This window comes from Streptomyces sp. NPDC058008 (assembly GCF_042886395.1).
GTDB lineage: Bacteria > Actinomycetota > Actinomycetes > Streptomycetales > Streptomycetaceae > Streptomyces.
Genome location: NZ_JBHVQX010000012.1, coordinates 113,633 through 170,157, shown reverse-complemented (window position 1 = coordinate 170,157; position 56,525 = coordinate 113,633). Strand labels below are relative to the sequence as shown.

General features: G+C 73.3%; 50 protein-coding genes. 35 read left to right on the top strand and 15 right to left on the bottom strand.

From position 1 onward, the window contains the following. Positions 1 to 8: 8 nt before the first annotated feature. Positions 9 to 836, top strand: coding sequence for an enoyl-CoA hydratase family protein (locus tag ACFVS9_RS14830; RefSeq protein ID WP_383115772.1), 828 nt, complete (start codon positions 9 to 11; stop codon positions 834 to 836). A gap of 4 nt (positions 837 to 840) precedes the next feature. Further along, on the top strand, positions 841 to 3,153 hold the full coding sequence (locus tag ACFVS9_RS14825) for a bifunctional salicylyl-CoA 5-hydroxylase/oxidoreductase (protein ID WP_389932297.1): 2,313 nt from the start codon (positions 841 to 843) through the stop codon (positions 3,151 to 3,153). A 51-nt stretch (positions 3,154 to 3,204) separates the two neighbouring features. On the opposite strand, the gene ACFVS9_RS14820 is transcribed toward ACFVS9_RS14825, so the two are convergent. Next, positions 3,205 to 4,026: a GNAT family N-acetyltransferase gene (locus tag ACFVS9_RS14820; protein ID WP_389932294.1), complete on the bottom strand. Its 822-nt coding sequence runs from the start codon at positions 4,024 to 4,026 to the stop codon at positions 3,205 to 3,207. A gap of 102 nt (positions 4,027 to 4,128) precedes the next feature. Continuing rightward, positions 4,129 to 5,748 (bottom strand): AMP-binding protein, encoded by a 1,620-nt coding sequence (locus ACFVS9_RS14815; protein ID WP_383115775.1) that lies wholly within the window; start codon positions 5,746 to 5,748, stop codon positions 4,129 to 4,131. Positions 5,749 to 5,839: 91 nt separating this feature from the next. Between ACFVS9_RS14815 and ACFVS9_RS14810 the strand changes: the two genes are divergently transcribed. The 9 genes from ACFVS9_RS14810 (at position 5,840) to ACFVS9_RS14770 (ending at position 15,555) form a co-directional block, all read left to right on the top strand. Further along, entirely contained in the window at positions 5,840 to 6,973 is a 1,134-nt protein-coding gene (locus ACFVS9_RS14810) for an acyl-CoA dehydrogenase family protein (RefSeq protein ID WP_389932291.1), read from the top strand. Beyond that, complete coding sequence (locus ACFVS9_RS14805; protein ID WP_383115777.1) at positions 6,970 to 7,371, top strand: RidA family protein; 402 nt, start codon at positions 6,970 to 6,972, stop codon at positions 7,369 to 7,371. The genes ACFVS9_RS14810 and ACFVS9_RS14805 overlap by 4 nt, the downstream gene beginning before the upstream one ends. A gap of 709 nt (positions 7,372 to 8,080) precedes the next feature. Further along, a complete protein-coding gene (locus ACFVS9_RS14800; protein WP_389932288.1) occupies positions 8,081 to 10,984 on the top strand; it encodes a Na+/H+ antiporter subunit A in 2,904 nt (967 codons plus the stop codon). Continuing rightward, a complete protein-coding gene (locus ACFVS9_RS14795; protein ID WP_383115779.1) occupies positions 10,981 to 11,577 on the top strand; it encodes a Na(+)/H(+) antiporter subunit C in 597 nt (198 codons plus the stop codon). Before ACFVS9_RS14800 ends, ACFVS9_RS14795 begins: the two co-directional genes overlap by 4 nt. Further along, a complete protein-coding gene (locus ACFVS9_RS14790) occupies positions 11,574 to 13,223 on the top strand; it encodes a Na+/H+ antiporter subunit D (RefSeq protein ID WP_383115780.1) in 1,650 nt (549 codons plus the stop codon). Before ACFVS9_RS14795 ends, ACFVS9_RS14790 begins: the two co-directional genes overlap by 4 nt. Beyond that, positions 13,220 to 13,852, top strand: a complete 633-nt coding sequence (locus ACFVS9_RS14785; RefSeq protein ID WP_383115781.1) for a Na+/H+ antiporter subunit E — start codon at positions 13,220 to 13,222, stop codon at positions 13,850 to 13,852. Before ACFVS9_RS14790 ends, ACFVS9_RS14785 begins: the two co-directional genes overlap by 4 nt. Further along, positions 13,849 to 14,172, top strand: a complete 324-nt coding sequence (locus tag ACFVS9_RS14780) for a monovalent cation/H+ antiporter complex subunit F (protein WP_383115782.1) — start codon at positions 13,849 to 13,851, stop codon at positions 14,170 to 14,172. The genes ACFVS9_RS14785 and ACFVS9_RS14780 overlap by 4 nt, the downstream gene beginning before the upstream one ends. Then, positions 14,169 to 14,570, top strand: a complete 402-nt coding sequence (gene mnhG / locus ACFVS9_RS14775; RefSeq protein WP_383115783.1) for a monovalent cation/H(+) antiporter subunit G — start codon at positions 14,169 to 14,171, stop codon at positions 14,568 to 14,570. The genes ACFVS9_RS14780 and mnhG overlap by 4 nt, the downstream gene beginning before the upstream one ends. Before the next feature lie 253 nt (positions 14,571 to 14,823). Next, positions 14,824 to 15,555, top strand: coding sequence for a CDP-alcohol phosphatidyltransferase family protein (locus ACFVS9_RS14770; protein ID WP_389932283.1), 732 nt, complete (start codon positions 14,824 to 14,826; stop codon positions 15,553 to 15,555). Here the strand turns inward: ACFVS9_RS14770 and ACFVS9_RS14765 are convergent. After that, positions 15,524 to 15,973 (bottom strand): adenylyltransferase/cytidyltransferase family protein, encoded by a 450-nt coding sequence (locus tag ACFVS9_RS14765; protein WP_383115785.1) that lies wholly within the window; start codon positions 15,971 to 15,973, stop codon positions 15,524 to 15,526. The two genes, ACFVS9_RS14770 and ACFVS9_RS14765, sit on opposite strands and share 32 nt — an antisense overlap. A gap of 118 nt (positions 15,974 to 16,091) precedes the next feature. Here ACFVS9_RS14765 and ACFVS9_RS14760 point away from each other — a divergent pair, with 118 nt between their 5' ends. The 3 genes from ACFVS9_RS14760 to ACFVS9_RS14750 are packed head-to-tail and all read left to right on the top strand — an operon-like array spanning position 16,092 to position 20,301. Then, positions 16,092 to 17,384 carry a glycosyltransferase gene (locus tag ACFVS9_RS14760; protein WP_383115786.1) on the top strand — a complete coding sequence of 431 codons (1,293 nt, stop codon included), beginning with the start codon at positions 16,092 to 16,094 and terminating at the stop codon, positions 17,382 to 17,384. Next, positions 17,381 to 19,063: a lipopolysaccharide biosynthesis protein gene (locus ACFVS9_RS14755; protein WP_389932280.1), complete on the top strand. Its 1,683-nt coding sequence runs from the start codon at positions 17,381 to 17,383 to the stop codon at positions 19,061 to 19,063. The genes ACFVS9_RS14760 and ACFVS9_RS14755 overlap by 4 nt, the downstream gene beginning before the upstream one ends. Next, positions 19,060 to 20,301 carry a hypothetical protein gene (locus ACFVS9_RS14750; RefSeq protein WP_389932277.1) on the top strand — a complete coding sequence of 414 codons (1,242 nt, stop codon included), beginning with the start codon at positions 19,060 to 19,062 and terminating at the stop codon, positions 20,299 to 20,301. The genes ACFVS9_RS14755 and ACFVS9_RS14750 overlap by 4 nt, the downstream gene beginning before the upstream one ends. On the opposite strand, the gene ACFVS9_RS14745 is transcribed toward ACFVS9_RS14750, so the two are convergent. Further along, entirely contained in the window at positions 20,270 to 21,802 is a 1,533-nt protein-coding gene (locus ACFVS9_RS14745) for a hypothetical protein (protein WP_389932274.1), read from the bottom strand. The genes ACFVS9_RS14750 and ACFVS9_RS14745 overlap by 32 nt on opposite strands. A 106-nt stretch (positions 21,803 to 21,908) precedes the next feature. Here ACFVS9_RS14745 and ACFVS9_RS14740 point away from each other — a divergent pair, with 106 nt between their 5' ends. After that, positions 21,909 to 23,069, top strand: coding sequence for a glycosyltransferase (locus tag ACFVS9_RS14740; RefSeq protein ID WP_383115790.1), 1,161 nt, complete (start codon positions 21,909 to 21,911; stop codon positions 23,067 to 23,069). A gap of 4 nt (positions 23,070 to 23,073) precedes the next feature. Here the strand turns inward: ACFVS9_RS14740 and ACFVS9_RS14735 are convergent, their stop codons facing one another. From ACFVS9_RS14735 to gmd, 5 genes are read right to left on the bottom strand one after another with little or no spacing between them, the layout of a single operon-like run. Beyond that, positions 23,074 to 23,901 (bottom strand): glycosyltransferase family 2 protein, encoded by an 828-nt coding sequence (locus ACFVS9_RS14735; RefSeq protein WP_389932271.1) that lies wholly within the window; start codon positions 23,899 to 23,901, stop codon positions 23,074 to 23,076. Then, positions 23,898 to 24,599, bottom strand: coding sequence for a hypothetical protein (locus tag ACFVS9_RS14730; protein WP_389932268.1), 702 nt, complete (start codon positions 24,597 to 24,599; stop codon positions 23,898 to 23,900). The genes ACFVS9_RS14735 and ACFVS9_RS14730 overlap by 4 nt, the downstream gene beginning before the upstream one ends. Then, positions 24,596 to 26,851, bottom strand: a complete 2,256-nt coding sequence (locus ACFVS9_RS14725) for a LamG-like jellyroll fold domain-containing protein (RefSeq protein ID WP_389932265.1) — start codon at positions 26,849 to 26,851, stop codon at positions 24,596 to 24,598. Before ACFVS9_RS14725 ends, ACFVS9_RS14730 begins: the two co-directional genes overlap by 4 nt. Beyond that, the gene (locus ACFVS9_RS14720) at positions 26,848 to 27,291 is read right to left on the bottom strand and encodes a hypothetical protein (protein WP_389932262.1); all 444 of its coding nucleotides are present in this window, start codon (positions 27,289 to 27,291) and stop codon (positions 26,848 to 26,850) included. The genes ACFVS9_RS14725 and ACFVS9_RS14720 overlap by 4 nt, the downstream gene beginning before the upstream one ends. A 47-nt stretch (positions 27,292 to 27,338) precedes the next feature. After that, on the bottom strand, positions 27,339 to 28,352 hold the full coding sequence (gene gmd, locus ACFVS9_RS14715) for a GDP-mannose 4,6-dehydratase (RefSeq protein ID WP_383115795.1): 1,014 nt from the start codon (positions 28,350 to 28,352) through the stop codon (positions 27,339 to 27,341). Positions 28,353 to 28,468: 116 nt separating this feature from the next. Between gmd and ACFVS9_RS14710 the strand changes: the two genes are divergently transcribed. Further along, positions 28,469 to 29,452, top strand: a complete 984-nt coding sequence (locus ACFVS9_RS14710; protein ID WP_389932259.1) for a GDP-L-fucose synthase family protein — start codon at positions 28,469 to 28,471, stop codon at positions 29,450 to 29,452. Between the two features lie 72 nt (positions 29,453 to 29,524). Here ACFVS9_RS14710 and ACFVS9_RS14705 read toward each other — a convergent pair whose 3' ends face one another. Continuing rightward, positions 29,525 to 31,075, bottom strand: a complete 1,551-nt coding sequence (locus ACFVS9_RS14705; protein WP_389932256.1) for a sugar transferase — start codon at positions 31,073 to 31,075, stop codon at positions 29,525 to 29,527. Between the two features lie 200 nt (positions 31,076 to 31,275). Here ACFVS9_RS14705 and ACFVS9_RS14700 point away from each other — a divergent pair, with 200 nt between their 5' ends. After that, positions 31,276 to 31,653, top strand: a complete 378-nt coding sequence (locus ACFVS9_RS14700) for an ankyrin repeat domain-containing protein (RefSeq protein WP_383115798.1) — start codon at positions 31,276 to 31,278, stop codon at positions 31,651 to 31,653. 138 nt (positions 31,654 to 31,791) lie between these two features. On the opposite strand, the gene ACFVS9_RS14695 is transcribed toward ACFVS9_RS14700, so the two are convergent. Both ACFVS9_RS14695 and ACFVS9_RS14690 read right to left on the bottom strand, forming a co-directional pair. After that, positions 31,792 to 33,258 (bottom strand): catalase, encoded by a 1,467-nt coding sequence (locus tag ACFVS9_RS14695; protein WP_383118680.1) that lies wholly within the window; start codon positions 33,256 to 33,258, stop codon positions 31,792 to 31,794. A gap of 25 nt (positions 33,259 to 33,283) precedes the next feature. Next, complete coding sequence (locus ACFVS9_RS14690; RefSeq protein WP_389932253.1) at positions 33,284 to 33,730, bottom strand: Fur family transcriptional regulator; 447 nt, start codon at positions 33,728 to 33,730, stop codon at positions 33,284 to 33,286. 254 nt (positions 33,731 to 33,984) lie between these two features. Between ACFVS9_RS14690 and ACFVS9_RS14685 the strand changes: the two genes are divergently transcribed. The 8 genes from ACFVS9_RS14685 to ACFVS9_RS14650 all read left to right on the top strand — a co-directional run bounded on the left by ACFVS9_RS14685 (position 33,985) and on the right by ACFVS9_RS14650 (position 44,393). Further along, positions 33,985 to 35,472: an AlkA N-terminal domain-containing protein gene (locus ACFVS9_RS14685; RefSeq protein ID WP_389932250.1), complete on the top strand. Its 1,488-nt coding sequence runs from the start codon at positions 33,985 to 33,987 to the stop codon at positions 35,470 to 35,472. Between the two features lie 79 nt (positions 35,473 to 35,551). After that, the gene (locus ACFVS9_RS14680) at positions 35,552 to 36,061 is read left to right on the top strand and encodes a methylated-DNA--[protein]-cysteine S-methyltransferase (RefSeq protein WP_383118673.1); all 510 of its coding nucleotides are present in this window, start codon (positions 35,552 to 35,554) and stop codon (positions 36,059 to 36,061) included. A 69-nt stretch (positions 36,062 to 36,130) separates the two neighbouring features. Then, a complete protein-coding gene (locus ACFVS9_RS14675; protein ID WP_383118674.1) occupies positions 36,131 to 36,796 on the top strand; it encodes an alpha-ketoglutarate-dependent dioxygenase AlkB family protein in 666 nt (221 codons plus the stop codon). 211 nt (positions 36,797 to 37,007) lie between these two features. Continuing rightward, on the top strand, positions 37,008 to 37,511 hold the full coding sequence (locus tag ACFVS9_RS14670; protein ID WP_389932246.1) for a hypothetical protein: 504 nt from the start codon (positions 37,008 to 37,010) through the stop codon (positions 37,509 to 37,511). After that, positions 37,511 to 38,896, top strand: a complete 1,386-nt coding sequence (locus tag ACFVS9_RS14665) for a hypothetical protein (RefSeq protein WP_383118676.1) — start codon at positions 37,511 to 37,513, stop codon at positions 38,894 to 38,896. Before ACFVS9_RS14670 ends, ACFVS9_RS14665 begins: the two co-directional genes overlap by 1 nt. Beyond that, entirely contained in the window at positions 38,893 to 40,404 is a 1,512-nt protein-coding gene (locus tag ACFVS9_RS14660) for a VWA domain-containing protein (RefSeq protein WP_389932243.1), read from the top strand. Before ACFVS9_RS14665 ends, ACFVS9_RS14660 begins: the two co-directional genes overlap by 4 nt. Positions 40,405 to 40,491: 87 nt before the next feature. Beyond that, positions 40,492 to 41,604, top strand: coding sequence for an AAA family ATPase (locus ACFVS9_RS14655; RefSeq protein ID WP_389932241.1), 1,113 nt, complete (start codon positions 40,492 to 40,494; stop codon positions 41,602 to 41,604). Further along, positions 41,601 to 44,393, top strand: coding sequence for a hypothetical protein (locus ACFVS9_RS14650; protein WP_389932239.1), 2,793 nt, complete (start codon positions 41,601 to 41,603; stop codon positions 44,391 to 44,393). Before ACFVS9_RS14655 ends, ACFVS9_RS14650 begins: the two co-directional genes overlap by 4 nt. A 431-nt stretch (positions 44,394 to 44,824) precedes the next feature. Here ACFVS9_RS14650 and ACFVS9_RS14645 read toward each other — a convergent pair whose 3' ends face one another. Continuing rightward, on the bottom strand, positions 44,825 to 45,295 hold the full coding sequence (locus ACFVS9_RS14645) for a DUF3291 domain-containing protein (protein ID WP_389932236.1): 471 nt from the start codon (positions 45,293 to 45,295) through the stop codon (positions 44,825 to 44,827). A gap of 47 nt (positions 45,296 to 45,342) precedes the next feature. Then, on the bottom strand, positions 45,343 to 45,990 hold the full coding sequence (locus ACFVS9_RS14640) for a helix-turn-helix transcriptional regulator (protein WP_389932233.1): 648 nt from the start codon (positions 45,988 to 45,990) through the stop codon (positions 45,343 to 45,345). A gap of 110 nt (positions 45,991 to 46,100) precedes the next feature. Between ACFVS9_RS14640 and ACFVS9_RS14635 the strand changes: the two genes are divergently transcribed. From ACFVS9_RS14635 to ACFVS9_RS14625, 3 genes are all read left to right on the top strand, one after another. After that, a complete protein-coding gene (locus ACFVS9_RS14635) occupies positions 46,101 to 46,865 on the top strand; it encodes a GntR family transcriptional regulator (protein WP_383118719.1) in 765 nt (254 codons plus the stop codon). A gap of 129 nt (positions 46,866 to 46,994) precedes the next feature. Next, positions 46,995 to 47,123 carry a hypothetical protein gene (locus tag ACFVS9_RS14630; RefSeq protein WP_389932229.1) on the top strand — a complete coding sequence of 43 codons (129 nt, stop codon included), beginning with the start codon at positions 46,995 to 46,997 and terminating at the stop codon, positions 47,121 to 47,123. Between the two features lie 30 nt (positions 47,124 to 47,153). Further along, the gene (locus tag ACFVS9_RS14625; RefSeq protein WP_389932226.1) at positions 47,154 to 47,528 is read left to right on the top strand and encodes a DUF664 domain-containing protein; all 375 of its coding nucleotides are present in this window, start codon (positions 47,154 to 47,156) and stop codon (positions 47,526 to 47,528) included. Positions 47,529 to 47,887: 359 nt separating this feature from the next. On the opposite strand, the gene ACFVS9_RS14620 is transcribed toward ACFVS9_RS14625, so the two are convergent. Next, the gene (locus ACFVS9_RS14620; RefSeq protein WP_389932223.1) at positions 47,888 to 48,700 is read right to left on the bottom strand and encodes a hypothetical protein; all 813 of its coding nucleotides are present in this window, start codon (positions 48,698 to 48,700) and stop codon (positions 47,888 to 47,890) included. 309 nt (positions 48,701 to 49,009) lie between these two features. Between ACFVS9_RS14620 and ACFVS9_RS14615 the strand changes: the two genes are divergently transcribed. The 7 genes from ACFVS9_RS14615 (at position 49,010) to ACFVS9_RS14585 (ending at position 56,430) form a co-directional block, all read left to right on the top strand. Continuing rightward, positions 49,010 to 50,134, top strand: a complete 1,125-nt coding sequence (locus ACFVS9_RS14615; RefSeq protein ID WP_389932220.1) for a TIGR03364 family FAD-dependent oxidoreductase — start codon at positions 49,010 to 49,012, stop codon at positions 50,132 to 50,134. Positions 50,135 to 50,163: 29 nt separating this feature from the next. Beyond that, positions 50,164 to 50,844, top strand: a complete 681-nt coding sequence (locus tag ACFVS9_RS14610) for a phosphonatase-like hydrolase (protein ID WP_383118728.1) — start codon at positions 50,164 to 50,166, stop codon at positions 50,842 to 50,844. Next, positions 50,841 to 51,959: an ABC transporter ATP-binding protein gene (locus ACFVS9_RS14605; protein WP_389932217.1), complete on the top strand. Its 1,119-nt coding sequence runs from the start codon at positions 50,841 to 50,843 to the stop codon at positions 51,957 to 51,959. Before ACFVS9_RS14610 ends, ACFVS9_RS14605 begins: the two co-directional genes overlap by 4 nt. Beyond that, the gene (locus tag ACFVS9_RS14600; RefSeq protein WP_383118724.1) at positions 51,952 to 52,893 is read left to right on the top strand and encodes a 2-aminoethylphosphonate ABC transporter permease subunit; all 942 of its coding nucleotides are present in this window, start codon (positions 51,952 to 51,954) and stop codon (positions 52,891 to 52,893) included. The genes ACFVS9_RS14605 and ACFVS9_RS14600 overlap by 8 nt, the downstream gene beginning before the upstream one ends. Next, positions 52,880 to 53,677 carry an ABC transporter permease gene (locus ACFVS9_RS14595; RefSeq protein WP_389932214.1) on the top strand — a complete coding sequence of 266 codons (798 nt, stop codon included), beginning with the start codon at positions 52,880 to 52,882 and terminating at the stop codon, positions 53,675 to 53,677. The genes ACFVS9_RS14600 and ACFVS9_RS14595 overlap by 14 nt, the downstream gene beginning before the upstream one ends. A gap of 47 nt (positions 53,678 to 53,724) precedes the next feature. Beyond that, positions 53,725 to 54,786: a 2-aminoethylphosphonate ABC transporter substrate-binding protein gene (locus ACFVS9_RS14590; RefSeq protein WP_389932211.1), complete on the top strand. Its 1,062-nt coding sequence runs from the start codon at positions 53,725 to 53,727 to the stop codon at positions 54,784 to 54,786. 132 nt (positions 54,787 to 54,918) lie between these two features. Continuing rightward, positions 54,919 to 56,430 (top strand): alkaline phosphatase family protein, encoded by a 1,512-nt coding sequence (locus tag ACFVS9_RS14585; RefSeq protein ID WP_389932208.1) that lies wholly within the window; start codon positions 54,919 to 54,921, stop codon positions 56,428 to 56,430. The last annotated feature ends 95 nt before the right edge of the window (positions 56,431 to 56,525 follow it).

The following is a 56,525-nucleotide window of genomic DNA, read 5'->3' as shown; positions in this document are numbered from 1 at the left end:
ACCCTCCCATGAGCCCGTTCACCGGCTCCGCCCCGCGCACGGAACGCTGGGAGCATCTGCGCCTGACGACGGACGGCGGCGTGGCCACCGTCACGCTGGCCCGCCCCGAGAAGCTCAACGCCCTCACCTTCGGCGCCTACGCCGACCTGCGCGACCTGCTGGCCGAGCTCTCCCGCGAAGGCTCCGTGCGCGCCCTGGTGCTCGCCGGCGAGGGACGCGGATTCTGCTCCGGCGGCGACGTGGACGAGATCATCGGCGCCACCCTCGCGATGGACACCGCGCAGCTCCTGGACTTCAACCGGATGACCGGGCAGGTCGTACGCGCCCTGCGGGAGTGCCCCTTCCCCGTCGTCGCCGCCGTCCACGGGGTGGCCGCCGGGGCCGGGGCGGTCCTCGCCCTGGCCGCGGACTTCCGGATCGCCGCCCCGTCCGCGCGGTTCGCCTTCCTCTTCACCGCCGTCGGCCTGTCCGGCGGGGACATGGGCGCCGCCTACCTCCTGCCCCGGGTCGTCGGCCTCGGCCACGCCACCCGCATCCTCATGCTCGGCGAGCCCGTCCGCGCCCCCGAGGCGGAGCGCATCGGACTGATCAGCGAGCTGACCGCCGAGGGTGAGGCCGACGGCCGGGCCGCGGCCCTCGCCCGACGGCTCGCCGACGGGCCCGCCCTGGCCCTGGCCCGGACGAAGGCCCTCCTGACCGCGGAGCTCGACATGCCGCTCGCCGCCTCGGTGGAGATGGACGCCTCCACCCAGGCCCTCCTGATGAACGGCGAGGACTACGCCGAGTTCCACGCCGCCTTCACCGAGAAACGGCCGCCGAAGTGGCGGGGCAGGTGACGCGATGCCCTCGCACACGGAGCGGATCGCGGTCATCGGCGGAGGCCCCGGCGGGCTCTACGCCGCCGCGCTCCTCAAGCGGCTGGACCCCGGCCGCGAGATCACCGTGTGGGAGCGCAACGCACCGGACGACACCTTCGGCTTCGGCGTGGTCCTCTCCGACGAGACGCTCGGCGGCATCGAGCACGCCGACCCCGTCGTGTACCGGGCGCTGAGCGACGCGTTCGTCCGCTGGGACACCATCGACGTCGTGCACCGGGGCGTCACCCAGACCTCGGGCGGCCACGGCTTCGCCGCGCTGGGGCGCCGTACGCTGTTGCGGATCCTGCACGAGCGCTGCGCCTCCCTCGGCGTGCGCCTCCGCTTCCGGACCGGGGCCCCGCCCGCGGCGGAGCTCGCCACCGGCCACGACCTCGTCATCGCCGCCGACGGGGTGCACAGCACCACCCGCACCGCCCACGCCCGCCACTTCCGGCCCACCGTCACCGGCCACCGCAACCGCTACATCTGGCTCGCCGCTGACTTCGCGTTCGACGCCTTCCGCTTCGAGACCGCCGAGACCGCGTACGGCGTGATGCAGCTGCACGCCTACCCCTTCGCCCGCCCCTCGCACTCCGGGCAGCCGGACAGCCCCGGCGCCTCCACCGTCATCGTCGAGATGCGCGAAGAGGTCTGGCGCGCCGCCGGCCTCGACGCCTGCGGCACCGCCGGGTCGGCGGAACGCTGCGCCGAGGTCTTCGCCAACGCCCTGGGCGGCCGGCCGCTGCGCTCCAACAAGTCCTCCTGGCTCACCTTCGCCACCGTCAGCAACGAGCGCTGGTGGCACGGCCGCACCGTCCTCATCGGCGACGCCGCCCACACCGCCCACTTCTCCATCGGCTCGGGCACCAAGCTCGCCGTCGAGGACGCCCTGGCGCTGGCCGCCTGCGTCGGCGAACAGCCCGACCTGCCCACCGCCCTCGCCGCGTACGAGGCCGAGCGCCGCCCCGTCGTCCGCTCCACCCAGCGCGCCGCCGCGGCCAGCCTGCGCTGGTTCGAGGAACTCCCGCAGTACGTCGGCCAGCCGCCCCGGCGGTTCGCCTTCAACCTCCTGACCCGCAGCCGCCGCGTCACCCATGACAACCTGCGGCTGCGCGACCCCGGTTTCACCGGCTCGGTCGAGGAGGAGTTCGGCTGCCCGCCCGGCACCCCGCCGATGTTCACCCCGCTCCGGCTGCGCGGCCTCGAACTCCGCAACCGCGTCGTCGTCTCGCCCATGGACATGTACTCCGCCGTCGACGGAGTGCCCGGCGACTTCCACCTCGTCCACCTCGGCGCCCGCGCGCTCGGCGGCGCGGGGCTCGTCATGACCGAGATGGTCTGCGTCAGCCCCGAGGGCCGCATCACCCCCGGATGCACCGGCCTGTGGACCGACGAGCAGGCCGAGGCCTGGGGGAGGACCACGCGCTTCGTCCACGAGGCCGCTCCCGGCACCGCGATCGGCGTCCAGCTGGGCCACTCCGGCCGCAAGGGCTCGACCCGGCTGATGTGGGAGGGCATCGACCAGCCGCTCGACGACGGCAACTGGCCGCTCAGCGCCGCCTCACCCCTCCCGTACGCGCCAGACGTCAGCCAGGTCCCCCGGCCGCTGGACAGGCCCGGCATGGACACCGTCCGGGACCGGTTCACCGAGGCCGCCCGACGGGCGGCCCGCTGCGGATTCGACCTCCTGGAACTGCACTGCGCCCACGGCTACCTCCTCTCCGGCTTCCTCTCCCCGCTCACCAACCTGCGCACCGACGCCTACGGCGGGACCCTGGAGAACCGGCTCCGCTTCCCCTTGGAGGTCTTCGACGCGGTCCGCGCCGCCTGGCCGGGGGACCGGCCCATGACCGTACGGATCTCCGCGACGGACTGGGCCCGGGGCGGCACGAGCGACGAGGACGCCCTCGCGGTGGCCCGCGCCTTCGCCGCCCACGGCGCGGACGCCATCGACGTCTCCACCGGCCAGGTCGTCCCCGAGGAGCGCCCCGAGTACGGCCGCTCGTACCAGACCCCGTTCGCCGACCGGATCCGCAACCGGCTGGACGTCCCCGTCATCGCCGTCGGCGCCATCTCCTCCTGGGACGACGTCAACTCGCTGCTGCTCGCAGGCCGGGCCGACCTCTGCGCCCTGGCCCGCCCCCACCTCTACGACCCGCACTGGACGCTGCACGCGGCGGCCGAGCAGGGCTACGCCGGCCCGGGTGCCACCTGGCCGCTCCCGTACCGCGCGGGCAGCCGCACCCCGCCGACCGGCCGTACCGACGCCCCGAAACCCCGGCTCACGCTCGACTGAGCGTCAGCCACGCCCGGCGGGACGGGGCATGCGGGCGCGCCGCCAGGTCCGTCACTCCGGCTCCGCGGTGATCAGCAGGCGGTCGGAGACCGGTTCGTAGCCGATGCGCGGGTACACGCCGTTGCTCGTCGGATTCGCGAGGTCGGTGAAGAGCAGGACCTCCCGGGCCCCCTGCTCGCGCGCCACGCGTCCGGCCTCCGCCGTCACCGCCGCCGCGTACCCGCGGCCCCGGTGCTCCGGCGGCGTGAAGACGGTCGACACCCGCACCGTGTCCGCGATCCGGCGCGAGACGCCCGCCATCGACACCGGCTCCCCGCCCGCCTCCCAGAGGGTCAGCCCGCCGTGCTCCGTGCGCTCGTCCACGATCCGCTCCGCCCGGTCGCCCGGCTGGCCCGTCTCCTCGCCGAAGGCGCGCATCCAGCCGACCAGCAGCGCCCGGTCGGCCGTGGTGGCGGGCCGTGCCGCTCCCGCCGGTGCGGGCGACGGCGGCACCGGGGTGCCCAGGCGGTACAGCCGGTGCTCCTCCTCGACACGGTGACGTGGCCAGCGGGCGGCCAGGACCGCCGCCGCGTCACGGTCCGCGTTGATGCCCGGCAGCGCGAGGGCGTCGGCCAGCGCGCCGACCGCCTCCGGCGCCGCCCGGCCCAGGACCGGCAGGAAGGGAGGCGTCCACACCAGTGCCCCGGCCACCTCCCCGTCCGCCCCGCGCCACCACCCCAGCACCGGAGGCTCCGTGCCGTAGGCGCGCGGCCCGCTCTCCCGGAGGGTCGCGGTGACCGTCAGCAGCAGGGTGTTCCCGGCAGGCCGGGCGGCCAGCGACGCTCCGGCCGCCTCCGTGAAGGCGCCGACGTCATCGGTGAAGGTCCAGGTCATGCCCCTCATCCTGGCCGCTCCGCCGCTCCGGGGTCACCCCGGTTTCCCCGGACTCCCGGCGGACGCCTTTCGCACGGGACGGCCCCGCCGGGCGCCGCGTGATCACTCCGGAGCGCCGGCGTCGCGCAGCAGGAAGCGTTGCAGCTTTCCCGTCGCGGTCCTCGGCAGCGCGGGCAGGAACTCGATGGCACGCGGGCACTTGTGCGGCGCGAGCCCAGCCTTCACGTAGGTGCGCAGGTCGTCGGCCGACAGGTCCGCGCCCTGTCTCGGTACGACGTACGCGGCCACGATCTGCCCGCGCAGCTCGTCCGGGCGGCCCACCACCGCCGCCTCGGCCACGTCCGGGTGGCGCAGGAGGGCCTCCTCGACCTCGGGGCCCGCGATGTTGTACCCGGCCGAGATGATCATGTCGTCGGCGCGGGCGACGTAGCGGAAGTAGCCGTCCGGCTCGCGGACGTAGGTGTCTCCGGTGATGTTCCAGCCGTGGCGCACGTAGATCCGCTGGCGTTCGTCGGCGAGGTAACGGCAGCCGACCGGACCGCGCACGGCCAGCAGGCCCGGCCGGCCGTCGGGCAGCTCCTCGCCGTCGTCGTCCACCACCCGCGCCCGCCAGCCGGGCACGGGGACGCCCGTGGTGCCCGGCCGGGCCGCCCCGTCGGCGGCGGAGATGAAGATGTGCAGCAGCTCGGTGGCCCCGATGCCGTTGATGATGCGCAGCCCCGTCCGCTCGTACCAGGACCGCCAGGTCGTGGCGGGGAGGTTCTCCCCGGCCGACACGCACCGGCGCAGCGCGGACAGGTCGTGGCCGTCGAGGGCGTCGAGCATCAGGCGGTACGCGGTCGGCGCGGTGAACAGCACGGAGACCCGGTGGGCCGCGAGCGCGGGCAGCAGCTGTCCCGGCCCGGACCGCTCCAGCAGCAGGGACGAGGCCCCGGCCCGCAGCGGGAAGATGACCAGCCCGCCGAGCCCGAAGGTGAAGCCGAGCGGCGGGCTGCCCGCGAACACGTCGTCGGGGCGGGGCCGCAGGACGTGCCGGGCGAAGGTGTCGGCGACGGCCAGCACGTCCCGGTGGGCGTGCATGCACCCTTTGGGCCGCCCGGTGGTGCCCGAGGTGAAGGCGATGAGCGCGATGTCGTCGGCGGCGGTGTCCACCGCCCGGTAGGGACCCGGCCGGGCCGCGGCGAGCCCGGTGAGATCATCGGCGGAACCGCCCCCGTACGTCGTGACGCGCAGCCCCGGCACCCCGGCCGCGGTCAGGTCGTCCACCGACCTGATGTCGCACAGCGCGTGCCCGACGCGGGCCATCGAGCAGATCGTGGCGAGCTCCGCCGCCCGCTGCTGCGCCAGCACCGTCACGGCGATCCCGCCGGCCTTCATCACGGCGAGCCAGCAGGCCGCGAGCCAGGCCGTGGTGGGGCCGCGCAGCAGCACGCGGTTGCCGGGGACGACGCCCAGATCGTGCGTCAGGACCTGGGCGATCCGGTCCACCCGGTCCCGCAGCTCCCCGTAGCTCAGGGCGGAGCCGTCGGGGTGGCGGAAGGCGGGACGGTCAGGTCCCAGCCGGTCGGTGGTGCGGTCGAGCAGCTCGTACCCGCAGTTCAGCCGGTCCGGATACGCCAGTTCAGGGAGGTCGAAGACCAGCTCGGGCCGGTCCTCGGCGGGCGGGAGATGGTCGCGCGCGAAGGTGTCGGTGTGCGCGCTCGCGGTACCTGACGGCTTCATGAAGCATCGCCCCCTTGTCGCCCCTGGAGCGTATCGTTCGGGTGACGGTAGTCAACGGTCCGCGATACGTCGTGACAAGAGAGGCGCCGGTATGACGGCATTCTCCCTCGATCCCGGTCGAACCGCATGGTGCGACGAGCTGTACGCCATCGCCCGTGAGGAGCTGCGCCCGCTCGCGGAACAGGGCGAGCCGGGCCGCGTCAACCGCCCGCTCGTCGCCGCGCTCGGCGGGCTGGGGCTCCTGGACCGGCTTCTGGACTCGGGCGCGCTCGATCTCTGTCTGCTGCGCGAGTCGCTGGCGCGCGGCTGCACCGAGGCGGAGACGGCACTCGCACTCCAGGGCCTCGGATCGGTCCCCGTCCGCCGGGCGGGGACCGGGGCCCAGCGGGCGCGCTGGCTCCCGGAGGTGCGCGCCGGCCGCGCCGTGGCCGCCTTCGCACTCAGCGAGCCGGGTGCCGGATCCGACGCGGCGGCGCTCGCCCTCGCCGCGCGGCCCGCCCCCGGCGGCCGGGGCCGACGGCTCACCGGCGAGAAGTGCTGGATCTCCAACGCCCCCGAGGCCGACTTCTACACGGTCTTCGCCAGGACCGGCGAGGGCGCCGGAGCCCGTGGTGTCACCGCGTTCCTCGTGCCCGCCGACCGTCCGGGGCTCACCGGGGAGGCCCTGGACATGCTCTCCCCGCACCCCGTCGGGGCATTGAGCTTCGACGGGGTACCCGTGACCGACGACGACGTGCTCGGTGAGCCGGGCCGGGGGTTCCGGGTCGCCATGGACACCCTGAACCTCTTCCGGCCCAGTGTCGGGGCGTTCGCCGTCGGCATGGCGCGCGCGGCGCTCGACGCCACCCTGGAACACACCGCGCACCGCGACGCGTTCGGGGCCCCGCTCAAGGAACTCCAGGCCGTCGCGCACCAGGTCGCCGAGATGGCCACCCGCACCGAGGCCGCCCGGCTCCTGGTGTACGCGGCCGCCGCCGCCCACGACGCGGGCGAGCCGGGCGTGCCCCGGCGCGCGGCCATGGCCAAGCTGTACGCCACCGAGACCGCGCAGTACGTCGTCGACGCGGCAGTCCAGCTCCACGGCGCCCGCGCCCTGCGCCGCGGCCATCTGCTCGAACACCTCTACCGGGAGGTCCGTGCGCCCCGGATCTACGAGGGCGCCACCGAGGTGCAGCGCACCATCATCGCCAAGGAGCTGTACGCGGCACAGGAGGGCCCCGCATGAACCCCATCACCCGGATCAACCCCTCCGAACTCTCCCCGCCCACCGGCTTCTCGCACGCCGTCACGGCCGCCGGCGGCAGGCTCGTCTTCCTGGCCGGGCAGACCGCGCTGGACGGCGACGGCAACGTCGTCGGCGCCACCCTGCCGGAACAGTTCGAGACAGCCCTCGGCAATCTGCTGACCGCCCTGCGCGCGGCGGGCGGAGCACCGTCCGCCCTGGCGAGGGTCACCGTGTACGCCACCGATGTGGCCGACTACCGCGCCCACGCCCGTGAACTGGGCGCCGTCTGGCGGCGGCTGGCGGGGCGTGAGTACCCGGCCATGGCCGTCGTCGGAGCGGCCCGGCTGTGGGACGAGCAGGCGATGGTCGAGATCGACGGCATCGCCGTACTGGACTGAGCCCGTCCCGCCCGCGAGGGCCCCGAAGGCCGCCTGGACCGGTGGCGGGGACAGGGCGCGGTGCGCCCTCCGGCCGCACCGCCCCGGCCGTCCTCGGGGGCCGTCACCGCCGGTGAGGACCACTCCCGGGGCGGTCGCTGTGCGAGGAGGGCCGTTCACCGGCGACCGCCTCTCGTCCCGTGGTGCCCACGGAACGGCACCTGCCCGGTCCTGCCGGGGGCGTCCGTCGTGCCCGGGTAGCGGGGTGCGCGCTCCGGAGTCAGGCTGGGAGTGCGGGGACAGTCGGGTCGTGCGCAGGGAGGCGACGACGGTGACCGGTGGGCCGGTTCCGCACCCGGTGAACAGGTCGCCCGAGGGCGACGGCATCACGGTGCGTGACGAGGCGCACTGCCGGCTGCGCGTCACCGAGGACGTCCGGGGCATGGCCGGCGAGGTGCCCGACGAGCCGGCCCATCTGTCCCTGAACGCCGACCGGGTGTTCCGGACCGCATCCGTGCCCGGAGGCGGTGTGCCGGAAGGGGCGCATGTCATCCCGTGTGACCACCGGCGAACCGGGCAGGCGCCGTTCCGTGAGCACTACGGAACGAGAGGCGGCCGCCGGCGACGCGGACCGGAACCAGCGGGGCGGGCGTCACGCGGCGCGCCGGTCGAGTGAACGGGGCCGGGGGATATATCTGTATTCGGTGCCCTTTGTTCCGGAACACCCGTCGTGATCGTACTCATCCTCTGTCACTTCGCACTGGCGGCGTGCGCCCGTCCCCTCGTGCGCCGGCTCGGCCGGTACGCCTTCGCCGTGCTCGCCCTGCCGCCCGCCGCCACCACGGTGTGGGCGTTCACCGAGTGGAGCGGCGCGGCGGCCGGACGGTCCGTCACCTGGTCGTGGGAGTGGATCGGCACGTACGACGTGTCCGTCGCCCTGCGCCTGGACGCGCTCGCCGAGCTGATGGTGCTGCTCGCCGCCGGGGTGGGCACGCTCGTCCTGCTGTACTGCGTGTCCTACTTCGGTGACGACTCGCCCCGGCTCGCCTCCTTCGCCGGGAACTTCCTGGCCTTCGCGGGCGCCATGCTCGCCCTCGTCCTCGCCGACGACCTGATCTCGCTCTACGTGTTCTGGGAACTGACCACCGTCTTCTCCTACCTGCTGATCGGGCACACCAGCGAGCGCAAGCAGAACCGCCGGTCCGCCCTCCAGGCACTGACCGTCACCACGCTGGGCGGTCTGGCCATGCTGGTCGGCTTCCTGATCCTCGGTCAGGCGGCGGGCACCTACCGGATCTCCGCGATCGTCGCGCACCCGCCCGAGGCGACCCTCGCGGTCTCCGTGGCCGTCGTCCTCATCCTGTGCGGGGCCCTGTCCAAGTCGGCGATCTGGCCGTTCAGCCTCTGGCTGCCGAACGCCATGGCCGCTCCCACCCCCGTCAGCGCCTATCTGCACGCCGCGGCGATGGTCAAGGCCGGCGTCTACCTCGTGGCACGGCTCGCCCCCGCCTTCGCCGACGTCCCGGTCTGGCGGCCCGTCGTCCTCGTGCTGGGAGGAGCGACCATGCTCCTCGGAGGCTGGCGCGCCCTGCGCCTCCACGACCTCAAGCTCGTGCTCGCCTACGGCACCGTCAGCCAGCTCGGCTTCCTCACCGTCCTCGCCGGGGCGGGGAACCGCGACGCCGCCCTCGCCGCGTGCGCCATGATCCTGGCGCACGCCCTCTTCAAGGCCGCGCTGTTCCTCGTCACCGGCATCGTGGACCACGCGACCGGCACCCGGGACCTGCGCGTGCTCTCCGGACTCGGCCGCACCATGCCCCACGTCTGCGCGGTGGCGGTGCTCGCGGCGGCCTCCATGGCCGCCCTGCCGCCGTTCCTCGGGTTCGCCGCCAAGGAGGCCGCCCTCGACGCGCTGCTGCGCGGCGACACCACCGACCGCTGGGTACTGGCCGTCACCGTGGCCGGCTCGGTGCTGACCGTCGCCTACACCCTGCGCTTCGTATGGGGAGGGTTCGCCCGCAAACGCGGCGTCGCCGACACCCCCGCCCACCACGTCGGCGCCGCCCTCTTGGCCCCGCCCGCGGTCCTCGCCGTCGCCGGGCTGGTCCTCGGCCCCGGCATCGGATGGACCGACCCCCTGTTCGCCGCGTACGCCGACGTCTTCCCCGCCCCCGCGCACCCCTACCACCTCGCGCTCTGGCACGGCTTCGGCACGGTCCTGCTCCTGTCCGCCCTGACCTGGGCCGGTGGCGCCGTGCTCTTCGCGGGACGCGCGACGGTCACCAGGATCTCCCGGCGCGTCGCCTGGCCCACCGCGGACAGCGTCTTCGGACACCTCCTCCTCGGCCTGGAACGGGTCGCCCTCCAGATCACCGGCTTCGTCCAGCGAGGCTCCCTCTCCGGCTACCTGGCCATCACCATGCTGGTGATGCTCACCGGCCAGCTCGCGGTCCTCGTCACGGACCGCCCCTGGGAAGGAGCGGTCGCACCCCGGGTGTGGGACGTCCCGCTCCAGGGCGCGGTGGCCGTGCTCACCTGCGCCGCCGCCCTGTCCTGCCTGACCGTCAGCCGCCGGATGAAGGCCGTCGTCCTGGCGGGTCTCACCGGGTACGGGGCGGCACTCCTCTTCGTCGTGCAGGGCGCCCCCGACCTGGCGCTCACCCAGTTCTGCGTGGAGACCGTGTCGATGATCGTGTTCGTGCTGGTCCTGCGCCGGCTGCCGGTGCGCTTCGAGGAGTCGATCGGCACCTGGCGACGGGCCCTGCGCATCCCGGTCGCGCTGGCCGCCGCGGCGACGGTCGGCGTGGCGGTCTGGGCGGCGGGCGCCGCGCGCGTCGCCGAACCCGCGGGCGCCGCGATGGTCGAGGAGGTCGCCCATCACGGTCTCAAGGACGTCGTGGCCACCATCCTGGTCGACCTGCGGGCCTGGGACACGATGGGCGAGTCCGCCGTGCTCGCGGCGGCGGCGATCGGGGTGACCAGCCTCATCTACCTGCACCGCCGCGGCGAGAAGTCCATGGACCGGGAGGAACTGCGGGGAGAGACCGCCTGGGCCCTGTCCGGGCAGCGGCTCACCGGCCTGCCGCACGGTGACGACACCGCGCCCGAACGCAGCTGGCTGGCCGCCGGGTCCACCCTCGCGCCCGAACACCGTTCCGTCGTCTTCGAGGTGGTGGGCCGGCTGCTCTTCCATCCCATCCTGGTGCTCTCCCTGTACCTGCTGTTCTGCGCGGAGAACATGCCGGGCGGCGGCTTCGTCGCCGGACTCGTCGCGGGACTCGCCCTCATCACCCGCTACCTGGCGGGCGGCAGATTCGAGCTCGCCGAGGCCGCGCCGCTCCAGCCGGGCCTCTTCACCGGGCTCGGACTGTTCGTGTCCACCGCGGTCGCCCTGGGCGGACTCGCCGACGGGACCGTCCTGCACGCCTGGACCTACCACGGGCACCTGCCCCTGTTCGGCGACTACCACCTGAGCACCTCGGTCCTCTTCGACTTCGGTGTCTACCTGCTGGTACTCGGCGTGGTCCTCGACATCGTGCGGGCCCTCGGGGCCAAGGTCGACCGGCAGATCGAACGGGCGGCGGGCGCACTGGCCCCCGCCGCCGGGAACGGGACGGGGGAGACGAACCGATGACCATGAGCGTCTCGCTCCTCGCCACGGCCGTCGTCCTCTGCGCGGTCGGCGGCATCCTCATGCTCACCCGGCCGCTCACCCGCATCCTGCTGGGCGCGGTGATCGCGGGCAACGGCATCAACCTGCTGGTCCTCTCCTCGACCGGCTCCGCGGGCGCCGCCCCCCTGCTCTACGGGGTGCCGCTGCGCCGGGTCACCGACCCGCTGCCCCAGGCCATCGCCCTCACCGCGATCGTCATCACCCTCGCCACCACGGCCTTCCTGCTCGCGATGGCCTACCGCAGCTACCAGCTCACCGGCACGGACGAGGTCCACGACGACCTGGAGGACCGGCGCATCTTCCTGCGCGCCGAGGTGCTGGGGGAGCGGGCCGAACTCCGCGAGGAGTACCGGGCGGAGCCCGGGCGCACCCGCAAGGACCGCGCCCGCTACCGCCAGGAACACCGCCGGCTGCGCGCCAGGCTGCGTGCCGACCGCGCCCTCCAGGCCCGGGGCCGCGACGCGAGCGGCGACCTGTGGCACGACGTACTGGGCGCCGACCCGGAGGACTACGTGAAGAACGACAGGGACGACGACCGAGGAGCCGCCGGATGAACGCGCTCGTTCCGCTGCCGGTCCTGCTGCCGCTCTGCGCCACCGGACTGAGCCTCGCCTTCGGCATCCGGCTCGCGCGCTTCCAGCGCTTCATCAGCGTCGCCGTACTGACCGCGGTCCTCGGGCTCTCGGTCACCCTGATGATCGCCGCGGACCGTCAGGGCCCCCTCTCCGTCCACCTCGGCGACTTCGCCCCGCCGCTCGGCATCACGCTCGTCGCCGACCGGCTGTCCGGGCTCATGCTGACCGTCTCCTCGGCCGTCACCCTCGCCGTCCTCGTCTACTCGCTGGGCCAGGGCATGGCGGACCGGGACAAGGAGACGCCCGTCGCGGTCTTCCACCCCGCCTACCTCATCCTGGTCGCCGGGGTCTCCCTCACCTTCATCGCGGGCGACCTCGTCAACCTGTACGTCGGCTTCGAGATCATGCTGGTCGCCAGCTTCGTCCTGCTCACGCTCGGCGGGACCGGACCCCGGATCCGGGCCGGCTCCACGTACGTGATCATCTCGCTGTTCTCCTCGATGCTGTTCCTGACGGCCATCGCCATGACCTACGCCGCCACCGGCACGACGAACTTCGCCCAGCTCGCGATCCGGCTGCCCGACCTCCCCCTCGGGGTGCAGACCCTCGTCCAGGCCATGCTGCTGACCGTCTTCGCCATCAAGGCCGCCGTCTTCCCGCTGGCCGCGTGGCTCCCCGACTCCTACCCGACCGCGCCCGCGCCCGTCACCGCCGTCTTCGCCGGCCTGCTGACGAAGGTCGGCATCTACTGCATGCTGCGCACCGAGACGCTGCTCTTCCCCGGAAACCGGCTCGGCGACCTGCTCATGGCCGTCGCCCTCGCCTCGATGATCGTGGGCATCCTCGGCGCCGTCGCCCAGACCGACCTGAAGCGGCTGTTCTCCTTCACCCTGATCAGCCACATCGGCTACATGGTCTTCGGGATCGGCCTCGCCACCCGTGACGCGTACGGCGGTGCCATCTTCTACGTCGCCCACCACATCACCGTCCAGACGACCCTCTTCCTCGTCGCGGGCCTGATCGAACGCCGCGGCGGAACCAACGAACTCACCCGGCTCGGCGGCCTGGCCAGGGCGGCCCCGCTGCTCGCGGTCCTCTTCTTCGTCCCCGCGATGAACTTCGCGGGCATCCCGCCGCTCTCCGGCTTCATCGGGAAACTCGGGCTGATGCGCGCGGGCGTCGCGGACGGCAGCGTCTGGGCCTGGATCCTCGTCGCGGGCGCGACGGTGACGAGCCTGCTCACCCTGTACGTGATGGCCAAGATCTGGAACCTGGCCTTCTGGCGCACCGAGCCACCGGGGCAGGCGGCCTACGGCACCGTCCTGGAGACCGCCGACGACAGCGACGACGACGACACCGACGCGGGACCCGACCGCATCCCCGGGACCGGCGACGAAGGGGTCGGGCCCGCCCCGGCCGGCCGGGCCGTGGCCGCCACCATCGCCGGGCAGGCCGTCACCACGACGATCCGCCCGCCCCGGGCCATGACGGCCGCCACCGCCGGCGCCGTCGTGTTCAGCCTCGCCTTCACGGTCCTGGCCGGTCCGCTGGCGGCCTTCACCGACCGTTCGGCGGCCGAACTCATCGCCCGCACGCCCTATGTGAAGGAGGTGCTCGGCCCGTGAGGCACCTGATCACCCTGTCGCACCACAACCCCGAACTACCCCCCTTCAGCGTCCAGTTCGCCGGCCGCAGGCGCCGCGTGCTCGACCTGCCGCTGATCGCCTGGCTCACCCTGATCTGGGTCCTGCTGTGGTCCAGCCTGAGCTGGGCCAACGTCGTCACCGGAGCGGTCGTCGCGGTGGCCGTGTGCCTGGCGTTCCCGCTGCCGCAGGTCGATCTGGGGCTGCGGCTGCACCCCTGGGGCATCCTGCGGCTGGCCGGCTACCTGCTCTACGACATGTACACCTCGGGAGTGAAGGTGACCCGGCAGATCTTCGCCGACCGCCCGCACCGGCCCGCCGTCATCGGCGTACCCCTGCGCTGCCGCAGCGACCTGATGCTCGCCGCGACCGCCGTCACCGTGTCCAACGTGCCCGGCGGCTCCGTCATCGAGGTGCGCAGGGCCACCGCCACGCTGTTCCTGCACGTCCTGGACGCCGACAGACCGGCGGAGCTGGAGGCGGCGCGTGCGTCCGTCTGGAAGCTGGAGGAGCTGACGGTCCGCGCGTTCGGCACCTCCGACGAGATCAGGCGGGTCTCCGGACCGCCCCCGGCGGTCGCCGGGTCCGACGGCGGGGAGGAGGAGGCATGAGCGGCCCCGAGACCGTGGACCGTGTGCTGCTGACCGCCGCCGTCGTGTTCGTCGTCGTGGCGGGCGCGCTGCTGCTCTTCCGGATCAGCCGCGGGCCCTCCATGCTGGACCGGGCCATCGCCCTCGACGTGGCCGCCGCCGTGATCATCGCCGGCCTGGGCGCCAAGTCCGCCATCGCCCGTGACCCGTTCTACTTCCCGGTCATGCTGGTGCTCGCCTTCCTCGGCTTCACCGGTTCGGTGGGCATCGCCCGCTTCATCGCCGTACGGGACAAGCCGCTGTCCCGGCGCGGGGCCGCGGGCAAGGAGGGGCGGAGATGAACGTGTGGGTCCAGGTCACGGACACGGCCGGGGCGGTACTGGTGTTCCTCGGCGCGGCCATCTGCCTCCTCGGGGTGATCGGCATGCTGAAGCTGTCCGACGTCCTCTCGCGCAGCCACGCGGCGACCAAGCCGCAGACCCTCGGGCTGCTCCTGGTGCTCGCCGGGGTCGCGCTCAGACTGCGCAGCGGCATGGACCTGGCGACGCTGGCGCTCATCGGCTTCTTCCAGCTGATGACGGGCCCGGTGGCCTCCCACCTGGTGGCCCGGTCGGCGTACCGGACGGGGCAGGTCGAGCGAGGCGAACTGCTCTTCGACGACCTGGACGCGCAGCTCACCGAGCCGGTCCAGGAGAGCGGCGAGCGGCCGGGCACGGACGAGGAGCCCGGCCGGAGCTGAGGGCGTCCCTCCCCGGCGGCGGAGCGGTCCGGTGCGCCCCTCCGGTCCGGGGGCGCCCCTCGGGCCCGGTCGTCTCGCCCCGGCCCGGCAAGGAGCCCGCGCCCCGGTGACCGACGCTCCGGCCGGAGCGTCGGTCACCGGCCGTACGACGGGAGCCGCCCGGCCCGGCGCACCTGATCCGTTCCGTATTCCCTCGCCCGGCCCGTCGTTTCTGCGATGATGCGCCGGGGGACCACCGGGCGCTGGGGGGCGTATGTCGGGAACGGGTACGGTGCTGCGCGAACTGCGCGGCGCGCAGAAGTCGTCCAAGGGTGTCTCGCTCTACTCGCGGTACGTGAACCGGCCGGCCGGGCGCCTGCTCGCGGCAGGTGCCTTCCGAGTAGGTCTGACACCCAATCAAGTCACCTGTGTAAGCGCACTGTTCACCTTCGCGACGATTGCCGCGGTCGCGCTCGTGGAGCCGTCGTGGTGGCTCGGAGCGGCTGTCTGGGCGGGGCTGGCCGTCGGCTTCGCCTTCGACTCGGCGGACGGGCAGCTCGCCCGGCTGACCGGGCGCGGCGGGCCGGACGGCGAGTGGCTCGACCACGTGGTGGACTGCGCGAAGATGGTCCTCGTCCACAGCGCCGTACTGGTCTCGTTCCAGCGCTTCGACGGCGCGCCCGGGTTGGGCCTGCTCCTGCTGCCGCTCGGCTTCCTGTTCGTCGCCGTGCTCACCTTCTGCGCGGGGCTGCTCCGTGAACAGCTCGGCAGGGCGGCGGCCCGCACCGGCCCGGACGCCCCGGGCCCCCCGGCCCCGGTGTCCCGGACCAGGGCCCTGGCGCTGCTCCCCGCGGACTACGGGATCTTCTGCCTGGTCTTCGCACTGCTCGGCGCACCCGGTGCCTTCCGCGCCGGGTACGCCGTGCTCGCCGCCGTGCACGCCGTGTTCCTGGTGGCGTTCCTGGTCAAGTGGTTCAGGGAGCTGAGAGCGCTCCGGGCCGGCTGACGAGCACGTCCAGCGCCCGGCGCAGCTGGGTGCTGGACGTGTGCACCGTGTACGGGAAGTAGACGACCTCCACCCCGACCGCGGCGAAGTCCCGCTCCAGGCGCTCGCCCTTCTCCGTGCCCCGCCAGTCGTCACCCTTGAAGATGACGTCGAAACGGACCTGCTGCCAGGTCTCGACCTTGTCCGGAACGGTCTCCACGAACGCGGCGTCCACGTACCGCACGCTGCGGACGATCTCCAGCCGCTCGGGCAGCGGGATCACGGGTGTGTGGCCCTTGGCCCGCGCGGCCATCTCGTCGGAGACGACACCGGCCACCAGGTAGTCGCACTGGCTGCGGGCGTGCCGCAGGATGTTCAGGTGGCCGACGTGGAACAGGTCGTACACCCCCGGCGCGTAGCCGACCCTGTGCTGCACCATCCGTTCTCTCCCCCCACGGCGGAACTGGTGCAACGACCTTACTGTGAAGAACACTTGGGCATCCCGTGAACGGATAAGCTCGAAGGAGAGGCTGTTCCGGGGGGAAGGCGATCATCCGTTGTCCGCTGCTGAGCACCAGAGGCCGTTCGAGAACCGCAGACTTCTCGTCGTCTCCACCAACTACGCCCCCGAGGTGACGGGCATCGGGCCGTACGCCACCCAGCTCGCCGAGCACTGGGCGGCGTCCGGGGCCAGGACCGAGGTCCTCACCGGCATGCCGCACTACCCCGCCTGGCGCGTGGACGAGCGGTACCGGGGGGTGTGGCGGAGGGTGGAGAGCCGCGAGGGGGTGCGTGTGCACCGGCGCCGCCACTACGTGCCGCCCCGTCAGACGGCTCTGCGGCGCGCGGTCTTCGAGGCGTCCGTGCTCGCCCACGGGATCCTCGCGCCACCGCCCGGCCGCCCCGACGCGGTGGTCTCCCAGATGCCCAGCCTCGCGGGCGGGGTGATCGCCGCACGGCTGGCGCGCCGCCACCGCGTCCCGCACATACCCGTCGTCCAGGACCTGATGGGAGCCGCCGCCGCGCAGAGCGGCATCCGCGGCGGAGGCCGGGCGGCCGCCGTCGCGGCGCGGGCCGAGCGGCACGCGCTGCGCGGCGCGGCCCTCGTCGGTGTCATCCACGAGAGCTTCGTGGAAGGCGTCACCGCCCTCGGGGTCGACCCCGGGCGCATCCGCCTCGTTCCCAACTGGACCCATGTCAGGCCCCCTTCGGCCGACCGCGCCGCCACCCGGGCCCGGCTCGGCTGGGCCGCGGACACCCCCGTGGTGCTGCACTCGGGGAACATGGGCCTCAAACAGGGGCTCGACGTCCTGGTCGGCCTGGCACGGCTGGCCCCCGACGTCCGGGTCGTCCTGATGGGCGACGGGAACCAGCGCGACGGACTGCGCGAGCGGGCGGCGGAGCTGCCCAACCTCGACTTCCTCCCGCCCGCCGGCGCGGACGACTTCACCGACGTGCTCGCCGCCGCCGACGTGCTCGCCGTGACCCAGCGGGCCTCCGTGCTCGACATGAGCGTGCCGTCCAAGCTCACCTCGTACTTCGTCACCGGACGCCCCGTCGTCGCCTCCGTGGCCGACTCGGGGGGCACCGCCGAGGAGGTGCGCCGCTCGGGCGCGGGAGTCCTCGTGGCCCCCGAGGACCCGGGCGCGCTCCTGGCCGCCGTACGCCGGCTGGGCGCCGACCCCGCGGCGGCCGACGCACTGGGCGCGCACGGTCCGCGCTACGTCGCACAGCACCTGAGCAGGGAGGCCGGCCTCGCCCGCTTCGACGCCCTGCTCGCCGAGGCACTCGGGGACGCACACGCCGGGGCCGGCCGGACCGGGGACACACGAGGGGGAGCACGCCGATGACGCACCAGATCCGTCCGCCCGACGACCAGGACGAACCGGCGCTGCTGCGCGACCAGTTCCGCCAGCTCCTGCGCTACCGCGCCCTGCTCGCCGCAGGCGTTGTCGCGGGCCTGATCGGCGGTGGATTCCTGGCCCTCAGCGGCGACGACACCTACGCGGCCACCGGCGAGGTGCAGGTGCGCTCCGCGACCGCCGACCCGTTCGCCACCGGAGCCTCCGCCGACAAGGGCATCAACATCGGTTCGGAACGGCAGACCGCGGTCAGCGACACCGTCGGCGACCTCGCCGCGGGAACCCTGCTCAAGAAGGGCGACGACGTCACCTCCCGCACCCTGCTCGCGGGCCTCCAGGTCACCAACCCGCCCAACACCCTCACCCTCCGCTTCTCCTACACCGGTGCCACGCCCGAGCAGGCCAGGGACCGTGCCGAAGCCCTGGCCAACGCCTATCTGGCGCACCGCAAGGCGCGTACCGAGGAAAGCATCGAGAACATGGCGAACGGCTACCGCGCCCAGCTCGCGCCCCTGGAGGAGAAGCGCGACCTGCTGGAGGAGCGGACCGGGGTCGGCGCCGCGGACGACGTCAGCAGCGCCCGCGCCAACATCATCGTCTCCATCTCCGAGCTGAGCCGGAAGATCTCCGAGCTCAAGGCGCTCGACACCACCCCGGGCTACCTCAACAAGAAGCCCGTCGCCCCCACCCGACCCGCCGGAGCCGGCCTGCCGCTGCTCCTCGGACTGGGCGCGGTGGTCGGCCTCGCCCTCGGGCTGCTGCTGTCCTGGGTACGGCTCGTCTTCGACCCCGCCGTACGCTCCCCCCGCGAGCTCGTCCGCTCCCTCGGGGCCCCGCTGCTCGGCACGCTGCCCAGGGAACGCGGGGCGGCGGGCAGCCTGCTCGCGATCGGCCGCAGCGGTTCGCGGCTCGCCGAGGAGTACCGCGCGGTGGCCTTCCGGCTGGCCTACGACCCCTCGTTCGCCGAGAGACGACGGCTCCTGGTCACCGCCCCGCGCGGGGACAACGCCGCCGCGGCCGCCGCCGCGGTCAACCTGGCCGCCGCCTTCGCCGAGATGGGCCGCGACGTGCTGCTCGTGGAGGCCGACCTGCGCACCCCGTCCCTCGCCCGCGACCTGGGACCCGCGGCCCACGAGGTCAGGCCGCCGCGCTGGGCCGCGGACGAGCGCGACCGCACCTGGCCGGCGGGCGGCCGGTCCAACGTGGACGTGCCGGGCTCGGGGGCGTTCGCCCTGGTGGCGGGGACCCCCGCGGACAACGTGCCGCGCGCACTGACCTCCGCGTCCGTCGGGCGGATCGTGGCCGAGGCCGACCGCCCCGGCGCCGTGGTCATCGTCCTCGCCCCACCCGTGCTCTCGTACGCCGACGCGGTCGCCCTCGTCGACCGGGTCGAGGGCGTCATGATCGTCTGCGACCCCCGCGAGGTGCACCGCAGCGACCTGGAACGCATCCGCGAGATCATCGGGGCCTCCGGCGGATCGGTCCTCGGCGCCCTGCTCCACAGCGCCCGGGGCCGCCGCGGCCGTGCGGAGCGCCGGCACGGGGCCGGGCGGCGCCGCGGCGGACCGGGCGGCCCGGCCCTCGAAGCGGACGCGCCGGAGCTCACCCGCAACCCCGACGAGACCATGGGGCTGCGCTCCGTCACCCTGCCGGGGGCGCGCCGGTGAGAGCCCGCACCGCGATCCTCTGCTCGGTCGCGGACCAGGGCGTGGCCGCGCTCACCAACATCCTGGTGCTCGTGGCCGCCGCACGGCTCTCCACCGTCGCCGACTTCGCCCGCTTCTCCGCCGTCTACCTCGTCTTCACGGTGCTGCTGGGCGTCGCCGGCGCGTACACCGGCCAGCCGCTCGTCCTGCGGCGGGGGGCGGGCGAGGACGTCCGGGGCGCCTGCCGCTCGGCCGTCGTGTTCACCGCCGGGGCGTCGGCCGCCCTCGGCGCACTGCTCGCCGCCGTCTGCCTGTTCGTCCCGGGCGACACCGCCCGCGCCCTGGTGGTGCTGGGCGCCGTCCTGCCCGTCGTGCTGGGACAGGACGCCCTGCGATACGCCTTCTCCACCCTCCAGCTGCCTCATCTCGCCCTGATCTCGGACCTGTCGAGGCTCACCTGTGTGCTCGCCGCCCTCTCCCACCAGGAGTACGGGGCGACCCCCGCCCGGCTGATCGCGGTCTGGGGACTGTCGGCGCTGCCCGCCCTCGCCCTGTCCGCCGGGCTGCTGCACCGCCGGACGGCCGGGTCCCCGCTGCTGCTGCGCCCCATGCTGCGGCGCGGTCACCTCGGTCAGCGCTTCGTCGTCGAGTTCGGCGTCGGCAACGCGACCGGCCAGCTCTCCGTACTCGGCCTCGGCGCCGTCGCCGACCCGCTCCTGGTCGGCGCCCTGCGCGGGGCGACCACCCTGTTCGGACCCCTCAACGTCCTGTTCACCTCCGCCACCTCCTTCGGCCCGCCGCTCCTCGGCCGCATCGGCGACGAGCGGCGCCGGGTGCGGGCCACCGCCGTCCTCGCCGGCGTCCTCGCCGCCACCGCCGCGCTCTGGGCGACCGTGCTGGCCCTGCTGCCCGAGCGGGCGGGACGCGGCCTCCTCGGCGACACCTGGCCGACGGCCGCCGCCCTGCTCCCCGCGACCGGCAGCCAGTACGCGGCGATGGCCGCCGGCACCTGCGGACTGCTCGCCCTGCGGATGCTCGACCCGCGCACCACGCTGAGCATCCAGGTGGTCTTCTCGCTCACCTCCGTCGCCCTCATGGCCGGGGGCTACGCCCTCGGCGGTGTCCCCGGGGCCGCCTGGGGGCTGTGCCTCGGGTCGCTCTGCAAGGCCGCCGCCACCTGGACCCGCGTCGCCCGGCTGCGCCGCAAGGACCCGGCCGGGAAGGCCGTCAGCGCCGGCGCGCTGCCCTCCGCTCCCTGAACGTGGTCACCAGCATCAGGCACAGGACGCCGATCGCGAGCTTCCCCGCCGCCTGGAGCAGCGGGCCGCGCAGCAGGATGAAGGTGTACCCGGCGATCAGCGGCGCCGCGATGGCCAGCACACTGCCGGGACCGGGACCGGCCCGGGTGACGGCCAGCGCGTACCTGCGGTCGGTGCGGGCCGCCGCGTAGCCGATCAGGGCGAGACCGCCGATCATGCCCGAGGCGCCGAAGTCGACCCAGAACTCGGTCCACAGCGGGGCCGAGAGGTTGGTCATCCGCAGCCCCATCCACTGCCCGACCCGTACCCCGGTGTCCTCCGGCTTCCCGCTCCACACCGCGCGCGGCACGAAGAACAGGGCCGAGCCCGCGAGCTGGCGGCCGTAGGTGTGCTCCCGGGTGTCGACCCACGAGATGGTGTTGGCGAACATCACCATCTGGTCGTAGTCCTTGGTCACCAGCGGCTCGAAGACCGAGGCGGACTGCGCGGACCGCTGTGCTCCGTCGTCGTACCGGAACTTGTCCGCGTACGGGAACACCACCAGCGCCCCCACCACCCCCGTCGCCAGCACCGTGCGGTAGACCGCCGCACTGCTGGGGAGCGCGGTGAACACGAACGCCATCAGTACCGTCAGGAACCAGTAACGGGCGTTCGATACAGGGTTGTTCACCACCAGGTTGACCGCCGCGAGCGCCACCCACACCAGGGCCGTCGACGGGGAGCGCCTCGCCCGGCGCGAGGTCACCAGGCGCCTGGTGAAGAAGAGGAACGCCAGCAGCACGGGTACGGTGCCGAAACCCTTGAGGAACGCCGAGCCCACGTTGGACCCCTCCGCGACGACCCCGCTCGCCACCACGGTCTCGTTGATCTCCTGCCGGCTGGAGAAGAAGACCGCCGGCCCGCCCAGCTTCATCACGTAGAACGCGCTCGCCGCGAACGCCACCAGCACCAGCAGCCGCAGCCGCAGCGGATGGGCCACGGCCGGTCCTGCGCCCGTGCTGCGCGCGGGGGCCGTACGCCGCCGCAGCGGCCGGCGCGACGCCAGCAGTGCGCCCAGGTCGTAGGCGGCACACCCCACCAGGACCATCGCGGTGGCCGTGATCAGGTCCTGGCGCGGTCCCACCATCGGCGTCGGCGTCTGCCCGATCACCACCTGGGCGAACGGCGCCACGCCCATCGCGATGTACACGAACATCCAGAACACGCCCTGGAGCAAACGCCGCCGGGTGGAGAGGATCATCGTCGCCAGCCTGGCCCCCGCATAACAGGTCAGCACCAGCTGGAGCCAGTACGCGGTGTCCCGGACCCCGCTGCCGGGCTGGGCCGCGATCACCGCGGGGAGGAAGCACACCAGGCCGAGGACGAGCGGCACCGACAGGGCCCGCGACAGCATCGACCAGGCGATCGGCGGCTCGGGCACGCCGTCCCGCGCCCGTGCGGACTCCGGAGGCACGCCCGCGCGGGCGGTCGGCTCCTGCGTCGACGTGTGCACCGACGTCACCCCCCCCCGGGATCTGTGGACCGCTGAACACCTTAACGAATCAGCCCACTTGAGGGGGCGCGATGACTACCCTGTGAATTATTGGCCGCAGCCGAGGGGGACTCCGGTGAAGATCCTGCATGTCGTCACACTCCACACTCCGGACCATGCGTTCGGCGGGCCTACCCGGGTGGCGCTCAACCTCTCCAAGGTCCAGCGGGCGAACGGCGACGACGCCCGCGTCATCGCGCTCGGCGACGGCTTTCCCGGGGACGAACTGCCCGGCCACGTCGAGGGAGTTCCCGTCCGCCTCTTCCAGGCACGCCATCTGCTCCCGATGTTCGAGGTCAGCGGCATCACCTCCGCCGCGCTGCTGCGCACCGCACGCCGCATGATGCGCGGTGCCGACCTCGTGCACGTCCATCTGATGCGGGACCTGGTGACTCTGCCGACGGCGCTCCTCGCCCTCGCGACCCGTACACCCCTGGTCGTCCAGACCCACGGCATGATCGACCCCACCGAGAAGAAGGCCGCCCAGCTCACCGACGTCCTCGGGGTCCGCAAGGTGCTGCGCGAGGCCGGCGCCGTCCTGCACCTCACCGAGATGGAGCGGGTCGACGTGAACGCCGTCGCGGCTCCCGTACCGCTCACCCGTACCGTACGGCTGGTCAACGGCGTCCGCCCGCAGGAGCGCAAGCCCGCCCGCGACCCCGGCCGCCCGCCGACTGTGCTGTACCTCGCCCGCATCCAGGAGCGCAAGCGGCCCGAGGACTTCATCGCCGCGATGCCGCACGTCCTCGCCCGCCACCCGGAGGCCCGCTTCGTGCTGGCCGGCCCGGACACCGGCGCGCTGGCCGGCACCCTGGCCCTCGCCCGGAAGCTCGGTGTCACGGACTCGCTCGACCATGTGGGCCCGCTGGAGCACGACGAGGTCATCGCCGCCGGACGCGAGGCCGACGTGTACGTGCTGCCGGCGATCGAGGAGCCGTTCCCGGTCTCGGTCCTGGAGGCGATGTCGGTCGGCACCCCGGTCGTCATCACCCGCACCTGCGGGCAGGGCCCCGATGTGTCGGGGGCCGGTGCGGGCCGGGTCATCGACAGCCGGGTCGGCGAGGACGCGGCCAACGCCCGCAAGGTCGCCGACGCGATCCTGGAGCTGCTGGAGCCGGAGGCCGCGGAGCGGGCGGGCAAGGCCGCCTGGCAGCTGGTCAACGACCAGTTCACCATCGAGGCCGTGTCCGCCACCCTCCGGCAGACCTACGAGGACGTGGTCCGCCGGAGCGTGTGACGGCTCAACCGGTCTTGCCCTCGCGGGACTTCAGTGCGATCTGCCAGCGGTAGAAGCTCATGGCGAGCGCGAAGTCCAGTCCCGCCCGCCCGTCGAGGAAGCCCCGCCGGTAGACGTACATGTAGGCGAAGGACACCAGCGGCTTGAACGGTGCCTTGTGGAAGAGCTGCCCCTGACGGGACTTCACCTTCCGCACCTGCTCCTTGACCTCCGGGTGGTGCTCCAGCCACGCCTCCCAGTCCGAGTAGCGGTTGTGCCGCTCGAACCAGGCGGTCACGGGGTCCAGATCCTGGTGCTCGATGGGGTTGCGCAGTGTCCCGGCCGTCGCCGCGAGCGGCTGGTAGTGCCCCTCGACCTCCCCGATCCCGGGCGCCGCCAGATCGCCGACCTCCGGGTAGGCGCACCGGGTCCGGTCGGTCAGGGACCGCTTGCGGATGGTGTAGCCGTGCCGCAGCCGCTTCCCCGAGAACCAGTAGCCCAGCGGTATGTCGTACGCGGCCGGCTTCCGGCTGTCCGGGTCGGCGAAGATCCCGCGCAGTTCCGCCAGCAGTCCCGGGCTGAGCCGCTCGTCGCCGTCGAGCAGCAGGATCCAGTCCAGGTCGGTGCGGACGTTCTCCAGACACCACTGCTTCTTGCGCGGATGCCCGCCGTCCCAGGTGTACGTGACGACCTCGGCCCCGCACTCCCGCGCCGTCCTCGCCGTGCCGTCGGTGCTGTGGGAGTCCACCACGACGACCGCCTCGAAGTGGCCCAGGACCGACTTCACCGCCTCGGCGATGTTCAGCCCCTCGTTCTTCGTCGGGATGGCGACGGCGATGGGCAGCTTGTTCATCGGTTCTCCCCTCGGGGCAGCCAGGCGTAGCAGCCTGTGGAGGTGAAGGTGCGGGCGGACTCCGGGACGGTGATCTCCACCCGCTCTCCCGCGGCCGGGGAGCCGGAGCCGAGCTCCTTGCCGCCGGCCCCGGTGAGCCGCCAGCCGCACGTCGTGGTGGGGGAGACGGCCCGGTACCGGCCCGGCCTGATCTCCGCGCCCTCGTAGGTGCCGTCGGCGTAACCGAGCGACGCCTCGTCGAGGAGGTCCTGGTGCTGGGGGCAGAGGTGGGTGACGGCCGGGCCGGCGTTCGTGATCTCGCCGGAGACGATCGACCCGACGGCGATGTCCCGGTCGGCCTTCACCAGGTACCGGAGCCTGTCGCAGGTCTCCTGCCCGGTCTGGAGCACCGCGGCCGGGTCCATCCCCTTGGGCACGCGGCCGGTCAGGTACTCCTCCTGCTTCTTCGTGAGGGACCCGGTGGCCGGGGTGATGTCCCCGGCAGGCGCCTCAGGGCCGGCGTCGGACTTCCGGGGCTGCGGGGCCGGGGTGCCGGCCGCCGGCCCGGCCACGGGGAGCGTGGGGGAGGCCGCGGCGGACGGTGCGCTGCCCGCCGCGGCCTCCCCGCCCCCGTCGCCGGACCCGGCGGACGAGCCGCAGGCGGCCAGCACCGCCGTCGCGAGGGCGACGGCGGCACCGGCCAGGAACGGATGTCTCATGCACCCGTCCTCAGGGCGTAGTGGGCGCTGACCTGGGATGCGCTCAGCGCGGTCGGGTAGACGGCGGTCTCGTCGATGAGACCGGCGAAGAAGTTGCTGGTCGGGCGGTTCGGCCAGCTGTTGAGGTTGTCCCCGCCGACCCGCCAGTAACCGGGGTAGTTCTCGCTGGTGGTGTAGAGGATGCTGGAGGCCCGGAGCTGTCCGTCCACGTACAGCGCCATGCCGCCGGTGCCCTGGGTGGCGACGACGTGGTGCCAGTTGCCGTCGTTGTAGGCCCCCGTGGTGGTCACCGTGCGGTAGCCGCCGCTGTAGATGCCGAAGACCAGGCGCCCGTTGTTCGCCATGTAGACCTGCTTGTCGTAGCGGCTGCTGTTCTGCATGGTCAGGTTGCCGAACCCGATCACCTTGCCGCCCCGGGTCGTGGTCGTCCTGATCCAGGTCTCCACGGAGAAACGGGTGGGCGAGGCGTGCAGCTTGTTGCTGTACGCGTACTGGCCGGCGCCGTCGAACCCGATGGCGGTCGAGTCGCCCGCGATGGCGGCCGGGGTCTGCCGGTAGGACGGCGCGTTCCGCAGGAAACCGTTGTCCAGCCCGCTCGTGGTGTCCGCCGCGAAGGTCGAGGTGCCCTCGTCGTAACGCCAGTAGAGGGAGGCGCCGTCGGACAGCACCCGTGCCGGGTAGCCCTGCGTCGAGGCGGCCACGGTGGCCGACTGCGCGGGCGACTTGGCGCTGGTGTTGGTGCCGTCGCTCGCGGTGACGCGGTACGAGTGCGTCTCGCCGACCGCGACGTCGGTGTCCGTCCACTTCAGCTGCGGACGGTTCCAGAAGACCGAGTAGCCCGTCACCGTGTGCACGGGAGTCGCCGCGCCGTCCTTGTAGATCCGGTAGGTCAGCACCCCGTCGTCGGTGTCGAAGCTGGTCTGCCAGTTGACGTCGATCCGCCCCGGGGCGACCGTGGAGAGACTGACGTTGGGCACCCAGGGCGCCCCGGTGTCCGGACCGTCGGCGAACCGGGTCAGCCCCTGCTGGCCGGAGCCGTTGACGGTGGTGAACTCCCCGCCGACCCACAGGTAGTGGTGGCCGCCCTTGTCGGTCTGCGTCATCACCCGCGGCCCCACCGGTTCACCGATGCCGTCGTTCGTGTCGGGGAACCACGGCAGCAGCGCCGGGTCGTCGACGGACTGGGCCAGCAGGTGCTTGCGCGGCTGGTCGGGGAATCCGCCCATGCTGGCGCAGTCGTGGGCGTGGCTCCCGCTGTACAGCACGCCCGAGTGGACCAGGACGGCCTGGGTGGCGCCCAGGCAGGTGTCCCGCCAGCGCTGCTGGTAGTCGTCGAGGTCGATCGCGATCCGGCCGTCGAACACACCGCCGCCGGTACCCTCGTTGGCGGTGTAGAGCCCGGTCGCGTCCGTCGTGAGGTCCTGCACCGTCGAGGTGTTGGGGATGAACCCCGGGTAGCTCTTGGTGACCGCCCCCGTGGTGGCGTCGACCACGGCCAGGGCGTGCGACGAGGTGCCGTTGACGGTGAAGAAGTCACCGCCGAGGGCCACGTGCCGCCCGTCCGGTGTCACCTGCACGGCCCGTGCCACCTCGTCGGCGTCGGCCGTCCACGGCAGCAGGCCCGCGCTCGTGGTGACCGCGGCGAACTTGTTCCTCGTCTGCCCGCCGACGCTGTTGAAGTCACCGGCCAGGTAGACGGTGTCCGCGGTGACGTCCAGGGCCCGTACCGTCGCCGAGACGGAGATCTTGAAGTTCTGGCGAGGAGTGCAGGTCGCGGTGTCGACGGCCACGATGTTGCTGACGCCCACCCCGTTGACCGAGCCGAACTGCCCCCCGGCGTACAGCGTCGTGCCGTCCGGGGAGAGCGCGAGGGCACGCACCGTCGCCGTCCCCGAGGACAGCGTGAACGACAGGCTGCACCCCGTCGGCGCGCCCGTCGCGGTGTCGAACGCCGCGAAGTTGACCGCGGACTGCTCCGAGGTGCCCGCCGCCGCCCCCGGCGGGCGGATGGTGGAGAAGGTGCCGCCCGCGTAGACGACGCCGTCCGCCGCGGCCATGGACCAGACGATGCCGTTGGTCTGCCACGTGGTCAGGTTGTCCGCGGTGATGGAGACCGGCGGCGTCAGGGCCCCCGCCGGGGAGGCCCCGGCCGCTGTCGCGGTCAGGGCTCCGGCGAACAGGCAGAGTGCGGCGGACGCGGCCCGCACACGGCCGCTCCCCCCAGGTCTCCGCCCCGTGCTTGCGTTCATCATTCATCTCCGAAGGTGAGGAAGAGCTGCGGCCCGCGGGCCGCGGTTGCCTCGCCCGACCGGACGCGGAGACGGTCCGTCCCGCTGCTGGTCAGGGCGAGTGAGGAGACGGGGCCGAGGGCCCCGCCCGGTGCGGACGCGTCCGGTTCCGCCGGGTGACCGGGGGAGACCGGGGACGCGCCGGTGATGGTCCCCGGCACGGACGTGGAGAGCGCCCGCCGGGTGTCATGGGTGACCGCCGACCCGGTCCGCGCGCCGGTGGCCGGCACGCTGCTGTGGCTGTCGGCCGGACCCGCCGTGCGCTCCGGCGGGGTACGGGAGGCGGGCCGCGCGCCGCCCGGCACCCGGCCGGCCGGAGCGGCCGGCCGGGTGGAGCGGGGGCGGCCCGGTCCGGTGCGGCAGGCCGGGGCGGGGCCGGGCGCGCCGGCGGCCGGGGCGGGCACCGGGGCGCACACCCCCGCCCGGCCGCGCCCGGGCCTCCCCGGCCCTGTCACCGGTCCACCCGGACCGCGGACCCCGCGAGCTGGTCGGAGAGCAGCCGGATGTCGGCGTCCACCATGATCCGTGCCAGCTCCCGCGACTTCACCCGCGGCTTCCAGCCCAGCAGTTCCTCCGCCTTGGACGCGTCACCGATCAGGGCGTCGACCTCACTGGGACGCTCGTACTTCGGGTCGTAGCGGACGTGCTCCGCCCAGTCCAGGCCGGCGTGCTCGAAGGCGTACTCGAGGAACCGGCGGACGCTGACGCCCTCGCCGGTGGCGACCACGTAGTCGTCGGGGGTCTCGCACTGGAGCATCCGCCACATGGCCTCCACGTACTCGGGTGCGTAGCCCCAGTCACGTACGGCGTCGAGGTTGCCCAGGTGCAGGCGGTCCTGGAGTCCCGCCTTGATCCTGGCCACCCCGCGGGTGATCTTGCGGGTCACGAAGGTCTCGCCGCGGCGCGGGGACTCGTGGTTGAACAGGATCCCGTTGGCGGCGAACATGCCGTACGCCTCACGGTAGTTGACCGTCGCCCAGTACGAGTAGACCTTGGCCACGCTGTACGGGCTGCGCGGGTGGAACGGCGTCTTCTCGTTCTGCGGGGGCGGACTCGCGCCGAACATCTCGGACGACGACGCCTGGTAGACCCTGGTCTCGATACCGCTGGCCCGCACCGCCTCCAGCAGCCGCACCGTGCCCAGCCCCGTGACGTCCCCGGTGTACAGCGGAGCGTCGAAGGACACCCGGACGTGCGACTGGGCGCCCAGGTTGTAGACCTCGTCGGGCCGGATGTCCCGCAGCAGGTTCACCAGCGCGACACCGTCGGAGAGGTCGGCGTGGTGGAGCAGGAAGGAACGGTCGGCTTCCTCCGGCCCCTGGTAGATGTGGTCGATCCGCTCGGTGTTGAAGCTCGACGAACGGCGTATCAGGCCGTGGACCGTGTACCCCTTCTCGAGCAGCAGCTCCGACAGGTACGAGCCGTCCTGTCCGGTCACGCCGGTGATGAGTGCGGTCTTCGCCATGACGTCCCCCCTTCTGTGGTCGCCCCTGGGGCGGTTCGTGTCACCGAAATTTCTGGATCCGAGTGGAATGCGGCAAAAGGTCACCCGGGTGTCGTGCTGCTGGCAGAATCCGAGCCATGACGACTGACAGCCCCGTCCCGGCCCAGGAATCCGCCACCCCCCTGCTGCGCCCCGGCGCCCGCATATTCGTCGCGGGCCACCGCGGTCTCGTCGGCTCGGCACTGGTACGCCGCCTCACCGCCGACGGCCACGAGGTGATCACCCGCGGCCGGGAGGCGCTGGACCTGCGCGAGGCCGCGCCGACCGAGGCGTTCCTGCGGGAGACCCGCCCGGACGCGGTGGTGCTGGCCGCCGCCAAGGTGGGCGGGATCATGGCCAACAGCACGCGGCCGGTGCAGTTCCTGGAGGACAACCTCCGCATCCAGCTCGCCGTCGTGGCCGGCGCCCACGCCGCCGGGGTCGGGCGGCTCCTCCTCCTCGGCTCGTCGTGCATCTACCCCAAGCACGCACCGCAGCCGATCCCCGAGGACGCGTTGCTCACGGGCCCCCTGGAGCCGACCAACGAGGCCTACGCGCTGGCCAAGATCGCCGGAATCGTCCAGGTCCAGTCCTACCGCCGGCAGTACGGCGCGTCCTACATCAGCGCCATGCCGACCAATCTCTACGGCCCCGGGGACAACTTCGACCTGGAGACCTCGCACGTCCTGCCCGCCCTGATCCGCCGCTTCCACGAGGCGAAGCGGGACGGCGCGGACGAGGTCACCCTGTGGGGCTCGGGCAGTCCCCGGCGGGAGTTCCTCCACGTCGACGACCTCGCCGCCGCCTGTGTGCGGCTGCTGGAGGTGTACGACGGTGACGAGCCGGTCAACGTCGGCTGCGGGGAGGACCTCACGATCCGGGAACTCGCCGAGACCATCCGCGAGGTGACGGAGTATCAGGGACGCATCGGGTGGGACACCACGAAGCCCGACGGCACTCCGCGCAAGCTCCTCGACGTGTCCCGGCTCTCCTCCCTCGGCTTCAAGCCGCAGATCCCCCTGCGGGACGGCATCGCCCGCACCTACGCCTGGTGGCTCGGCCGTCACGCCCCGCGGGGCTGACCGTCCGGCCGGACGGCCGCGGCCCGTCCCGATCCCGTGCACGCGGCCCCCCTCGCGACCCCCCACCACGTCTCAGTACGCTCCCCGGCCGTCGGTGACGGCGCGTACCGTCCGGGCGAGCAGCCCCATGTCGGTCGCCACCGACCAGTTGTCGACGTACCAGAGGTCCAGCGAGACCGTCTCCTGCCAGGAGAGGTCCGACCGCCCGCTGACCTGCCACAGGCCGGTGAGGCCCGGCCGCACCGCCAGGCGCCGCAGCTCCCGTTCGTCGTAGCGCGACACCTCGTCCGGCAGGGGCGGACGCGGTCCTACCAGGGACATGTCACCTCGTAACACGTTGAGGAGCTGCGGGAGTTCGTCCAGGGAGGTGCGGCGCAGGGCGTGGCCGATCCGTGTCACCCGGGGGTCGCGGCGCATCTTGAACATCGGCCCCTCGCTCTCGTTCGCCGCCGTCAGCTGCTCCCTGCGGGACTCCGCGTCCGCCACCATCGTGCGGAACTTCCACATGGTGAAGGGCCGGTTGTGCCGCCCGTGGCGGGTCTGGCGGTGGAACACCGGGCCGGGTGAGGAGAGCCGCACCGCCAGCGCCACGCCGAAGAACAGCGGGGCGAGCACCAGCAGGCCGAGCGCGGCACCGGACCGGTCCAGGACGTTCTTGAGCGCCGCCTGCGGGCCGTGCCGCAGCGGCGGTGCCACGTGCAGCAGCGTCAGCCCCGCCGCGGAGGCCGGCCGCACCCGGGCCGCCGCGACCCCGGACAGGTCCGAGAGCACGCAGAGGGCCAGCCCGCCGTCGTGCAGGCCCCACGACAGCCGGCGCAGCCGGACGTCGTCGAGCTGGGGGCCGGGCGCGACGAGCACCAGGTCCGCGTCATGGGCGAAGGCTCCCCCGAGCACCGTGGACACGTCGTCGTCGGCCGGTTCGGGCGCCAGGCGCCCCGGTACCGGTGTCCCGCAGTCCGGCACGGCCGGTCCCACCGGGACCACGGCCACCGCTGTGTACGGCTGGTCCGCACGGGAGTTGAGAAGGCTTACGGCCCGGTCCAGGCCCGCCGCCTCGCCGACCACCAGGACCCGGCGGGCCCCCCGCCGCCCCACGGCCCGGCGCAGCCGGCCGGCGGTCCCCGCGAGGAGGGCCAGGGCCAGGCCCGGTACCAGTGCCGCGACGGCGGTGGCCGGGTCGAGGCCCCCGCCCGTCACGGCCAGCAGTACCGCCAGCACCCCGACGAGCGACAGCCAGTCGCCGAAGGAGGCGTGGCCCGCCCCGGCGGTCTCCCCGGGCAGCCGCCGCGCGTAGCGGCCTCGTGCCGCGCGCACCGCGGTCCACACCAGCGCGGCCGAGGCGGCGGCGGCCTGCGGCCCCGGCTGGTCACCGGCCCGCAGTACGAGCCAGGCGGGAACTCCCAGGCCCAGCAGATCGGTCAGGACGAGCAAGGGCACCCGCGCGTCGGGCTTCCTCCTCGCCCGGGGCCGCTCCGTGTGGTCGCGCCCCACTGTCGTCGGTGCTCTCCATAACTGCCCCGGAGCCACCGCGCGGTTCCGGGAGGCGGCGGTACGCGGTCGTGGTGCCCCCGCCAGCCCGACAGGCCCGGATATATCCGACTCAGGTATTTCGACATGCCCCATGAACCCCCCAGCCACAGTCGCATCCCCGCAAACGGGGCGCATCCGCCGATCCCATGGACTGACGGATGCGCCCTCGCTCGTGCACGATATCCACACACGTGCCATTTCGCTGGAGTTCCCGTGAAGTTCAGACAGGCCGGGCGCTGTGATCCGCGTCGCGCCGCCGGGTCGCCTTCGGGGGCCGTGCCTAGACTGGGGACATGGAACCGCTTTCCCAGGAACAGACCGTCCAACTCGTCGGGATCGTGGCGGATCTGGCCCGGCAGGGGCGCACGGAGGAGATCCTGGAGTTCCTCGACCACGGGCTGCCGGTCGATGTCCAGGACCCCGGGGGCAATACGGCGCTCATGCTCGCCGCGTACCACGGGCACACCGCGACGGTCCGCGCGCTCGTCGGGCGCGGTGCCGACGTCGACCTGCGCAACGCCCGGGACCAGTCGCCCGTCGCGGGAGCCCTGTTCAAGGGCGAGGACGCGATCGTACGGGCGCTCGTCGAGGCGGGCGCCGACCTCGACGCGGGCACGCCCAGCGCACGCGCCACGGCCGAGATGTTCGGGAGGACGGCGCTGCTCGGATAGGGCCGTGCGCCCCGGGCGGTTCCGCCCCGCGAGCGCGGGCGGAAGGGATCCCGGGGCGGTTCCGCCCCGGGCCTGCGCGAGGGGCTCCGGGCGGCGGTAGGCCGCCCGGAGCCCCTGCGGACAGCGTCCGGAGATCCCCTACTTGGCGGCCCGCAGGGCCTCGATCGCCTTGCGTACCCCTTCGCCGTAGGCCGGGTCGGCCTGCGTGCAGTGGTTGATGTGACGCTCGACGGTGGCCTGCGAGGCACCGTCGATGGCCCGGGCGGTGTTGCCGAACAGGGCGTCCTGCTCGTCCGGCGTCATCTGCCGGAAGAGGTTCCCCGGCTGCTCGAAGTAGTTGTCGTCGTCCTCGCGGTAGTCGAACCGGTCGGCCGCGGCGCCGTCGAGCGCCAGACCCGGCTCGGCGAACTGGGGCTGCTCGGCCCAGCGGCCGTAGCTGTTCGGGGTGTAGCCGGGCACGGCGCCCTGGTTGCCGTCCACGCGCAGCTGGCCGTCGCGGTGGTAGGTGTTGACGTTCGTCGCGCCGCGGGGCTGGTTCACCGGGATCTGGTGGTGGTTGACACCCACGCGGTAGCGGGCGGCGTCACCGTACGAGAACAGCCGGCCCTGGAGCATGCGGTCGGGCGAAGCGCCCACGCCGGGGACGAGGTTGGCCGGGGTGAAGGCGGCCTGCTCCACGTCGGCGAAGTAGTTCTCCGGGTTGCGGTTGAGCTCGAACTCGCCGACCTCGATGAGCGGGTAGTCCTTCTTGGACCAGACCTTGGTGAGGTCGAACGGGTGGTAGCGGTACGTCGCGGCGTCCGCCTCCGGCATGACCTGGATGAAGAAGGTCCACTTCGGGTGGTCGCCGCGCTCGATGGCGTCGAAGAGGTCGGCCTGCGAGGACTCGCGGTCCTCGGCGACGACCGCGGCTGCCTCCGCGTCGGTCAGGTTCTTGATGCCCTGCTGCGTACGGAAGTGGAACTTCACCCAGAAGCGCTCGTTGCTCGCGTTGACGAAGGAGTAGGTGTGCGAGCCGAAGCCGTGCATGTGGCGGTAGCCGTCGGGGATGCCGCGGTCCGACATCACGATGGTGACCTGGTGCAGGGCCTCGGGGAGGTTCGTCCAGAAGTCCCAGTTGTTCTCCGCCGAGCGCAGGTTGGTGCGCGGGTCGCGCTTCACCGCGCGGTTGAGGTCGGGGAAGTGGTGGGGGTCGCGGTGGAAGAAGACCGGGGTGTTGTTGCCCACGACGTCCCAGTTGCCCTCCTCCGTGTAGAAGCGGAGGGCGAAACCGCGGATGTCGCGCTCGGCGTCGGCCGCGCCGCGCTCACCGGCGACGGTCGAGAACCGGGCGAAGAGCTCCGTCTCCTTTCCGACCTCGGAGAAGAGCGCGGCCCTGGAGTACCGGGTGATGTCCTGCGTCACCCTGAAGGTGCCGAAGGCGCCGGATCCCTTGGCGTGCATCCGGCGCTCCGGGATGACCTCACGGCTGAAGTGGGCCAGTTTCTCCAGGAACCAGACGTCCTGGAGCAGCATCGGGCCGCGCGGGCCGGCGGTGACGGCGTTCTCGTTGTTCGGGACAGGTGCGCCGGCGGCAGTGGTCAGCGGCTTCGTGTTGTCAGAAATTTTCCTGCTCCTCCGTGTGAAAACTTCAGTGCACCGATTCCGGGTCCCGCGTACCGCGTTCGGTCCGACACCCGGGGCACAGGCCCCAGTACGTCACCTCTACGTGGTCGACGGTGAACCCGTGGTCCTGGGGCGCCTCCAGGCGCGGGAGGTCCTGCGGGACACCGGCGTCGGCGATCGTGCCGCACGAGCGGCAGACCACGTGCTGATGGTTGTCCCAGGACTGCCCTTCGTACCGTGCCGGTGAGTTCGGCAGGTCGATCCGCCGCGCCAGACCGGCGTCGACGAGCGTCTTGAGCACGTCGTAGACGGCTTGGGTCGAGACCGCTCCGATGCGGGTGCGTACCAGGGTGAGGAGGGTACTGACATCGGAGTGCGGGGCCTCGTGGACCGCCGAGAGCACGGCGACCCTGGGACGGGTCACCCGCAATGACGCTCCGCGCAGGAGGGTCCTGGCCTCGGTTTCGATCACCTCCGCAGTCAACCACTTCTCTGGAATGATTCCAATCAACTTGTCATCAACTTCGCGCCAACACGGAGTGAAGTCGCGCCGCGCCCCGGCGCGCGGAGCGCGGAGGGCTCACGGAGGGGGCGCGCAGCGCTGCGGTCCCGCCCTCCTCCCACCGGGCCGGGCGCGGGCCGGGCGGCGCTCCGCGCGCCGGGAGGCGGCGACTCCATGTCCGATTCCCGCCAGCACGGGTCGACGCGATGCCGCACCCTTGGAGCATGACCAGTGACGACAGCAGGTACGAGGCGGTGACCAGCCGCGACGCCCGGTTCGACGGCGCGTTCTTCTTCGCCGTGTCCACGACCGGGATCTACTGCCGCCCCAGCTGCCCCGCCACCACGCCCAAGCGCCGCAACGTGACGTTCTTCCCCACCGCGGCGGCGGCCCAGGGCGGCGGATTCCGCGCCTGCCGCCGCTGCCGGCCGGACGCCGTCCCCGGCTCCGCGGACTGGGACGCGCGGGCGGACCTGGTGGGGCGGGCGATGCGGCTGATCGGTGACGGGGTCGTCGACCGCGAAGGCGTGGCAGGACTGGCCGCGCGTCTCGGCTACAGCGCCCGCCAGGTGCAGCGCCAGCTGAACGCCGAGGTCGGCGCGGGCCCCATCGCCCTCGCCCGCGCCCAGCGGGCCCACACCGCCCGCGTCCTGTTGCAGACCACCACCCTCCAGGCCGCCGAGATCGCGTTCGCCGCCGGTTTCAGCAGCGTCCGGCAGTTCAACGACACGGTGCGGGAGGTCTACGCCCTCACCCCCGGCGAGCTGCGCACCGCCCGTACCGGTGGCTCCTCCCGCTTCGGCTCCGTCGGCGCCCCCGACGGGCGCGGGGGAGTGCCGCTGCGCCTCGCCCACCGGGGCCCCTACGCGGCGGCCGAGATCTTCGACCACCTCGCGGCCCGCGCCCTCACCGGCATCGAGGAGATGGCCGGCGAGCGGGGCGACCGCACCTACCGGCGCACCCTGCGCCTGCCGAACGGCACCGGCATCGCCGAGGTCCGCGAGCGCACCGGCGACGGCTGGCTGGAGTGCCGGCTGCACCTGGGGGACCTGCGCGACCTGACGACCGCCACCCAGCGGATGCGCCGCCTCTTCGACCTGGACGCCGATCCGCTCGCGGTCGCCGAACGCCTCGGCGCGGACCCGGCCCTGGCCCCGCTCGTCGCCCGTACACCGGGGCTGCGGGCCCCGGGCGCGGCGGACGTCCACGAGCTGGCCGTCCGCGCGGTCCTCGGCCAGCAGGTCTCCGTCGCCGCCGGACGCCGGCTCGGCAGTGCCCTCGTGGCCGCCCACGGCCGGCCCCTCCAGGTGCCCAGCGGCGCTCTCACCCGCACGTTCCCCGCTCCGGGGGAGCTCGCCGGAGCCGGTCTGGACGAGCTGGGGGTGCCCGGTTCCCGGCGCGCCACCCTGCGTACCGTCGCCGCCGCCCTGGCCGACGGCAGGGTCCGGCTGGACCCGGGCGCGGACCGCGACCAGGCCGAGAAGGAGCTCCTGGCCCTGCGCGGTGTCGGCCCCTGGACGGCCGGCTACATCCGCATGCGGGCGCTCGGCGACCCCGACGTCCTGCTGAACGGCGACGCGGCCTTCCGGGCCGGGATGCGGCAGGCGGGTGCGGAGGCGGCGGACGCCGGGACCTGGCGCCCCTGGCGCACCTACGCCATGCAGCACTTCTGGAGCGCGGCCGCGCGCCGGTCCCGTACCGGTGCAGCATGACGTCCGAATCCCGCCAGCAGCTCCGCGGCGGATCCCGCACCCTTGACGTGTACGACGACGAACCCGGAAGGACCCGACCATGACGCTCCACACCACGATCGAGAGCCCGCTCGGCGAGCTGCTGCTGGTGGGTGAGGAGTCGGCCACCGCTCAGGGCGGCACCGCACTCGCCTCGCTCTCCGTGCCCGGCCAGAAGGGCGGCGCGACGGTCCGGGACGGCTGGAAACAGGACGCGGAGGCCTTCACCGTGATCGCCGCCGAACTGCGCGCCTACTTCGAGGGCGGCCGGACCGGCTTCGGCATCGAGTACGCCGCCGGACGCGGCACCGACTTCCAGCGGCGCGTCTGGGAGGCCCTGGACGCCATCCCGTACGGCACCACGCTCAGCTACGGGGAGATCGCCGCGCGGATCGGCGCCCCGCGCGCGGCCGTCCGCGCCGTCGGCACCGCGATCGGGGCCAACCCGCTCCTGGTCGTACGCCCCTGCCACCGCGTGATCGGGGCGAGCGGCGCCCTGGCCGGTTACGCGGGCGGCCTGGAACGCAAGCGGCTGCTCCTGGACCTGGAGAACCGCCACCGTGCGGCCTGACGGCCCGCACCCCGGGGCGCGCGGCGCGTGCGGCCCCGCCGGCCGGGGCGCGCGGAGGCGGGTGACGTCATGGACGCGCTGATCCCGCGCCCCCGCGCGGAGGTCGCCCCCGGCGCCTGGCACGTACCGGGCTGGCTCACCCCCGCCGAGCAGCGCGGCCTGGTGACGGCCTGCCGCGCCTGGGCCACCGGGCCCGTTCCCCTGCGGCACACCCGGCTGCCGCGCGGCGGCGTCATGTCGGTGCGGACCGTGTGCGTCGGCTGGCACTGGCAGCCCTACGCCTACACCCGCACCGCCGACGACGTGAACGGCCGGAGGGTCGCCGCGTTCCCGGACTGGATGGTCCGGCTGGGCCGCCGCGCGGTCCTGGAGGCGTACGGCGACGAGGCCGCCGCGCTCGACCACACCCCGGACGCCGCGCTGATCAACTTCTACGACGGGCAGGCCCGGATGGGCATGCACCAGGACAAGGACGAGAGGTCGTCCGCACCGGTCGTCTCCCTGTCCGTCGGCGACAGCTGCGTCTTCCGCGTCGGCAACACCGAGACCCGTACGAAGCCCTACACGGACATCGAGCTCGCCTCCGGCGACCTGTTCGTCCTCGGCGGCCCGTCGCGCTTCGCGTACCACGGGGTGCCCAAGGTCCTTCCGGGCACCGGCGATCCGGCGACGGGGCTGGCCGGCGGACGGCTGAACATCACCATGCGGGTCACCGGGATGCCCCGGCAGCCGTGATGACGGTTCGTCAGGTGCGCGCGGGGATCCCTCCACCGGGTACCGCGTGACCGGGGGCGTCCCTCCCGGCCACCGTCCGCTTCCCCCGCCCGGCCGGGGCGTCGCCCTCCGTTCGCGGGGCGACGGCGTTGTCAGTGGCCGCCACTAGGTTCAGTCGTGTTCCGCCGGTCCGGCGGTGACGACCCCTTAGCTGTGCATTGGAGATGGCGCGTTGTCGGATTGGGAGAGGTCGAGCACGGCACGGGTGATACCGCCCGCGCGGCCGCGCAAGCTCGCCAAGGTTCCGTTCGTCGAGCTGGCCGACGGACGCCTTCAGGGCGTGGTGTCCAGCGGATCGGACATCGGACGGGTCTACGTGTCGTCCGTCGCCGCGGGGTCCCACGCGTTCGCCTGCAGCACCAACAACAACCGGCCCTGCGGCGGGGCGCGCGGATCGTTCTGCAAACACATCGGCGCCCTCGTCGACGAGGCGGTCCTGCAGTACGGCGCCCCGCGCGTCGTCCGGTACCTGAAGGCCGAGGTCCCCGAGGGGGACGTGAGCGGACCCGTGCTGACCTCGGCCATGAGGAGCACCCGCCCGGAGGCGGACACGACGAAGGCCGCGGCGTCCGTCTTCAGCAGGTTCCTGCGCCACCTGGCCTACCTCGAACACGCCCCGGTCACCGCGCCGTTGCCCGAGATGCACTTCTTCCCGCCGACCAGGTCGGTGGCCTGATGCGCGCAGACCTGCTCACCGGACCGGTCGAAGGACTGGACGAGGCCCTCGCGGCCGTCGACGCCTTCGACCACGCCCTCGTCGCCGGCCTGCTCCGGCCCGCCGGGACCGGGGGAGCGGCACGGCTCGCCGACGCCGTCACCGGGACGCCGCTGGCCGCCCGGGTCGCGGAGGCCGCCGCGAAGACGGAGGCCGGAGCGGCCGGCGAGGACCACTTCGTGGCCCTGGCCGGGGCGCGGACCGCACTGCTCGGCTCCGTCCACGACGCGCTGCTCGTCCGCGTCGAGGAGGCCGCGGGCCGGTCGCGCTCGGGAGCGGACGCGGCGGCGCCCGCCGCACGGCCGTCGGAGAACCTGCTGACCGCTGCCCGCGCCTGGCTCTGCGACCTGGCGCGCTGCGGATGGCAGGGCCTCGACCACGAGGTGGTGTCCGGGGCGGCCGAGGTCGTCCCCGCGATGCTCCCCGACCCCGCCCTGCGCCGCCTCGCGACCCTCCTCGACGGCTTCGCCGCCGAACTCGCCGCGTCCTGTCCGGGCGCGTCGGCGGAGCGGTTCCCGGTGCGTCGCTGGGCCGACCTCTGGTCGCGCGGCATGCTGCTCACCGTGCCCGGAGCGGCCGGTACGCCCGTCACCGGCACCGCCGACGGGCGCCTGCTGCCCCTCGGCATCGACCTCCAGGAGCACGCGACCGCCGCCCAGGCGCAGGTGCACGCCGTGTTCGAACCGGCGGACGGCTCCCCCTCCCGCCTGGTGCGCGCGGGCGTGTCGGTTCCCAAGCCGGACACGGTCGTCGGTGCCGGGATCTGGCAGCTGCTGCGCCCGCACATGTCCCTCCTCGCGGCCGCCGGGGAGGGCCGGTCGATGGAGCTGACCGGGATGCCGGTCACCGCCGAGGGCGACCTCCTCTGGAGCGACGAACACGCACGCGCCGGGAAGCCGGCCGAGGCGTTCGTCACGGCCCGCGTGGCGCTGCCCGCGGCGGCCGCGCAGGTGACCGCACCCCTGGACCGGCACCCGGCGCGCATCGCCGTCCCCGTCTTCCTGGAGGGCTACACCGCCCGCGCGGACGACGACGGCGCGGTCACCTTCACCGTCGCCGGGACCGAACTGGCCGTCGACACCGACCGCATACCGGCCGCCGGGCCGCTCACCCCCGAGGCCGTCGCCAGGTCCGGCGCGTGCATCGCGCTGATCCGCTGGGACGCCGGGACGTTCGGTGTGCAGCCGCTCGCCGTCGAGACCACGGTGCGCGGGAAGGTGACGGCCCTGCACGCGGGGGCCTGGGCCGGAGGGACGACGGACAAGGCCGGGGTCAGGGCGGAGAAGGCGGCCACCGACGCGGCGAAGGTGCTGAGCGAGCGCGCGGGAAGGCTGCTGCGGAAATGACCGGAGAGCAGAGTCCCGGGGCGACCGGGGACCCCTCGTACGACAACCGCCGCCAGGTCGTGTACTGGCGCCTCCTCGCCCGGCTCTTCGACCACGAGGAGCAGGCCGCCCTGGAGTCCGCGAGTCTCGCCGTGGTGGAGGACATCGGGCTCCCGGCCAAGCTGCTGGACCCGCAGGCGTCGGTCGACTCGGTGGTGCAGCGCCACCCCGAGCTGGCCGCCGAGTTCGACGGCCTGATGGTGGCCGGCCCGGACGGGGAACCCCGGCCGGAGCCGGACGGCGGCGCGGCGGACGGGGAGGCCCACGCGGAGCCGGCCGGAGGACCGGCCGACGACGGCTCCCGCGAACGGGGCCCGGCGGACGACAGCTCCCGCGACCGGGCCGCGGAGGTGCGGCGTGCCGCCCTCGTGTCGAAGGTGCTGCTGAACGTCTTCCACTCCCCGCCCGGCACCGTCACCGCCGGCCAGCTCTCGCGGTGGCAGGCCGACGCGGGGTGGCTGGAGCGCGCCCTCGGCTGCCGCCCCGGCGAACTCCGCGGCGGGCGCGCCGGAGGCACGGGCGTCAGCCCCACGGGTACGGGCGGTGGCGGCAGGACACCCGATCTGAGCCGGCTCATCCCGGAGATCGGCCCGGAGCTCGGCTCCATCGAAGCCGGCCTCGTCAAGCGGATGCGGCTGCGTGAAGTGCTCGCCGACCCGCACCTGGCGGGGCAGCTGACGCCGAGCATGTCGCTGATCGAGCAGTTGCTGCGCGACAAGGACAACCTCTCCGGCGTGGCCCTGGCCAACGCCAAATCGCTGATCCGCCGCTTCGTCGACGAGGTCGCCGAGGTGCTGCGCACCCAGGTGGAGAAGTCGAGCGTCGGCGCCCTGGACCGCTCGGTCCCGCCCAAGCGGGTCTTCCGCAACCTGGACCTCGACCGCACGATCTGGAAGAACCTCACCAACTGGGACCCCGAGGAGGAACGGCTCTACGTCGACCGCCTCTTCTACCGCCACACCGTGCGCAGGACGACGCCCCAGCGGCTCGTCGTGGTCGTCGACCAGTCGGGCTCGATGGTCGACTCGATGGTCAACTGCACGATCCTGGCCTCGATCTTCGCGGGACTGCCCAAGGTGGACGTCCATCTCATCGCCTACGACACCCAGGCACTCGACCTCACCCCGTGGGTGCACGACCCGTTCGAGACCCTGCTGCGCACCAACCTCGGCGGCGGCACGGACGGCACGGTCGCCATGGCGCTGGCCCAGCCGAAGATCGCCGAGCCCCGCAACACGGTCGTGGTGTGGATCTCGGACTTCTACGAATGGCGGGCCGAGCCGCTGTTCGAGAGCATGGCCGCCATCCACCGCTCCGGGGCCAGGTTCATCCCGGTCGGCTCCGTGACCAGCTCGGGCCGCGCCGCCGTCAACCCGTGGTTCCGGGAGCGCTTCAAGGACCAGGGGACGCCGGTGCTCTCCGGCCACATCCGCAAGCTCGTCCACGAGCTCAAGACCTTCCTCACCTAGGACGGGCCGGGGCGGGACCCGGTGCCCGCAGGCCCCGCCGCCCCCACGGTGCGATCCGACCCGAACACCTCAGAAAGGCTCACTGACATGTCCGACCTGTTGCGCGCCCCCGCCGAGATCAAGTACGCCGAGGAGCTCGACTGGCTGGAGTCGGTCGACGACGGCCCCAAGCCGTTCTCCTGGCGCCTGTCGCCCAAGATGGTCCGCCTGTTCATCCTGGGCTCCGAGCGCGCCGACGGCCTCGACCGGGAGATCTCCCAGAAGTGGTACGGCGACCGCAGCTTCGTCGAACGCTCCATCGTCACGCTCGCCTCCGACCGGGGACTGCTGCTCATCGGCGACCCGGGCACGGGCAAGAGCTGGCTGGCCGAACTGCTGTCCGCCGCCGTCTCCCGCAACTCCACCCTCGTGGTGCAGGGCACGGCCGGGACCACCGAGGACCACATCAAGTACTCCTGGAACGTCTCCATGGTGATCTCCAAGGGGCAGTCGCGCGAGTCGATGATCCCCTCGCCGATCATGACCGCGATGGAGGCCGGGTCGATCGGCCGCTTCGAGGAGCTGACCCGCTCCACCAGCGACGTCCAGGACGCGCTGATCTCGATCCTGTCGGAGAAGTACATCTCGGTCCCGGAGATGGACAGCGACAACATCGTCTTCGCCAAGCCCGGGTTCTCCGTCATCGCCACCGCCAACAGCCGCGACCGGGGCGTCAACGACCTGTCCTCCGCCCTCAAGCGCCGCTTCAACTTCGTCCGCATCCCGGTGGTGACGAACAAGAAGAGCGAGGCGGAGATCGTCCGCTTCCGCACCGAGGAACTGCTGAGCCGCCACCGGATCGAGCTGGACGTGCCGCCGAACCTGCTCGACGTGCTCCTCCAGAGCTTCGCGGACCTGCGGGCCTCCGCCGCCGCGGCCGGCAGCGACGACGAGAAGCTGGAGTCCGCGCTGTCGAGCGCCGAGCAGATCGGCGTACTCGAGGACGCGATCCTGCACAGCAACTTCTTCGGCGAACGCACCCTGACCGCCCGCACCCTCGCCTCCTCGCTCGTCGGATCGCTGGCACGGCGCGAACCCGAGGACCTGGCCATCCTCAACAAGTACCTGCACGGTGTCGTCGAGCCGCGCGGCAAGGAACAGGGCGGCCCCTGGCCGGAGTTCCTGGAGGGCGGCCGCGACGCGATCGCCACCCTGTCATGAGCGGCCTGAGCGAGGGGGCACCCTTCGACGCACTCCGGGGGCAACTGGAGCAAGCCGCACAGGAGTTCGCCGACGGCCCGGACGCCCTCCAGGGCATCCTCCTCGGCATCGTCGACGACGTCGACCGCGCCGTACGGGAGCCGCTGGAGATCTTCCCCGTCTGCCACCACTCGCCCGCCTCGGCGGTCGCGATGGCCCGGCGGCTGCGGGAGAAGCAGCCGAAGGTGGTCTACCTGGAGCTGTGCGAGGACATGGCGCCTCTGCTGTCGGAGCTGCGCAACTGCCGCCTGCCGGTGGCCGTCCAGGCGTTCGCGAGCGAGGTCAGGGGCTTCCCGGCGGAGTGGGCACCCCTGTCGGTCGTCGCCCCGATCACCGAGGCGTCGGCCGAGTACCAGGCCATCGCCTACGCGCTGGACACCCCCGGCGTCGAACTGGTCCTCGTCGACCGGTCCTCGGACCACGTGTTCCAGTGGCAGGCGGACGGCAGGGAGGCCACCGGCGCGGAGGACCGCCCCGTGGACGAGGAGGCGGCCCTCCACGGCGACGCCGTCGGTGTGGAGATCGGGGACCTGAGGCCCCGTTTCGCCGAACTGGAGGAGCACCTGCTGCGCCACGGACGTGTGCGGCACTGGTCGGAGTGGTGGCACCAGTACGTCGAGCTGCCGCTCGGGGACAGCGACCACGACACCTACCGTCAGGTCATGCTCCTGATCGGCAGCCTGTTCCGCCGTCTCGCCCCCGGGGACACCGGCCGGGTCAGGGTGGACGAGGACCGCGAGCGCTACATGTGGACCCGGATGCGTGAGCACCTCGCCGCGACCGGCACCGACCCGCGGGACTGCCTCTACGTCTGCGGCGCGTTCCACGCGTCCAGCCGCGTCGAGGTGTTCGGCGTCCACGGCAGCGACGCCTTCGCGATCACGCCGCCGAGCGGGAGCACCTGGCTGCACGGGCTGATCCCGTCCAGCCACGCGGCGATCGAGGCGCAGTTCGGCCTGGCCGCCGGGTCGGTGTCGATCGCCGCCACCCAGTGGGCGAAGAACCTCAAGCGCACCAAGGTGCGGCCCTTCCGGCTCGCGGGCCAGGCGGGCACCAGGAAGGCGGCGAAGCCGCCGGCCGCCGCGCCCGCCGTCCCCGTGGCACCGGCGGCCCCCTCCGACAAGCTCTCCGGCTTCCTCCAGAGCCCGCCCGCCCTCGACGGGCTGGACGAGGCCGAACTCCTGGGCTGGTCCGTGGAGATCGTGCGCTCGGCCCGCCGCAACGGCTACCTCGCCTCCACCGCCGACGCCATCGCGGTCTTCGAGACGTCGATCCTGCTGGCCGGGATGCGGGACCGGGCCAGGCCCACCCCGTACGACTTCCAGGACGCGGCGGTCACCTGCATCGAGAAGGAGACCGTGCCGGGCAGGCGCGACGTCCGCCGCCTCGTCGAGATCCTGATGGGCGGCGACCGGATCGGCCAGGTCGGTTACGACGCGCTGCCGCCGCTGGCCCGCGACGTGCACGACCGCCTCGCCCCGCTGAACCTCAGGCTTCAGCAGCGCGGCGTCCAGCGGGCCCTGATGGACCTGACCGCACAGCCGGAACTGCGGGCGTGCTCCGACGTGCTGTGGATGCTGCGCCACCTGATGCCGCACGGCGCCGCACGGCCGATCATGGGGGAGCGCGAGCTCGGCAAGCAGTCGGTGCAGGAGTCCTGGGACCTGGCGCTGGGCACCCATCAGCGGGCGCTCATCGAGCTCGGCTACGAGGGCGTCAGCATCGAGCAGGTCCTGGAACAGCGCCTGCGCCGGGCCGCGTACGCCCCGAACGCCACCACGGCCCAGGTCCTGGGAGCCGTCGAGGACGCCGTGCTGTACCTGCGCGGAGGCCGCCTCGCCGACGAACTGGGCACCCGCGCCCTGGAGGTGCTGGCCACCGAGCGCAGTGTCGACGGCGCGCCGGAGGTCCTGCGCAGGGTGCGCCGGCTCCTCGCGTACTACCGGATCAGCCGGCCCGTACTGCCGTCGTGGATCGAGTCCTTCGCCAAGACGGGGTACGCGCACTACTGCACGCTCCTGCCGACGGCGTTCACCGACGAGGACGCGACCGTACGCCAGGTCGCCGCGATGCTGGGATTCCTCTTCAGCATGGAGAGCCTGGCCCTGTCGCTCGGCTGCGACCGGACCCAGCTCGATCTGGCCTTCGCACAGTCCCACCCGCACGAGCCCTCCAGGGTGGCGCTGCTGTGGGCCGCCCAGGTGCACCTCGGGCAGCTCTCCCGCACCGAGCTGAGGGAGCGGTGCGACGCACTCCTGGCCGACCCGCTGGCGGTGCCCGCCTATCCGAGGTACCTCAGCGGATTCCTGCACGCGCTGGAGCCGGTGCCGCAGCTGGCCGGCTTCGTCGTCGAGGCCGTCTCGAACGCGTTCGCCCGGCTGCCCGACCCGGTGCTGCTGCCCTGGCTGCCGACGCTGATCACCACCCTGCGGGCCGAGGGCTCCGACCTGGCCCCCCTCCTGATCCGCGAGGCCGGCCGCGTCTTCCCCGGCCGGCTCGCGGCGCTCGACGCGTGGGTGCCGCCGTGGCAGGCAGCCGAGCAGGCCCCGGCCGCGCCGAAGGCGGGGGGCGGCGGATCCGGCCGGGCCGCACTGCTCGGGGCGTACCCGGAGACGTGCGACAGCGTGGCGGAGCTGCTGGGCTGCGAGGGCGTGTGGGAGACGGAGACCCCGGACCCCTCGGGTGCGGTACTCGTCGGACGCCACCCGGAGACGGCGGAGGCAGTCGAACTGCTGCTCACCGGGGGCTGACCGGCGGCCGGGCTGCCTCCGGGGATGGTCCCGGGGGCGGGAGCCGCGCGCCCGGACCGGAACGGCTCCTCCGCCCGGCTACCGGGGCCAGGGGGCCCTTCGTGCCCGCCCGAACCGCATTGTGTCGCAGGCGACTTCGGCGGGCCGCGCGGGATCACTCCGGGCAGGGGCGGGGCAGGCGGGGGCGGACCGGTTCAGCGGCGGGGCCGCCGCGTCGCACCGGACCGGGAGGACGCGACAGCCCCGGGCGGACGGCCCTGGAGGAACCCGGCGACGAACCCGACGGCGCCCGGCCCGGTGACCGGCCGCCCCGTCCGGCGGGGCCCGCATCCCCCGAGCGGGCCCCGCCGGACGCGTACGTACGCGATCTGCCCCGGGCCGGGACCGGCCGGTTCGGCACCGCGTCCGTAGCGGCGCGCTCCCGCCGCCGGTCAGGCCGTCGGCGACTCGACCGGCGGCGGGTGGGGCGCGCGGAAGGTGAACGCCTCCGGGCCTTCGCCGTTCTCGCGGATCAGGGCCACGCGTTCCATCGCCTCGGCCACGCTCGGGCGGTGCCCGGCCGGGACCCACCACAGGGCCAGATGGAAGTCGGCCAGGCGCTCGAACCACTCCCGGCGGCGCGCGAGCACCTTCAGGTGCTCACTGCGGTAGGTGTAGTCCCGCAGGGCCTCGACCGACTCCCAGACCGAGCAGTTGATCAGGAAGAGGTCGTCGCCGTTCTCGGGGCGCAGCCCCGTCGAGTCGGTTCCGTCGTCGTCGACCATGCGCCAGACGAAACCGGGAGCCCGGTCGGCGAGTGCGTTGATCTCGGGGAGCTGGGCCACGAAGTCGGCCAGCCGGGGACTTCCGAGCGGGGCGAGGATCCGCCCGACGTTGACCTGGGCGAGGTGAAAGTCGTTCACGAGCCCAGCATGCCCGGGCGGACCTTCTAAAGTCAACGAAAGTTTTTTTAGACTTCCCGGGTCCTCCGGAGGGCGACGCAGCACCCTTGGGGAAGAGGATCCATCGTCGCGTTCCAGTCCTCGCCGTCCGGCGAGCCGGCGAGCAGCCCCTGGATCCCGGCCAGGTTCATCCCGCAGACCAGCGCGGGGAACTGATCGGCCAGCGCGTGGAACGGACAGTTGTTCAGGCGCAGGGTCCCGCCGTCCCAGTACGGCGCGTAGCCCCGGGAGCGCAGGGCCTCGACCGGATCGGCCTCGCCCCCGTCGGCCTCCCCGGCCGCCCGTGCCGCGGCCTGCAACTCACCGTCCAGGCCGGCCCGTTCCACCACCTCGGCGAGCAGCCGGCTCGCCGCGTCGTAGGAGCGGGGCGGTGCGGAGACGGCGTGCTCGCCCCCGGACCGCCGGTACACCTTGGCGGGCCGCCCCGCTCCCGGACCGCTGCGCCCCGAAAGGCGCCGGAAGCCCACTTCGAGCAGCCCGGCCTCCACCAGCCTGTCCAGGTGGAACGCGGCCAGCGAGCGGGAGACCCCCGCCGCCTCGGCCGCCGCGTCGCGCCCCACCTCGCCCGGTGACCCGACGACGTGCCGGTACAGTCCGCGCCGCACCGGGTCCACCAGTACGCCCAACGCCTCGATGGCGGCATCTTCACTGCTCACGGCAGGATTCTAGGACCAACGGTCACCGCGGCCGCCGTACCGGATCCGGGGGCGGGCCTCCGTCCGTACGCCGACGACCCGTGTTCATGTCCGTCTGCCACCATCAGGCGGTGGACTACCCGAACGACCAGGCACCTGGCGCCCCCGTCCGCTCCGGCATCCCGGAGCACGGCCGCATCCCGAAGTACTACGCGGTCAAGGCGCGCGTCTCCCACCTCCTCGACGAACTGGGCGAGGGCGGGCTGCTGCCCACCGAGCGGGACCTGGCCCTGCGCTACGAGGTCTCCCGGGAGACCGTGCGGCAGGCGCTGCGCGAACTGCTGCTGGAGGGCCGGCTGCGCCGGCAGGGCCGGGGCACCGTGGTGGCCGGACCCAAACTGGAACAGCCCCTCTCGCTGGCCAGCTACACCGAAGGCGTCCGGCGCCAGGGCCGCACCCCCGGACGTCACCTGACCGGGCTCGAACAGTTCCCCTGCCCCGCCGCACTGGCCGCCGAGATCGGCGTACCTCCGGGCGAGCCGGTCTGGCACATGGAGCGCGTCCTGCTCGCCGACGAGGAACGGGTCGGCCTGGAGAGCACCTACGTCTCCGTCGCCCGAGTCCCGCGCCTCGACGAGGACTTCGACCCGGACTCCTCCTTCTACGCCTATCTGCACGAGCGCGTCGGGACCGCCTTCGGGGACGCGGACGAGCGCATCGAGACCGTCCTCGCCACCCCACGTGAGGCGCTCCTGATCGGTACGCCGCCCGCCCTGCCGATGCTGCTGCTGCACCGCCTCTCACGCGATCCCGAGGGGCGCCCGCTGGAGCGGGTGCGCACACTCTTCCGCGGCGACCGTTTCTCCTTCACCACCCGCCTGGGCCGCCAGGACTGAGGACCTGCCGGCCACGGGCGCCCGGGGGTGGCGCGGTGCCCGGAACGGCGGGGAGCCCGTGACCGTGCGGACCCCGGAACCCGTGGCCGCCCGCTTGAACCCGTTCCGACAGCGGGGCAGGGTGGATCCATGACATGGACAGCGCCACCGGTCGAGCGCACCCGGCAACTGGGTGCGCTGGGCGTCGTGCCCGAACGCCGGATGCCGGAGGGCCGGCTGAACCAGCACCGGGGGACCCTGCTGTCCACGTGCGCGTGACTCGATCCGGCCCAGCTGGCCCGGACGACCGTGGAGCCGTCGGACCCCACCCTCCTGGGCCTGGTCCGGCACAGGGCGGAAGTGGAGCGGTGGTGGTTCCGCCGCAGCTTCGCCGGTGAGGCCGTCGGCAACGTCTTCACCGGCCCGGCGGACGGCAACGAGGGGCTCGACGGAGTGCGCGCGGCCGACGCGGAGCGGGACTTCGCCCGGTTCCGGGCCGAGGCCGAGGCCGGGGCGTGCGACGCGGCGGCGGCCGGACACGGCCTCGACGAGAGCTTCGTGTCCTCCGGGGGAGTGCGCCTCAGTCTGCGCTGGGTCTACCTGGTGATGATCCAGGAGTACGCCCGCCACAACGGCCACGCCGACCTCCTGCGCGAGCGGACCGACGGCAGAACGGGTGACTGAGCGTCCTCCCCGGACGTCCCGGCGGCGGGCGTCCGGGCGGCGGTGACGTCCCGGAGGCGGACGCCCCGGAGGCGGACGTCCTGGCGGCGGGCGCCCTGGCGGCGGGCGAGCGAGGGGGCGGGCGCGGGCGGACGCAGGGCCGTGGAGTCCACCCCGCGCCGTGAACGCCGGGGCGTACGGCGGCCGCAGGAGAGTCCGGGCCGGCCGGTGCGCCGCACAGCACCGCACCCCACCCCACCGCATCGGCCTGCCGCCGACCGTCCCGTCCGTCCCGCTCCACCCCGTTCCGCTTCGTCGGGCGACCGTGACCGGCACCGCTCGAACCCGCCCGCGGAGCCGGCGCGGGCGGTGCCGTCGGCTCAGTAGTGCCAGCGGTTCGCGCCGGCCTCGAAGCCGCAGGTGATCTCACGCCCGGCCGCGTTCGTCGTCCTGGCCCCCACGTCGGCCTTCCGGCAGAACTGTCCGGCCTGGTAGCAGTTGCCGGCGTTGGACCTGATGCTGCACACCTGCGTCGTGGAGGAGCCCCCGCCCGACGAGGACGAGCCGCTGCCCGCCGACGTGCCCCCACCCGAGCCGGAGCCGCCGGACGACGAGGACCCGCCGCTGCCGGACGAGGCGCGTGGCGGGTGTGCGCACGACTCGCCCACCTCCACGATCCTGAGCCTGAGCTTCGTGGCGGTGCTGTACTCGCCGGCGGACAGGTTCTGCCCGCACACCTTCCAGTGGGAGGTGTGCGCCACGGTGCGTCCCAGCTCGCTCGCGTCCGTGTACGTCACCGAGCCGACGTGGTGGTCGCGGGCGTTCGCCACGGCCTTGTGGAGCGTCCAGCCGGTGTAGTCGCTCACCGTCGCCCTGACGACCGGTGCCTTCGTGGGAGAGGCGGACGGGGACGTCGAGGGCGTGGCGGAGGGCGAGGCGGATATGCCCGCCGAGGCCGAAGCGGAGGGCGGGGCGGCCGCGCTCGCCGAGGCCGAGGCCGAAACGGAAGCCGACGGCTCGGCCCGTACGGCTGCCGCGTCCTGTGTCCCCGTGGCGCACGCCGTGGCGGTGACGACCAGCGCCACGAGCCAGACCGCCAGGCCTCCTCGGCGCAGGCGGTCCTTCCCCGTTCCGGTCGGCCCCTTCCGGAACCCGTCGGAATCCGGCCGATCCGCTGCATCTCGAAAAGACATGCAGGCCCCCCTTGTCACATGCGGTGAGTCACCGCTGAAGATCCGGACCCGCGCAGGGGAGGCCGCCATGCCGTCTCCCGACGCACAGGTCGCTCCTGGCGGCGCGGTGGAGGAGATCGTATGTGTGTTGTGGCGTTCTTGTGAAGTTTGATGACCCGTCAGATAGTTGCCGATGCCGGATCCGGGTTCCCGGCGGGCCGCCGAGCATCACGAAAACATAACGGGTCTAGGCCAAACGTGCGCTCCAGTTCACCCTTCCGTCGCTCCGCGGACCGGTGAGGGTCACCCGTCCCGAGGAGCGTTGCCGTCGTGAGAGTCATCGTCGTAGGAGCCGGCGTGGTGGGAACCATGCACGCCTGGCACGCAGTGGAACGCGGCCACGAGGTCGTACAGATCGAGCGCGAGAGCGAGGCGCGGGGGGCGTCCCTCCGTAACTTCGGACAGATATGGGTGAGTGGCCGGGCCGGCGGGGAGGAGCTGGAGGCCGCCCTGCGGGCGCGTGAGCTGTGGGAGTCCGTCGGGGAGAGGGTGCCGGGCCTCGGCTTCCGGCCCTGCGGGTCGCTCACCCCGCTCCGCACCGAACTGGAGACCGCCGTCGCCGAGGCGGCCGTCGCCCGGCCCGACGCGGCCGCCCGCGGCTACAGGCTGCTCACCTCCGCCGAGGCACGGGCCGTGAACCCCGCCCTGCGGGGCGCCTTCACCGCGGCCCTGTGGTGCGGGAGGGACGCGGCGGTCGAACCACGTACCGCCCAACTCGCCCTCAAGGAGGCCTTGCTGGCCTCCGGGCGCTACACCTTCCTCGGCGGCCGGGAGGTGCGCGAAGTGGTCGGCACCGCGTCGGTGCGCGACGACCACGGCGACGTGCACACCGCTGACGCCGTGGTCCTCGCCACCGGAGCCTGGCTCGGCGGACTCGTCCGCGAACTGGCCGGCCCCGAACTGCCGGTGCGCCGCGTCCGCCTCCAGATGATGCAGACCGACCCGCTCGGCGAACCCCTCACCACCTCCGTCGCCGACCCCGACAGTTTCCGCTACTACCCCGCCTACGCGAGTGCCGCGCTGGACGCGCTCAACTCCGGCCAGGCGCAGGCGCCGACGGCCGCCGCCCACCGGATGCAGCTCCTCATGGTGCAGCGCCGGGACGGAGGGCTGACCATCGGCGACACCCACGAGTACGAGCACCCCTTCGCCTTCGACACCGTGGAGGAACCGTACGAGCACCTCGCCGGTGTCGTGGAGTCCCTCCTCGGACGCCCGCTGCCGCGCGTGCGCCGCAGATGGGCCGGGGTGTACGCCCAGTGCACCGACACCGGCCGCGTCGTCCACCGCCAGCAGGTGCGCGACGGGGTCTGGCTGGTCACCGGGCCGGGCGGCCGCGGCATGACCTGCTCGCCCGCCATAGCCGAAACGACCGCAGACGAACTGGGCTGGTGAACCACGTGACCCCTCCCGACAACCGCAGCATGGACCTCGTCGTCCTGGACATGGCCGGTACGACCGTCGCGGACGGCGGACTGGTCGAGGAAGCCTTCTCCGCCGCCGCCCTGCACCTGGGTGTCCGGCCCGGATCGACGGAGCACGCGGCCCAGCTCGACTACGTACGGGCCACCATGGGCGAGTCCAAGATCTCCGTCTTCCGGCACCTGTTCGGCGACGAGGAGAAGGCCCGCCGCGCCAACAGCGCCTTCGAGGAGGCGTACGGCGCGCTCGTCGACGGCGGACGCGTCGCTGCGCTGCCCGGGGCGCGCGAGGCCGTCGAACAGCTCACCGCCCGGGGCCGCACCGTCGTCCTGACCACCGGCTTCGCCCGTACCACCCAGGACGCCATCCTCGACGCGCTGGGCTGGCGCGACCTCGTCCCGCTGACGCTCTGCCCGGCCGACGCGGGAGGCCGCGGACGCCCCTACCCGGACATGGTCCTCGCCGCGTTCCTGCGGACCGGCGCCGTGGACGGCGTCCGGCGGATCGTGGTGGCGGGGGACACCTCGTACGACATGCTCGGCGGCGTACGGTCCGGCGCCGGGATCGTCGCCGGTGTCCTGACCGGCGCCCACGGCAGGGACGAGCTCCTCCGGAACGGCGCCACCCACGTCCTCGGGTCGGTGGCCGAACTGCCCGGCCTGATCGACCGGGTGGAAGCATGAGCGGCACCGCGGCCTCCGGCATCCGCTTCGACCGGGTCACCGTCGCCTACGACGGCAACGTCGTCCTGGACGGGTTCGACCTCACCGTCGAACCCGGCGAGGTCATGGCCCTCCTCGGCCCCTCGGGCTCGGGGAAGACGACCGCGCTGCGCGCCGTCGCCGGATTCGTGCGGCCCGCCTCGGGACGCGTGTACCTCGGCGACCGCGACGTGACCGCACTCCCGCCGCACCGCCGGGGCATCGGCATGGTGGTCCAGCAGTACGCCCTCTTCCCCCACATGCGGGTCCGGGAGAACGTCGCCTTCGGCCTCAGGGCCCGCAGGACCGCCAGGGCCGAGGTCGCGCGCCGGGTCGCCGAGGCCCTCGAACTCGTCGGCATGGCCGCGTACGCCGACCGCCACCCGCGCGAGCTCTCCGGCGGCCAGCAGCAGCGCGTCGCCATCGCCCGCGCGCTCGCCATCCGCCCCGGCGTCCTGCTGCTCGACGAGCCGCTGTCCGCGCTCGACGCCCAGCTGCGCTCCGGGATGCTGGCCGAACTGGCCCGCCTCCACCGTGAACTGCCGGACGTCTCGATCCTCTACGTCACCCACGACCAGGTCGAGGCACTGACCCTGGCCGACCGGATCGCCGTCATGGACAAGGCGCGGCTCCAGGACTGCGACACCCCGCACGCGCTCTACCGACGCCCGCGCACGCCGTTCACCGCCTCCTTCGTCGGCAACGCCAACCTGCTGCCGGTCACGGCCGGCGCGGTCCCGGGGAGCGTCGACTTCGCCGGGCAGCCGCTGACCGTCACCCCCGGCGAGGCCCTGCCCGGCGCCGCCGCCACCCTCTGCGTACGGCCCCACCTGGTCGGCCTCGGTGCCGGTCCGAACACGCTCACCGGCACGCTCGCCGAGGTCCAGTGGCGGGGCTCCACCCACCGCCTGTACGTCGACACCGGCGGCCACCGCGTCCTCGCGGACGTACGCGAACTGCGGGAGGCACCGGCCCTCGGGGACACGGTGACCCTGCACTTCGCCGCGGAGGACGCGGTCCTGCTCCCGGCGGGGACGGGCGGCGCCCCCACGGCCCCCGAGAGCTGCGCCCGGCCCACCGGGGGCACCCATGTCTAGCGCCTCCGTGTCCGGCGCCTCCGCCACCTCCGGCCCGGCGGCCCGGCCGCTTCCGCCCCCGCACGACGGCACGGCACCCTCCCCGGAGCCACCGCCCGGCCCCCGCCGGCCCCGGCGCGTCCCGGCGGCCCTCTGGGCCGTCCCGCCCGTCGTGGCCCTCACGCTCGCCTTCGTCCACCCGCTGGTCCTCGTCGTCCGGCAGTCCGTCACCCCGGACGAGGGCGGCACCTCCCTCGACCCCTACGCCGAGGTCTTCGCCTCCGAGGCCTTCCGCTCCGCACTCGCCACGACCGTCCGCCTCGCCGTGGGCTCCACCCTCGGCTGCCTCGTCCTCGGCTTCTTCCTGGCGCTCGTCATCGCCTTCGTACCGTTCCCCGGCGCACGGGCCGTCGCCAGGTTCATCGACGTGTTCCTCTCCTTCCCGTCCTTCCTGATCACGCTCGCCCTGCTGTTCGTCTACGGCACCGCCGGCATGGCCAACGGCGTCTGGACGGGCGTCACGGGAGCCGCCGACGGGCCCTTCCACTTCCTGACCACGCCCTGGGGCGTGCTGCTCGCCGAGATCACCTACTTCACGCCGTTCGTGATGCGGCCCCTGCTCGCCGCGTTCTCCCAACTGGACACCGCGCAGCTGGAGGCGGCGTCCTCGCTCGGCGCCGGTCCGGTCCGCGTCGTCCGCCGGGTGATCCTGCCCGAGGCGCTTCCCGCGCTCGCGACGGGCGGCAGCCTGGTCCTGGTGATGTGCCTGAACGAGTTCGGGATCGTGCTGTTCACCGGCGCGAAGGACGTCACCACGCTGCCGATGCTCGTGTACAGCAAGGCGATCCTGGAGTCGGACTACCCGGCGGCCTGTGTGGTCGCCGTCGTCAACATCGTCATCTCCGTCGGTCTCTACGGCGTCTACCGGGTGGTGAGCCGCCGTGCTGGTGCATAGCCGCGCCGGGAGGTGGGCCGTCCGCGCCCTCTTCCTCGTCCTCTTCGTACCGCTGTTCGCCGTACCGCTGGCCGTGGTCGTCGCCGCGTCGTTCGCCACCAACTGGTCCGGGATCCTCCCCTCCGGCCCCACCGGCGCGCACTACACGGCCGCCACCGGGGACGACTCGCTCCAGGCCCTGGGGACGAGCCTGGTCACCGCGCTGGCGGCGAGCCTCCTCGCCCTCACCGTCGGGAGCTGGGCCGCCCTCGCCGCCGCCTCCCTGCGCCGGCGCGGACGACGGTTCATGGACGCGCTCTTCGTGCTGCCGATCGCCGTGCCGTCCGTCGTGGTCGGACTGTCGGTGCTCGTCGCCTTCAGCCGGCCGCCGCTCCTGCTCAACGGGACGCGCTGGATCGTGATCCTGGCGCACACCGTCCTCGTCACCGCGTTCGCCTACCAGTCGGTCTCGGCCGCCGTCGTGCGCCTCGACCCGGTGTACGAGCAGGCCGCCGCCGGGCTCGGCGCACGCCCCGCCCAGGTCCTGTGGCGGATCAGGCTGCCGCTGCTGCTGCCCTCGCTCACCTCCGCGGCCGGCCTCTGCTTTGCCCTGTCGATGGGCGAGCTGAGCGCCACGATGATGCTCTACCCGCCCGACTGGACACCGCTGCCGGTGCAGATCTTCGCCGCCACCGACCGGGGCTCGCTCTTCACCGGAGCGGCCGTCGCCGTGGTCCTCATGGGGACGACGCTCCTCGTGCTGCTCGGCGTATCCCGTATCCGGACCAGGGCCTCCTACCGCTGACCACCGGCACTCCCGTGACCGGACGACCTCCTGGAGACACGACACCCATGCGCACCCATCACCTCAGGACCCTGGCCGCCACGGCCGGCTGCCTCGCCCTGGCCGCCACGCTCTCCGCCTGCGGCGGATCCTCCGCCGCCTCCGACGCGAAGGTCGTGACCGTGTACAGCGCCGACGGCCTCAAGGGCGAGAACGGCGACGGCTGGTACGACAAGGTCTTCGAGGACTTCGAGAAGGAGACCGGCATCAAGGTCGCCTACGTGGAGGGGGGATCGGGCGAGCTGGTGCAGCGGACGCTGCGCGAGAGGTCCAACACCCAGGCGGACGTGCTCGTCACCCTCCCGCCCTTCATCCAGCAGGCCGGCTCCAAGGGCCTGCTGGACGCCTACACGCCGGCCGGCTCCGACCATGTCGCCGCCGGGGACAAGGCGTCCGACGGCACCTGGACCTCGGTCGTCAACAACTACTTCGGCTTCGTCTACAACAAGAAGCAGCTGACCACCGCCCCCAGGACCTGGGAGGACCTGCTCGACGGCTCGTACAAGGAGAAGGTCCAGTACTCCACCCCGGGCGTCGCGGGCGACGGCACCGCCGTGCTCATCAAGGCGATGCACGACTTCGGCGGCCAGGAGCCGGCCATGGCCTACCTCAAGAAGCTCCAGGCCAACAACGTCGGGCCGTCCGCGTCCACCGGGAAGCTGGCACCCAAGGTGGACAAGGGAGAACTCCTCGTCGCCAACGGTGACGTGCAGATGAACTTCGCCCAGTCCAAGGACATGCCCCACCTCGGCATCTGGTTCCCCGCGGGCGGCGGCGGTACGCCGACGACCTTCGCCCTCCCCTACGCGGCGGGCCTGGTCGCGAAGGCGCCCCACTCCGAGAACGGCAGGAAACTCCTGGACTTCATGCTCTCCGCCCGCGCCCAGCAGGACGTCAGCGCGGTCGGCGGCGGCTTCGCGGCCCGGCAGGACGTGGCCGCCACCGACACCAACGCCACCGAACTGGCGGCGCTGATGAAGGGCGTGGAGGTCTTCGAGCCCGACTGGCAGGACATCGGTACCCACCTGGACGGCTATGTGGACGCCTGGAAGTCGGCCACCGGGAGCTGACCGCCGCCGGACATCCCGGCCGAGTGTCCCCGGACCGCGTCCGCAGCAGAAGGGCGACAGGTCCGGCCCCCATGCGACTCCCCCCGGAGTGAGGGGGGTCGCACCACCCCGTACGCCCCATGGAGGCGATTCATGTCCGCAGGTCCGTCCCGCCGCTCGCTCCTGATGGGCGCCGCGGCCCTCGCCGCGGCCGTCGGTCCGTTCGCGGCGGCCACCACCGCACGCGCCGCCGCCCGTACCCCCAAGGTCCTCGTCATCGGCCTCGACGGCGCGCTCCTCGGCCGGATCAAGGACGCCGACGCGCCGCATCTGGACGCCCTCATGGCGAGCGGCCTCACCTCACTCAGCGCGCTGTACGCCGCCCCGCTGGCACCCACGCTCTCCGGCCCCGGCTGGTCGACTGTGATCACCGGGGTGTGGCCGGACAAGCACCTGGTGAAGGACAACGCGTTCGCCGGGCACGCGCTCGCCCGGTACCCCGACTTCCTGACCCGCGCCGAGACCGCGAAGCCCGGCCTCTCCACCTACGCGGTCGCCTCCTGGGCCCCCGTCACCACCACGATCTTCTCGCCGGAGGTCGACACCCGGGTCTCCACACCCTCCGCCGAGTACGACAGCGGCACCACCCGCCGCGCGGTGGCCGAACTCCGCGACGGCGACCGGGACGCGGTCTTCGTCCACCTCGACAACATCGACCACGTGGGCCACAGCCACGGCGCCGCCGACGGCTCCTACCTCACCGCGATCCACGACGCCGACGCACAGGTCGGCCAGATGGTCTCGGCCGTCAGGAACCGTTCCACCTACGGGTCCGAGGACTGGCTGATCATGGTCACCACCGACCACGGCCACACCGACGCGGGCGGCCACGGCGGCGCCGGCGCCGCCGAGCGCCAGACCTTCCTCATCGCGGCGGGCGCGGGCATCACCCCGGGCTCCACCCGCCACGACATCAGGATGCCCGACGTGGCCGTGTCCGCCCTCGCCCACCTCGGCATCCCCGTCGACCCCGCCTGGGACCTCGACGGGCGCGCCCTCCAGCAGCCCGCCCCGGACGCGTTCGACGCCCTGCGCCCCCGGCTCGGCACCCGCGTGGACGAGACCGGAACCGGCGCCGCGGTCCTCGGCTTCACCCACACGCCGCCCGACGGCTGGGCCGTCGACAACAGCGCCATGGGCAGCGGAGGCGTCACCGAGTGGCGCGGCTGGGCCTTCACCACCGACGAGTTCTGGACCGCGTCCGAACGGGGCCAGGGCCGCGAGAACAACGTCCGCGCCCGGAACGTCTTCGCGGTCGCCGACGGCGACGAGTGGGCCGACAGGAGCCACAGCGGCACCTTCGACTCCACACTGGTCACCCCGGCCTGGCCGGTCACGGGCGGCTCCACGGCGGTCCTGCGCTACACCACCTACTACCGTCAGGAAGCCCCGCAGAAGGGCGAGGTGCTGGTCTCCTACGACGGGGGCACCCCGGTGCCGGTGAAGACCTACACCGCCGACACGGCGTCGAGGAACGAGGCCATCACGCTCCAGGTGCCCGCCGGAGCCAGGACCGCGCGCGTCCGCTACCGCTACACCGGCGGCAACAACTGGTTCTGGACGGTGGACGCGGTGTCCCTGGAACCCGGGACGGGCGCGCGCTGAACTCCCGCGCCCACGGCAGCCCCGCACCACCGGCCCTCGTCCGCCCCGGCTCCCCGCCGGGGCGGACGAGGGCCAGGGCCAGGAAGCCCGCGGAC

Excerpts from the sequence above, each read along its gene's own strand:
- ACFVS9_RS14790 (WP_383115780.1), top strand. The coding sequence starts at position 11,574 with ATGAACGCGCTCGTTCCGCTGCCGGTCCTGCTGCCGCTCTGCGCCACC.
- ACFVS9_RS14765 (WP_383115785.1), bottom strand. The coding sequence starts at position 15,973 with ATGGTGCAGCACAGGGTCGGCTACGCGCCGGGGGTGTACGACCTGTTC.
- ACFVS9_RS14700 (WP_383115798.1), top strand. The coding sequence starts at position 31,276 with ATGGAACCGCTTTCCCAGGAACAGACCGTCCAACTCGTCGGGATCGTG.
- ACFVS9_RS14820 (WP_389932294.1), bottom strand. The coding sequence starts at position 4,026 with ATGACCTGGACCTTCACCGATGACGTCGGCGCCTTCACGGAGGCGGCC.
- ACFVS9_RS14810 (WP_389932291.1), top strand. The coding sequence starts at position 5,840 with ATGACGGCATTCTCCCTCGATCCCGGTCGAACCGCATGGTGCGACGAG.
- ACFVS9_RS14825 (WP_389932297.1), top strand. The coding sequence starts at position 841 with ATGCCCTCGCACACGGAGCGGATCGCGGTCATCGGCGGAGGCCCCGGC.
- ACFVS9_RS14620 (WP_389932223.1), bottom strand. The coding sequence starts at position 48,700 with ATGTCTTTTCGAGATGCAGCGGATCGGCCGGATTCCGACGGGTTCCGG.
- ACFVS9_RS14755 (WP_389932280.1), top strand. The coding sequence starts at position 17,381 with ATGACGCACCAGATCCGTCCGCCCGACGACCAGGACGAACCGGCGCTG.
- ACFVS9_RS14705 (WP_389932256.1), bottom strand. The coding sequence starts at position 31,075 with ATGGGGCATGTCGAAATACCTGAGTCGGATATATCCGGGCCTGTCGGG.
- ACFVS9_RS14610 (WP_383118728.1), top strand. The coding sequence starts at position 50,164 with ATGGACCTCGTCGTCCTGGACATGGCCGGTACGACCGTCGCGGACGGC.
- ACFVS9_RS14590 (WP_389932211.1), top strand. The coding sequence starts at position 53,725 with ATGCGCACCCATCACCTCAGGACCCTGGCCGCCACGGCCGGCTGCCTC.
- ACFVS9_RS14630 (WP_389932229.1), top strand. The coding sequence starts at position 46,995 with ATGACATGGACAGCGCCACCGGTCGAGCGCACCCGGCAACTGGGTGCG.
- ACFVS9_RS14710 (WP_389932259.1), top strand. The coding sequence starts at position 28,469 with ATGACGACTGACAGCCCCGTCCCGGCCCAGGAATCCGCCACCCCCCTG.
- ACFVS9_RS14730 (WP_389932268.1), bottom strand. The coding sequence starts at position 24,599 with ATGAGACATCCGTTCCTGGCCGGTGCCGCCGTCGCCCTCGCGACGGCG.
- ACFVS9_RS14665 (WP_383118676.1), top strand. The coding sequence starts at position 37,511 with ATGCGCGCAGACCTGCTCACCGGACCGGTCGAAGGACTGGACGAGGCC.
- ACFVS9_RS14675 (WP_383118674.1), top strand. The coding sequence starts at position 36,131 with ATGGACGCGCTGATCCCGCGCCCCCGCGCGGAGGTCGCCCCCGGCGCC.
- ACFVS9_RS14780 (WP_383115782.1), top strand. The coding sequence starts at position 13,849 with ATGAGCGGCCCCGAGACCGTGGACCGTGTGCTGCTGACCGCCGCCGTC.
- mnhG (WP_383115783.1), top strand. The coding sequence starts at position 14,169 with ATGAACGTGTGGGTCCAGGTCACGGACACGGCCGGGGCGGTACTGGTG.
- ACFVS9_RS14795 (WP_383115779.1), top strand. The coding sequence starts at position 10,981 with ATGACCATGAGCGTCTCGCTCCTCGCCACGGCCGTCGTCCTCTGCGCG.
- ACFVS9_RS14770 (WP_389932283.1), top strand. The coding sequence starts at position 14,824 with ATGTCGGGAACGGGTACGGTGCTGCGCGAACTGCGCGGCGCGCAGAAG.
- ACFVS9_RS14605 (WP_389932217.1), top strand. The coding sequence starts at position 50,841 with ATGAGCGGCACCGCGGCCTCCGGCATCCGCTTCGACCGGGTCACCGTC.
- ACFVS9_RS14685 (WP_389932250.1), top strand. The coding sequence starts at position 33,985 with ATGACCAGTGACGACAGCAGGTACGAGGCGGTGACCAGCCGCGACGCC.
- ACFVS9_RS14660 (WP_389932243.1), top strand. The coding sequence starts at position 38,893 with ATGACCGGAGAGCAGAGTCCCGGGGCGACCGGGGACCCCTCGTACGAC.
- ACFVS9_RS14585 (WP_389932208.1), top strand. The coding sequence starts at position 54,919 with ATGTCCGCAGGTCCGTCCCGCCGCTCGCTCCTGATGGGCGCCGCGGCC.
- ACFVS9_RS14805 (WP_383115777.1), top strand. The coding sequence starts at position 6,970 with ATGAACCCCATCACCCGGATCAACCCCTCCGAACTCTCCCCGCCCACC.
- ACFVS9_RS14650 (WP_389932239.1), top strand. The coding sequence starts at position 41,601 with ATGAGCGGCCTGAGCGAGGGGGCACCCTTCGACGCACTCCGGGGGCAA.
- ACFVS9_RS14680 (WP_383118673.1), top strand. The coding sequence starts at position 35,552 with ATGACGCTCCACACCACGATCGAGAGCCCGCTCGGCGAGCTGCTGCTG.
- ACFVS9_RS14725 (WP_389932265.1), bottom strand. The coding sequence starts at position 26,851 with ATGATGAACGCAAGCACGGGGCGGAGACCTGGGGGGAGCGGCCGTGTG.
- gmd (WP_383115795.1), bottom strand. The coding sequence starts at position 28,352 with ATGGCGAAGACCGCACTCATCACCGGCGTGACCGGACAGGACGGCTCG.
- ACFVS9_RS14655 (WP_389932241.1), top strand. The coding sequence starts at position 40,492 with ATGTCCGACCTGTTGCGCGCCCCCGCCGAGATCAAGTACGCCGAGGAG.
- ACFVS9_RS14815 (WP_383115775.1), bottom strand. The coding sequence starts at position 5,748 with ATGAAGCCGTCAGGTACCGCGAGCGCGCACACCGACACCTTCGCGCGC.
- ACFVS9_RS14600 (WP_383118724.1), top strand. The coding sequence starts at position 51,952 with ATGTCTAGCGCCTCCGTGTCCGGCGCCTCCGCCACCTCCGGCCCGGCG.
- ACFVS9_RS14830 (WP_383115772.1), top strand. The coding sequence starts at position 9 with ATGAGCCCGTTCACCGGCTCCGCCCCGCGCACGGAACGCTGGGAGCAT.
- ACFVS9_RS14735 (WP_389932271.1), bottom strand. The coding sequence starts at position 23,901 with ATGAACAAGCTGCCCATCGCCGTCGCCATCCCGACGAAGAACGAGGGG.